Origin of the sequence: Dactylosporangium sp. NPDC050688, from assembly GCF_040654515.1 — a bacterium.
Classification (GTDB): domain Bacteria; phylum Actinomycetota; class Actinomycetes; order Mycobacteriales; family Micromonosporaceae; genus Dactylosporangium.
Genome location: NZ_JBFAIC010000029.1, coordinates 1 through 57,671 on the forward strand (window position 1 = coordinate 1; position 57,671 = coordinate 57,671).

Annotated in this window: 47 protein-coding genes and 1 riboswitch (1 of these 48 running past the window's edge); of the genes, 21 read left to right on the forward strand and 26 right to left on the reverse strand. The window is 71.9% G+C overall.

Going from position 1 to position 57,671, the window contains the following annotated elements; genetic code table 11:
• The 4 genes from AB0H83_RS25765 to AB0H83_RS25780 all read right to left on the reverse strand — a co-directional run.
• Positions 1-229, reverse strand: a 229-nt coding sequence (locus AB0H83_RS25765; protein WP_360098674.1) for a TCP-1/cpn60 chaperonin family protein, incomplete at its 3' end; no start/stop codon positions are given.
• Positions 230-611: 382 nt separating this feature from the next.
• Complete coding sequence (locus tag AB0H83_RS25770; RefSeq protein ID WP_360098676.1) at positions 612-812, reverse strand: cold-shock protein; 201 nt, start codon at positions 810-812, stop codon at positions 612-614.
• Positions 813-1,115: 303 nt separating this feature from the next.
• Complete coding sequence (paaN, locus tag AB0H83_RS25775; RefSeq protein WP_360098678.1) at positions 1,116-2,789, reverse strand: phenylacetic acid degradation protein PaaN; 1,674 nt, start codon at positions 2,787-2,789, stop codon at positions 1,116-1,118.
• A gap of 96 nt (positions 2,790-2,885) precedes the next feature.
• Positions 2,886-4,142, reverse strand: coding sequence for an MFS transporter (locus AB0H83_RS25780; RefSeq protein ID WP_360098680.1), 1,257 nt, complete (start codon positions 4,140-4,142; stop codon positions 2,886-2,888).
• Between the two features lie 51 nt (positions 4,143-4,193).
• On the opposite strand from AB0H83_RS25780, the gene AB0H83_RS25785 reads away from it, so the two are divergent.
• Positions 4,194-4,700, forward strand: a complete 507-nt coding sequence (locus tag AB0H83_RS25785; protein WP_360098682.1) for a winged helix-turn-helix domain-containing protein — start codon at positions 4,194-4,196, stop codon at positions 4,698-4,700.
• Here AB0H83_RS25785 and AB0H83_RS25790 read toward each other — a convergent pair.
• Both AB0H83_RS25790 and thrC read right to left on the reverse strand, forming a co-directional pair.
• On the reverse strand, positions 4,689-5,714 hold the full coding sequence (locus AB0H83_RS25790; protein ID WP_360098684.1) for a GNAT family N-acetyltransferase: 1,026 nt from the start codon (positions 5,712-5,714) through the stop codon (positions 4,689-4,691). The genes AB0H83_RS25785 and AB0H83_RS25790 overlap by 12 nt on opposite strands.
• Before the next feature lie 395 nt (positions 5,715-6,109).
• Positions 6,110-7,378: a threonine synthase gene (gene thrC / locus AB0H83_RS25795; protein WP_360098686.1), complete on the reverse strand. Its 1,269-nt coding sequence runs from the start codon at positions 7,376-7,378 to the stop codon at positions 6,110-6,112.
• Between the two features lie 10 nt (positions 7,379-7,388).
• Positions 7,389-7,528: riboswitch (SAM riboswitch) on the reverse strand.
• A 100-nt stretch (positions 7,529-7,628) separates the two neighbouring features.
• Between thrC and AB0H83_RS25800 the strand changes: the two genes are divergently transcribed.
• Positions 7,629-8,549: a glucosyl-3-phosphoglycerate synthase gene (locus AB0H83_RS25800; RefSeq protein WP_360098688.1), complete on the forward strand. Its 921-nt coding sequence runs from the start codon at positions 7,629-7,631 to the stop codon at positions 8,547-8,549.
• 270 nt (positions 8,550-8,819) lie between these two features.
• Here AB0H83_RS25800 and AB0H83_RS25805 read toward each other — a convergent pair whose 3' ends face one another.
• Genes AB0H83_RS25805 through AB0H83_RS25815 form a run of 3 tightly spaced genes read right to left on the reverse strand, consistent with a single transcriptional unit; the run spans position 8,820 to position 12,970 of the window.
• Positions 8,820-9,296 (reverse strand): hypothetical protein, encoded by a 477-nt coding sequence (locus tag AB0H83_RS25805; RefSeq protein ID WP_360098690.1) that lies wholly within the window; start codon positions 9,294-9,296, stop codon positions 8,820-8,822.
• 36 nt (positions 9,297-9,332) lie between these two features.
• Entirely contained in the window at positions 9,333-10,214 is an 882-nt protein-coding gene (locus tag AB0H83_RS25810) for an ABC transporter permease (RefSeq protein ID WP_360098692.1), read from the reverse strand.
• Complete coding sequence (locus AB0H83_RS25815; RefSeq protein ID WP_360098694.1) at positions 10,211-12,970, reverse strand: alpha/beta fold hydrolase; 2,760 nt, start codon at positions 12,968-12,970, stop codon at positions 10,211-10,213. Before AB0H83_RS25815 ends, AB0H83_RS25810 begins: the two co-directional genes overlap by 4 nt.
• A gap of 84 nt (positions 12,971-13,054) precedes the next feature.
• Between AB0H83_RS25815 and AB0H83_RS25820 the strand changes: the two genes are divergently transcribed.
• The gene (locus tag AB0H83_RS25820) at positions 13,055-15,262 is read left to right on the forward strand and encodes an AAA family ATPase (RefSeq protein WP_360098696.1); all 2,208 of its coding nucleotides are present in this window, start codon (positions 13,055-13,057) and stop codon (positions 15,260-15,262) included.
• Positions 15,263-15,301: 39 nt separating this feature from the next.
• Here AB0H83_RS25820 and AB0H83_RS25825 read toward each other — a convergent pair whose 3' ends face one another.
• Positions 15,302-15,694 carry a DUF3263 domain-containing protein gene (locus AB0H83_RS25825; RefSeq protein ID WP_360098698.1) on the reverse strand — a complete coding sequence of 131 codons (393 nt, stop codon included), beginning with the start codon at positions 15,692-15,694 and terminating at the stop codon, positions 15,302-15,304.
• A gap of 74 nt (positions 15,695-15,768) precedes the next feature.
• Positions 15,769-16,554 (reverse strand): DeoR/GlpR family DNA-binding transcription regulator, encoded by a 786-nt coding sequence (locus AB0H83_RS25830; RefSeq protein ID WP_360098700.1) that lies wholly within the window; start codon positions 16,552-16,554, stop codon positions 15,769-15,771.
• 186 nt (positions 16,555-16,740) lie between these two features.
• On the opposite strand from AB0H83_RS25830, the gene AB0H83_RS25835 reads away from it, so the two are divergent.
• Positions 16,741-17,706, forward strand: a complete 966-nt coding sequence (locus AB0H83_RS25835; protein WP_360098702.1) for an ROK family protein — start codon at positions 16,741-16,743, stop codon at positions 17,704-17,706.
• Positions 17,703-18,812, forward strand: a complete 1,110-nt coding sequence (gene nagA, locus AB0H83_RS25840; RefSeq protein WP_360098704.1) for an N-acetylglucosamine-6-phosphate deacetylase — start codon at positions 17,703-17,705, stop codon at positions 18,810-18,812. Before AB0H83_RS25835 ends, nagA begins: the two co-directional genes overlap by 4 nt.
• Here the strand turns inward: nagA and AB0H83_RS25845 are convergent.
• The 3 genes from AB0H83_RS25845 to AB0H83_RS25855 all read right to left on the reverse strand — a co-directional run bounded on the left by AB0H83_RS25845 (position 18,809) and on the right by AB0H83_RS25855 (position 22,737).
• A complete protein-coding gene (locus tag AB0H83_RS25845) occupies positions 18,809-19,552 on the reverse strand; it encodes a phosphatase PAP2 family protein (RefSeq protein WP_360098706.1) in 744 nt (247 codons plus the stop codon). The genes nagA and AB0H83_RS25845 overlap by 4 nt on opposite strands.
• A gap of 46 nt (positions 19,553-19,598) precedes the next feature.
• A complete protein-coding gene (locus tag AB0H83_RS25850; RefSeq protein ID WP_360098708.1) occupies positions 19,599-20,807 on the reverse strand; it encodes a serine protease in 1,209 nt (402 codons plus the stop codon).
• Positions 20,808-20,916: 109 nt separating this feature from the next.
• Positions 20,917-22,737, reverse strand: coding sequence for an NAD(P)-binding protein (locus AB0H83_RS25855; protein WP_360098710.1), 1,821 nt, complete (start codon positions 22,735-22,737; stop codon positions 20,917-20,919).
• A gap of 124 nt (positions 22,738-22,861) precedes the next feature.
• Here AB0H83_RS25855 and AB0H83_RS25860 point away from each other — a divergent pair, with 124 nt between their 5' ends.
• Positions 22,862-23,875, forward strand: a complete 1,014-nt coding sequence (locus tag AB0H83_RS25860; protein ID WP_360098712.1) for a hypothetical protein — start codon at positions 22,862-22,864, stop codon at positions 23,873-23,875.
• A 41-nt stretch (positions 23,876-23,916) separates the two neighbouring features.
• Here the strand turns inward: AB0H83_RS25860 and AB0H83_RS25865 are convergent, their stop codons facing one another.
• Positions 23,917-24,480 carry a DUF1684 domain-containing protein gene (locus AB0H83_RS25865; protein WP_360098714.1) on the reverse strand — a complete coding sequence of 188 codons (564 nt, stop codon included), beginning with the start codon at positions 24,478-24,480 and terminating at the stop codon, positions 23,917-23,919.
• A gap of 28 nt (positions 24,481-24,508) precedes the next feature.
• Positions 24,509-25,510, reverse strand: coding sequence for an acyl-CoA desaturase (locus AB0H83_RS25870; RefSeq protein ID WP_360098716.1), 1,002 nt, complete (start codon positions 25,508-25,510; stop codon positions 24,509-24,511).
• A 100-nt stretch (positions 25,511-25,610) separates the two neighbouring features.
• Here AB0H83_RS25870 and AB0H83_RS25875 point away from each other — a divergent pair, with 100 nt between their 5' ends.
• Complete coding sequence (locus tag AB0H83_RS25875; protein WP_360098718.1) at positions 25,611-26,564, forward strand: lactonase family protein; 954 nt, start codon at positions 25,611-25,613, stop codon at positions 26,562-26,564.
• Positions 26,565-26,660: 96 nt separating this feature from the next.
• Here AB0H83_RS25875 and AB0H83_RS25880 read toward each other — a convergent pair whose 3' ends face one another.
• Both AB0H83_RS25880 and AB0H83_RS25885 read right to left on the reverse strand, forming a co-directional pair.
• Positions 26,661-26,903 carry a hypothetical protein gene (locus AB0H83_RS25880; RefSeq protein WP_360098720.1) on the reverse strand — a complete coding sequence of 81 codons (243 nt, stop codon included), beginning with the start codon at positions 26,901-26,903 and terminating at the stop codon, positions 26,661-26,663.
• A gap of 33 nt (positions 26,904-26,936) precedes the next feature.
• Positions 26,937-27,107: a hypothetical protein gene (locus AB0H83_RS25885; RefSeq protein ID WP_360098722.1), complete on the reverse strand. Its 171-nt coding sequence runs from the start codon at positions 27,105-27,107 to the stop codon at positions 26,937-26,939.
• Positions 27,108-27,271: 164 nt separating this feature from the next.
• Here AB0H83_RS25885 and AB0H83_RS25890 point away from each other — a divergent pair, with 164 nt between their 5' ends.
• Positions 27,272-33,082 (forward strand): ThuA domain-containing protein, encoded by a 5,811-nt coding sequence (locus tag AB0H83_RS25890; protein ID WP_360098724.1) that lies wholly within the window; start codon positions 27,272-27,274, stop codon positions 33,080-33,082.
• A gap of 223 nt (positions 33,083-33,305) precedes the next feature.
• On the opposite strand, the gene AB0H83_RS25895 is transcribed toward AB0H83_RS25890, so the two are convergent.
• A complete protein-coding gene (locus AB0H83_RS25895) occupies positions 33,306-34,535 on the reverse strand; it encodes an EamA family transporter (RefSeq protein ID WP_360098726.1) in 1,230 nt (409 codons plus the stop codon).
• 402 nt (positions 34,536-34,937) lie between these two features.
• Between AB0H83_RS25895 and AB0H83_RS25900 the strand changes: the two genes are divergently transcribed.
• From AB0H83_RS25900 to AB0H83_RS25910, 3 genes are read left to right on the forward strand one after another with little or no spacing between them, the layout of a single operon-like run.
• Entirely contained in the window at positions 34,938-35,936 is a 999-nt protein-coding gene (locus AB0H83_RS25900) for a hypothetical protein (RefSeq protein ID WP_360098728.1), read from the forward strand.
• Positions 35,937-35,973: 37 nt separating this feature from the next.
• Positions 35,974-36,561: a winged helix-turn-helix domain-containing protein gene (locus tag AB0H83_RS25905; protein ID WP_360098730.1), complete on the forward strand. Its 588-nt coding sequence runs from the start codon at positions 35,974-35,976 to the stop codon at positions 36,559-36,561.
• Between the two features lie 32 nt (positions 36,562-36,593).
• Positions 36,594-37,049 carry a hypothetical protein gene (locus tag AB0H83_RS25910; RefSeq protein WP_360098732.1) on the forward strand — a complete coding sequence of 152 codons (456 nt, stop codon included), beginning with the start codon at positions 36,594-36,596 and terminating at the stop codon, positions 37,047-37,049.
• A gap of 20 nt (positions 37,050-37,069) precedes the next feature.
• Here AB0H83_RS25910 and AB0H83_RS25915 read toward each other — a convergent pair whose 3' ends face one another.
• Positions 37,070-38,743 carry an RICIN domain-containing protein gene (locus tag AB0H83_RS25915; RefSeq protein ID WP_360098734.1) on the reverse strand — a complete coding sequence of 558 codons (1,674 nt, stop codon included), beginning with the start codon at positions 38,741-38,743 and terminating at the stop codon, positions 37,070-37,072.
• Positions 38,744-38,870: 127 nt separating this feature from the next.
• Here AB0H83_RS25915 and AB0H83_RS25920 point away from each other — a divergent pair, with 127 nt between their 5' ends.
• Positions 38,871-42,803, forward strand: a complete 3,933-nt coding sequence (locus tag AB0H83_RS25920) for a hypothetical protein (RefSeq protein WP_360098736.1) — start codon at positions 38,871-38,873, stop codon at positions 42,801-42,803.
• A gap of 56 nt (positions 42,804-42,859) precedes the next feature.
• Positions 42,860-44,218 carry an MFS transporter gene (locus AB0H83_RS25925; RefSeq protein WP_360098738.1) on the forward strand — a complete coding sequence of 453 codons (1,359 nt, stop codon included), beginning with the start codon at positions 42,860-42,862 and terminating at the stop codon, positions 44,216-44,218.
• Positions 44,219-44,430: 212 nt separating this feature from the next.
• On the opposite strand, the gene AB0H83_RS25930 is transcribed toward AB0H83_RS25925, so the two are convergent.
• Positions 44,431-46,227, reverse strand: coding sequence for a sigma-70 family RNA polymerase sigma factor (locus AB0H83_RS25930; RefSeq protein ID WP_360098740.1), 1,797 nt, complete (start codon positions 46,225-46,227; stop codon positions 44,431-44,433).
• 201 nt (positions 46,228-46,428) lie between these two features.
• On the opposite strand from AB0H83_RS25930, the gene AB0H83_RS25935 reads away from it, so the two are divergent.
• Positions 46,429-49,032 (forward strand): Tex family protein, encoded by a 2,604-nt coding sequence (locus AB0H83_RS25935; RefSeq protein ID WP_360098742.1) that lies wholly within the window; start codon positions 46,429-46,431, stop codon positions 49,030-49,032.
• A gap of 88 nt (positions 49,033-49,120) precedes the next feature.
• Here the strand turns inward: AB0H83_RS25935 and AB0H83_RS25940 are convergent, their stop codons facing one another.
• Entirely contained in the window at positions 49,121-49,693 is a 573-nt protein-coding gene (locus tag AB0H83_RS25940) for a 50S ribosomal protein L11 methyltransferase (protein ID WP_360098744.1), read from the reverse strand.
• On the reverse strand, positions 49,690-50,025 hold the full coding sequence (locus tag AB0H83_RS25945; RefSeq protein ID WP_360098746.1) for a helix-turn-helix domain-containing protein: 336 nt from the start codon (positions 50,023-50,025) through the stop codon (positions 49,690-49,692). Before AB0H83_RS25945 ends, AB0H83_RS25940 begins: the two co-directional genes overlap by 4 nt.
• Before the next feature lie 72 nt (positions 50,026-50,097).
• Here AB0H83_RS25945 and AB0H83_RS25950 point away from each other — a divergent pair, with 72 nt between their 5' ends.
• Both AB0H83_RS25950 and AB0H83_RS25955 read left to right on the forward strand, forming a co-directional pair.
• On the forward strand, positions 50,098-51,060 hold the full coding sequence (locus tag AB0H83_RS25950) for a zinc-binding alcohol dehydrogenase family protein (protein ID WP_360098748.1): 963 nt from the start codon (positions 50,098-50,100) through the stop codon (positions 51,058-51,060).
• Positions 51,061-51,099: 39 nt separating this feature from the next.
• On the forward strand, positions 51,100-51,969 hold the full coding sequence (locus tag AB0H83_RS25955) for a hypothetical protein (protein WP_360098750.1): 870 nt from the start codon (positions 51,100-51,102) through the stop codon (positions 51,967-51,969).
• A 52-nt stretch (positions 51,970-52,021) separates the two neighbouring features.
• Here the strand turns inward: AB0H83_RS25955 and rho are convergent, their stop codons facing one another.
• A complete protein-coding gene (gene rho / locus AB0H83_RS25960; protein ID WP_360098752.1) occupies positions 52,022-53,242 on the reverse strand; it encodes a transcription termination factor Rho in 1,221 nt (406 codons plus the stop codon).
• A gap of 299 nt (positions 53,243-53,541) precedes the next feature.
• Between rho and AB0H83_RS25965 the strand changes: the two genes are divergently transcribed.
• From AB0H83_RS25965 to AB0H83_RS25980, 4 genes are all read left to right on the forward strand, one after another.
• Positions 53,542-53,805 carry a hypothetical protein gene (locus AB0H83_RS25965; RefSeq protein WP_360098754.1) on the forward strand — a complete coding sequence of 88 codons (264 nt, stop codon included), beginning with the start codon at positions 53,542-53,544 and terminating at the stop codon, positions 53,803-53,805.
• A 45-nt stretch (positions 53,806-53,850) separates the two neighbouring features.
• On the forward strand, positions 53,851-54,207 hold the full coding sequence (locus AB0H83_RS25970) for an ATP-binding protein (protein ID WP_360098756.1): 357 nt from the start codon (positions 53,851-53,853) through the stop codon (positions 54,205-54,207).
• Positions 54,204-54,515 carry an STAS domain-containing protein gene (locus AB0H83_RS25975; RefSeq protein ID WP_360098758.1) on the forward strand — a complete coding sequence of 104 codons (312 nt, stop codon included), beginning with the start codon at positions 54,204-54,206 and terminating at the stop codon, positions 54,513-54,515. The genes AB0H83_RS25970 and AB0H83_RS25975 overlap by 4 nt, the downstream gene beginning before the upstream one ends.
• A 79-nt stretch (positions 54,516-54,594) precedes the next feature.
• Positions 54,595-54,870: a hypothetical protein gene (locus AB0H83_RS25980; protein WP_360098760.1), complete on the forward strand. Its 276-nt coding sequence runs from the start codon at positions 54,595-54,597 to the stop codon at positions 54,868-54,870.
• 130 nt (positions 54,871-55,000) lie between these two features.
• Here the strand turns inward: AB0H83_RS25980 and AB0H83_RS25985 are convergent, their stop codons facing one another.
• Positions 55,001-55,204 carry a cold-shock protein gene (locus AB0H83_RS25985; RefSeq protein WP_033363591.1) on the reverse strand — a complete coding sequence of 68 codons (204 nt, stop codon included), beginning with the start codon at positions 55,202-55,204 and terminating at the stop codon, positions 55,001-55,003.
• A 521-nt stretch (positions 55,205-55,725) separates the two neighbouring features.
• On the opposite strand from AB0H83_RS25985, the gene AB0H83_RS25990 reads away from it, so the two are divergent.
• Positions 55,726-56,595, forward strand: a complete 870-nt coding sequence (locus AB0H83_RS25990) for an RNA polymerase sigma factor SigF (protein WP_360098763.1) — start codon at positions 55,726-55,728, stop codon at positions 56,593-56,595.
• Between the two features lie 179 nt (positions 56,596-56,774).
• On the opposite strand, the gene AB0H83_RS25995 is transcribed toward AB0H83_RS25990, so the two are convergent.
• A protein-coding gene (locus AB0H83_RS25995; protein WP_360098765.1) for an LCP family protein crosses the window boundary here: on the reverse strand, positions 56,775-57,671 show its 3' portion. 177 nt of this gene lie beyond the right edge of the window; 897 of the gene's 1,074 nt are visible here — the last part of the coding sequence; its start codon lies off the right edge, out of view — the gene reads right to left on this strand; it ends in the stop codon at positions 56,775-56,777.

The window sequence follows — 57,671 nt, forward strand, 5'->3', positions numbered from 1 at the left end:
CGACCTCCTTGACCAGCTCGGCGCCGATCTTCTCGTAGGGGTCCTCGAGCTCGATCTCCTTGGCGATGCTCACACCATCGTTGGTGATGGTGGGCGCGCCCCACTTCTTCTCGAGGACGACGTTGCGGCCCTTCGGGCCCAGCGTCACCTTGACGGCGTCGGCGAGGGTGTTCATGCCCCGCTCGAGGCCGCGGCGCGCTTCCTCGTCGAACGCGATAATCTTGGCCATTCGGCGTTGTCCTCCTGGACACTCCGGTTACGCCTCGACCCACGTGGGGCCGGCGGCTCACCGCCTGCTTTCGCACCTTCAAGGACCCAACGGATCCTCGGTGGTCGGGCCGGATGAGCCCGCGACGACCAGCCCCCGGACGCTCTCGCACCCAGGCGCTGCACCGCCCCGACCGTTGGCACTCACCTGTTGCGAGTGCCAACTCCTGTTTAGCACTCTGACCGTGCGAGTGCAAGCAAACCGGAGGTGACGGCACGGGTGGTCGAAGCCGTCCAGACGCCTACAAACCAGGCATCAATGGTACGAACAACGCCCAAACAGACGCAGGGCACCGTTCCTCATCAATGAGGACGGTGCCCCGGCGGGGTGGTTCCAGACGATGTCAGATCTGACGGACCTTCTCCGCCTGCGGGCCCTTCTGACCCTGCGCGATCTCGAACTCGACACGCTGTCCGTCTTCCAGCGATTTGTAGCCATCCATCTCGATCGCGGAGAAGTGGACGAAGACGTCCTGCCCCCCGTCGACCGCGATGAAGCCATAGCCCTTTTCGCTGTTGAACCACTTCACGGTGCCCTGTGCCACGGTGCACTTCCTCTACTTCGGTCCCTCTTCGTCACTCCGGCTGGCTGTGGGGACCAGCCTTGAGGTCCTCGGCCGGCCACGCCGGACCATGGGGTGGCACCGGCGCGAGGATCGACGACCGAAACGGACGGTACACGAGATAACCCGAGGCCCGACAGCCCCCAAATCGGACAGCAAGGTCACGAATCATGCGTACGCAAAAGGTTCCCGATGGGACCTTTGCGGGACAGTTCTTGCCGGCGCAAACATCGCCAGTCGACTAAGCCCCGACAACGCCCCGACAAGGCGCCGGCGCGACCGCGACTAGGCGTGCCTGCGCGACTGCACAACGCGGAAGCGACTGGCCACGTATGCACCGTCCGTGAGCGCGGCATTGGCGGCGGGATTGGCGCCGCTGGCGTGGAAGTCGGAAAAGGCGGCCGACTGGTTCACGAAGACGCCGCCGGTAAGGTTGACTGACAAATGAACACCGGCTTGGAGGGCGGCGCCTTCCATGGCGTCCAGGACATCGTCAGACGTCGAATACACCGAAGCGGTCAATGCGCCCTTCTTACCCACCGTGTCGGCGAAGATCCGCAAACTGTCCGCGGTCGAATCGGTGGCGACAACGAAGGAAATAGGACCGAACCACTCGGTGCCATAGGCGTCCACCGCATCGGCGTCCAGCCGCACGATGAGTGGCGTGCGGACGGTCGCGTTCTGATATACCGGATGCGTAACGTCAGACGATTCGAGCAGCACCGTGCCGAGGGTGCGGGCTTTCTCCAACCGGCGCAGCACGCCTTCATTGACGATGGCGCCGGAAAGCTCCACGCCGCGGGCCGGATCGCGGGTCAGCGCGGCGACCGCGCCGGCGATCCCGGCGCCGACGTCGTCGAAGCTCTTGGGCCCGTCGTCGGTGGCGATGCCGCCCGAGGGCACCAGCACGTTCTGCGGCGTCGTGCACATCTGCCCGGAGTACAGCAGCAGCGAGAAGCCGATGTTGCGGCACATCCCGGCGAAATCGCCGGTCGAGTCGACCACGATCGTGTTGACGCCGGCCTTCTCGGTGTGGACGACGGCCTGGCGGGCGTGGTCCTCCAGCCAGTCGCCGAACTCGGTCGAGCCGGTGAAGTCGATGATCCGCACCTCGGGCCGCAGCGCGAGGACCTTGGCCAGCCCCTCACCCGGGGCCTCGGGCGCCAGAAGCACCAGATCGGGGTCGAAGCCCGCGTCGGCGAGCGTCTCGCGGGCGACCTTCACGGTGATCGCGAGCGGCAGCACGGCGCCCGGGTGCGGCTTGACCACGACGGGGTTGCCGGTGACCAGGGACGCGAACAGGCCCGGGTAGGAGTTCCAGGTCGGGAACGTGTTGCACCCGATCACCAGGGCGACGCCGCGGGGCACGACGTGGAAGGTCTTGCGCATCCGCAGCGGCTCGCCCTTGCCGGCCGGCTTCTCCCAGGTGGCGGTCGCCGGGGTGCGGGTCATCTCGCGGTACGCGTACGCGATCGCCTCCAGCGCCCGGTCGAAGGCGTGCGGCGCGCCGGCCTGGAACGCCATGACGAAGGCCTGGCCGGTGGTCGCGTGCACGGCGTTGGCCAGCTCGAACGCGGCGGCGTGCAGCCGCGCGAGGATCTCCAGGCAGACCCCGGCCCGGGTCTGCGGCCCGGCGTCACGCCAGGCCGGCATCCCGGCCGCGGCGGCGGCGAGCAGCCCGTCGACGTCGGCGTGCGGGTACCGGACCTCGAGCGGGATCCCGAAGGGCGAGGTCTCCGTGGCGACCCAGCCGGTGATCGCCGGCTGGTCCGCGAGCGGGAAGTCGTTGGCCAGGTACGCGCGGAAGGCGGCCTCGCCGTCGGCCGCGGCGTGCTCGCCGTAGATGCGGGGGCTGGGCGACTCCGGGTACGCCGACCAGTACGCCCGCTCGGCGATCGCGGTCAGCGCCCGCTCGAGGGTGTCGGTGTGGGTGGTGAACATGGGGTGTGGGTGCTCCATGCCCGCCATCCTGCCATTTGGGAAGCGCCGATCTTGCGGTTGCGCTTGGAAGCCGCGACTGGAACCACGCAACCGCTGCACAACCGCAAGATCGGCCTACTTCCGCACTGCTTCCGTGCCCGCGGAAGGTGCGGACGTCAACTCGCGGAGCTTCCGCAAGGGTGACAGAAGGAGCGGCACCACGGATATCAGCATTCCGGTGCAGGCCACCCAGATCGTCGGGTGAACGCCGATGGTGGCGCCGAGCAGCCCGCCGGCGAGCCCGCCCAGCGGCATCGTGCCCCAGACGATGAACCGCATCGTTGCGTTCATGCGGCCGAGCAGCTCGTCAGGGGTGATCGTCTGCCGGAAGCTCACCTGGGTCACGTTGTACACCACGACCCCGATGCCGAACAGGATGCCGCCGGACGCGGCCAGCCACAGCCGCCAGTCGGCCCGCGCGAACGGCACGAGCAGCTCGCCGAGCGACGCGACGAGCATCGCGATCCACATCGCCGGCCCCTGGCCGAACCAGCGCACGAACGGCCCGACGAGGAACGCGCCGGCCAGCGCGCCGAGGCCGGTGACGCTGAAGTACAGGCCGATCAGCGCCGGCGACAGGGCCAGGTCGCGGGCCAGGTACACGATCAGCATCGCGTTGAAGATAGCGCCGAAGAAGTTGCCGGTGCCGGTACACATCGAGATCGCCCGCAGCAACGGGTTGCCCAGCACGAACCGGAGGCCCGCCATGATCTCGCGGCCGAGATGGGCGTCGCTCTTGCGGGCCGGCCGCTCCTCGAACCTGCGGATCCGCCAGAGGAACAGCGCCGAGACGAGATAGCTGGCCGCGTCGGTGGCGATCGCGATCGGCCCGCCGAGCAGCTTGACCAGACCACCGGCGACGGTCGGGCCGCCGATCTGGGAGGTGGAGCGGACCATCTCCAGCCGCGCGTTGCCCTCGACCAGGTGCTCCTTGCCGACCAGGAACGGCAGGTAGCTCTGGTACGCCACGTCGAAGAACACCGTGCACACGCCGCAGAGCAGGCCCACGACATACAGCTGCGGCATCTGCAGCGTGCCGGTCCACCAGGCCAGCGGCACCGACGCCAGCACGACGGCCCGCACGACGTCGGCCACGATCATCGTCTCGCGCCGCCGGAGCCGGTCGACCAGCGCGCCGGCGGGCAGCCCGACGAGCAAGAACGCGGCGGTCTCGCAGGCGGCGAGGACACCGACCTCCAGCGCGGTCGCGTCCAGGGTGAGCACCGCGACCAGCGGCAGCGCCAGCAGGGTGACCTGGGTGCCCACCTGGCTGATGGTGTCGGCGGTGAACAGCAGCCTGAAGTCGCGATCGCGAAGCAGGCCGATTTCCACGCAACCACTGTCGCCGAGTGATTGGGAAAAGTCAATCAATACAATCGGACGATGCGGCGACCAGCTACCGACGCGGAGGCCAAGGCACTCGCCTCCGGCGTCCGCCTGCGCATCATCCGGCTCTGCCTGGACCGGGCGCTGACCAACAAGGAGATCGCCGAGCGGCTCGGCGCCAACCCGGCCACCGTCCTGCATCACGTGCGCACGCTGGTCGCGACCGGGTTCCTCGTGCCGCAGGAGGAGCGGCGCGGGCCGCGCGGCGCCCGCGAGGTGCCCTACCTGGCGACGGGCAAGTCGTGGCAGCTCAGCGTCGGCGAGCACGGCGCGGGCACCAACCAGGCGATGCTGGAGGCGTTCCAGCAGGAGTTCGCGCTGCTGGAGGACCAGGCCGAGACGGTCAACTTCGCCCGCCTCGGCCTGCGGCTCACCCCGCAGGAGTGGCAGGAGCTGCAGGACCGGTTCCAGGCGCTGCTGGACGAGTACGCCCACCGCGACCGCACCCAGGGCCGGCCCTATTCGATCTTCCTCGCCATGTACGAGGACCGCTCACGCGACTGAGGCCTGCCAGTTCGCCCAGCGGTCCACCGCGCGGAACCCCATCGCCTCGTTGATCGCGATCATGTGCGCGTTGACCTCGGCGTTGAACGTGTCGATCATGCGGACCGCCGGCTCCTGCGCGCGCAGGGTCCGCAGGTTGACCACCTTGACGATCATGCCGAGGCGGTGACCGCGGTGCTCGGGGTGCACCAGCGTGATCAGCTGCCAGGCGTGCCAGTCGATGGTCCTGGCGACCCGCATCGCCGTCCACGCGACGAGCCGGCCGGTCGCGTCGTGGATGATGCCCGTCTCGTACCGCCGCGAGCCGTACCGCATGCGGACCTCCGACAAGCGGCGCAGCCGGTCGGCGTCGACCTTCTCCGGCTCGTAGTCCAGGTCACCGTTCGGCGTCTCGTCGAGGAAGGAGCTGTCCAGCTGGGCCAGGTCCTCGATCAGCTCCTCCGGCGGCCGGTTTCCCCATTGGACGGTGGAGTAGCCGGCCGCCTTCGGCCAGCTCTCGGCGAGCAGCCGCTCCAGCTCCGCGTCGTCGGCGGTCGACAGGTCGAGCCGGCGGCGCACGTCGAGCAGCTTGTTCTCCTGGCCGAGGGCGGCGGCGAACGGCGCCGACGAGCCGATCGGCCCGCCGTCGCGGTCGGTGATCACGCTGAAGCCCAGCACCGAGGTGCGACCGCGGGCCAGGCCGAAGTCGACGGCGTGGCGGTACAGCGCGCGGCCGACGCCCTGGCGGCGGTGCTGCTTGAGCACCAGCACGTCCAGGATCGCCTTGTCCAGGTTGTCGTAGACCGGCAGGTCGGCGTGGACCATGCCGACCGGCTCCGCGCCGCGGTACGCCAGGAACGTGTGCCGGTCCGCGCCCGGCATCGGCAGGCGGACCCGGACGTCGTGCTCGTAGCGGCACACCGGCGGGAGGTCGGGCAGGTCGGCCGCGATCGCCTCGTTGCCGATCAGGTAGGCCGCGTCGACTGCCGCCGGGTCATCGGCGTCCAGCTCGACGATCCTCAGGTCATCGGTCATGTCCGCCAGGGTGGCGCAGGTGGACATCGACGGACAACACATATTCGGCTCGATGGGCCGGTCGACGGGCACCGGCTTGTGCCCGGCCCGGAAATTGGTCGAGAGGACGCTCGCCAGCACCTCCGGTGCTGTGGTCGCGGGCCTGGACCAGGGTCCGGACCTCGCGGCGACACGTCCTCCCGCACCGAGCATCCTGGCGCGCGGTCCCCAGGTCGTCAAGTCCCTCGGCGGGTGGCTTCGAGACGCTCGGCTCGACCGCAATCACGCTGTGTGCCGGCCACCTCCGACGATCGGATGAGTCAGCCCTCGTCCGAGCGTGGAAGCGCTCTCTCAAACGCAGCCGGATCGACACCGTCCGTCACGGGCGTCGACCGGTTGCGCGAAAAAATCAGCCATCAGCTCAACAGCCCGGCCTCGCGCACCGACTTCAGCGACGGCTTCACCCGGTGCGTCGGGCCGACCGAGCCGGCGACGGCGTCGAGGGTCTTGAGCCCGTCGCCGGTGTTGAAGACGACGGTCTCCTTCGACGGGTCGAGCCTGCCGGATTCCACCAGCTTCTTGAGCACCGCGGTGGTGACCCCGCCGGCGGTCTCGGCGAACACGCCGGTGGTGCGGGCGAGCAGCTCGATGCCGGCGCGGATCTCGTCGTCGTCGACATACTCCATCCAGCCGCCGGTGCGCCGCACCGACTCCAGCGCGTAGACCCCCGCGGCCGGGTCGCCGATGTTGAGCGACTTGGCGATGCCGGTCGGCTTGACCGGGACGATCTCGTCGGTGCCCTTGTGCAGCGCGACCGCGATCGGGTTGCAGCCCGCGGACTGTGCCCCGTACACCGTCCACTCCGTGTCGGGCACGAGCCCGATCTCGACCAGTTCGCTGAACGCCTTGTCGACCTTGGTGAGCAGCTCACCGCTGGCCATCGGGATGACGACCTGCGCCGGGATCCGCCAGCCGAGCTGCTCGGCAACCTCGTACCCGAGGGTCTTGGACCCCTCGGCGTAGAACGGCCGGACGTTGACGTTGACGAACGCGGTGTCCTCGAACTCGTCGGTCTCCGTCAGCTCTGAGCACAGCCGGTTGACGTCGTCGTAGGACCCGTCGATCGCGACGACGTTGCCGCCGTAGACGGCGCTCATCACGACCTTGCCCGGCTCCAGGTCACCCGGGATGAACACGGTCGAGGGCACCCCGGCGCGCGCGGCGTGCGCGGCGACCGAGTTGGCCAGGTTGCCGGTGGAGGCGCAGGAATACCGGGTGAACCCGAGCGCCTTGGCCGCGGTCAGCGCCACCGAGACGACCCGGTCCTTGAACGAGTGGGTCGGGTTTGCCGAGTCGTCCTTCACCCACAGCGGCCCGGTGATGCCGAGCTCCTTGGCCAGCAGATCGGCCTTGACCAGCGGGGTCAGCCCCGGGTCGAGGGTGACGCGGCTGGCGGGGTCGGTGCCGACCGGCAGCAGCGGCGCGTAGCGCCAGATGTTCTGCGGACCCGCCTCGATCTGCTCGCGGGTGACCCGGGCGAGCGCCTCGGCGTCGTAGCCCACCTCGAGCGGCCCGAAGCACTCATAACAGGCGTGCTGGGCGGCGAGCGGGAACTGGGCGCCGCAGCCACGACAGACCAGGTGGCGGGCGGGAGAGTCGGTGAAGACGCTGAGCGTCGAGGTCATGGAGGCCTTCCTCTCATCTTCCCCAGGTGCATGGCCTTGCGCACCGGGACGGATTTGGCACCTACCGCGATCGGCCTCGTCGTCGAGACGTCGTCGCAGGGGTTGCCGGGGCTTCATCGGGCCGTGTCCCTCTGCCCCTCTGGATGAGGTATTCAGTTGTGTCGTGCCTGTTTCGTTTCTCAGTGTAAGGGGCGACACCGCCTCCGTTGTATGAGTCATCTCACGGGATGGGCATGGCTACCGTTCACTCATGCACCCCGACGCGGCGGCCTGGTTCGCCAAACGTACCTCCACCTGGCACGACTGGTCCCTCGCCGACCTGCGCCGCCGCAAGGGCGACACCCGCGTCAGCGTCGTGCTGCCCGCCCTGGACGAGGAGCCGACCGTCGCCGAGATCGTCACCGGCGTGCGCACCCTGATCCCCCTCGTCGACGAGGTGGTCGTGGTCGACTCCGGCTCGGTCGACCGCACCGCCGAGGTCGCCCGCCGCGCCGGCGCCACCGTCCACCACCGCGACGACATCCTGCCCGGCACCGGCTCCCGCCCCGGCAAGGGCGAGGTGCTCTGGAAGGCCCTCGCCGTCACCACCGGCGACATCCTCGTCTACGTCGACGCCGACCTCACCGACTTCCGCCCGCACTTCGTCACCGGCCTGCTCGGCCCGCTGCTGGAGGACCCGGCCACCCTGATGGTGAAGGCCTTCTACGACCGCCCGCTGCTCGACGTCTCCGCCGCCGGCGGCGGCCGGGTCACCGAGCTCGCCGCCCGCCCGCTGCTCAACGCGTACTTCCCCGAACTGGCCGGCGTCGTGCAGCCCCTCGCCGGCGAGTACGCCGCCCGCCGCTCGCTGCTGGAGTCCCTGCCCTTCGCGGCCGGCTACGGCGTCGAGACGGGCCTGCTCATCGACACGTACCGCGCCGCCGGTCTCGACGCGGTCGCCCAGGTCGACCTCGGCCAGCGCACCCACGGCCACCAGGACACCGCCGCCCTCGGCCGGATGGCCGCGACCATCCTGCACACCATCCACGCGCGCGTCTTCCCCGACCGGCCCACCTGGCCGACCCTCACCCAGTTCGTCCGCCACGACGACACGGTCACCACGGCGGAGCATGACGTCGCCCACCCGGACCGTCCCCCGATGGTGACCGTCCCGGAGTACCGCTCCCCGTGACGACGGTCCGTCCTTTTCCTGCTCAGGTCCGTCGTGGGCAAGGTCCGCCGCTCCCGTCAGCCACCGGTCGGCCGTGAACGGCCTCCCTGCCACCTCCGCGTGCAGTCGCGCGGACGCGACCTGACGGCCGCGAAGAGCCGCGGCCGTGGACGGCCGCGACGCGACCTGCCGGCCGCGAAAACGGCGGGCCGGGCGAGGGGCCAGTTTGACCTTGGACACTTTGACCGGTCAGCACCGGCAAAAGTGTCCAAGGTCAACCCGTCCGGCGCGTCAGGCCAGCGCCTCGGCGTCGGCGAACTGCCACAGCGTCGAGGTCGTGATGCCGGCGCCGAGCAGGGCGGTCGCCACCGCGGCCCACTCCGTCAGCAGCAGCCAGACCGGGGTGTCGATCAGCGCGGCCGGGGGCTCGCCCGTCAGGGACCCGACCACGACCACCATCGCGACCAGGGCCAGCAGCACGAACGTCAGCACGGCCGTCAGCCGCAGCGCCCAGTGGCCGAAGGTGCGGCCGGTGGCGAACAGCAGCGCGCACACGGCGACCAGGACGGCGGCGGCGGCCGCCGCGGCCGCGCCGATCAGGGTGAAGATCTGCGCGGTGAGGGCCTGGGCGGGGCCGTTCATCGCGTTGGACGAGGGCGGGTAGCTGGTCCAGCCGGCCAGGTTGGCCTGGTCGTAGTAGAGGGTGCCGGACAGCCCAACCAGGCCGAGCACGAGCAGCCAAGCGCCGCGAAGCGCCGAGGTTCGCATGCACATGCACCCTACCGGCCAGTACGCGAAACGCGTTCAGCTCACCACGTCTTTTCGCAAGAAGCGCCACCACGCGAGGGAGAAGAAGATCGTCGCGTACGCGAGGGAGGAGATGCAGCCCTTGACGATGTCGTCGGTCTGCAGCGGGGTGGACAGCAGGCCGAGCCAGGCGTCGCCGTAGTGGGTCGGCAGGAAGTTGCGGATCGTGCCGAGCGCGGTGATCTGGTCGAGGATGTTGGACAGGATCTGCAGCAGGACCGCGCCGCCGACGGCGCCGAGCGGGGCGTCGGTGGACACCGACAGCAGGAAGGCCAGCGAGGCGACGACCAGCAGCGAGACGCACAGGTAGCCGACGATCTCCAGCAGCCGCACGACGCTGGTGCCGGCCGCGATCTCCCCGCCGATCGGGGCGTTGAGCGGGGCCCAGCCGTAGCGCAGCGTGCCCGCGAGCAGCGCGGTGCCGACGAGGATCAGCATGGCGAGCAGGCAGTACAGCAGCGCCGCGGTCACCTTGACGCCGAGCAGCCTGGCCCGCGGCACCGGCATCGCCAGCAGGTACCGCAGGCTGCCCCAGGACGCCTCGCTGGCCACGGTGTCGCCGCAGAAGAGGGCGACGACGACCACCAGCAGGAAGCCCGAGGAGACCAGCAGGGTGAAGAGGGTGAAGTTGGCGCCGCCGGCCGTGGCCAGGTCGGCGAGGCGGGAGAACTCGCCGCCACCACCCTCGTCGTCGTCACCGCCGTTGTCGAGCTGGAAGGCGATCAGGATGATCAGGGGCAGCAGGACCATGAAGCCCAGCGCCATCTGGGTGCGGCGGCGGGCCGCCTGGCGGCGGATCTCCGTCCACAGCGAGAGGGTGGCGCCCGGCCGGTAGCCCGGCGCCCCGCCGACGACGTCGACCGCAGAAGAAGATGTCATGACCGCTCCCCGCTGGCCTTGGTGTCGCCGCCGACCAGCGACAGGAACGCGTCTTCGAGCCGCCGCCGCGGCGTGACCCGGTCGATGCCGACGCCGGCGCGCACGAGCGCGGCGATGACCTCCGACCTGGGCGTGCCGTCGATGTCGACGACCAGGCCGTTGCCGCCGGACCAGGCGACCGAGCGGATCCCGTCGAGCTCGTCGAGGACCTTCTCGGCGGCGTCCACATCGGACACGTCGAGCTGCACGGTCGGCGAGTCGCCCACGATGTCGTCCACCTTGCCGGCCGCCACGACCTCGCCCTTGTGCATCACGACGACGTCGGTGCAGGTCTGCTCCACCTCGGCGAGCAGGTGGCTGGAGACGAGCACGGCCCGGCCGCCGGTCGCGTACCGGCGCAGCACCTTGCGCATCTCGGCGATCTGCGGCGGGTCGAGCCCGTCGGTGGGCTCGTCCAGGACGAGCAGCTCGGGCAGGCCGAGCATGGCCTGGGCGATGGCGAGGCGCTGGCGCATGCCGTGGCTGTACGTCTTCACCCGCCGGTTGACCGCGGTGCCGAGACCGGCGATCTCGAACGCCTCGTCGAAGTGCGCGTCCTGCTCCGGGCGGCCGGTCGCGGCCCAGTACAGACGGAGATTCTGCAGACCGGTGAGGTGCGGCAGGAAGCCCGGCCCCTCGACAAGGGCGCCGACCCTGGACAGCACCGGGGCGCCCGGCAGGAGCTGGTGGCCGAAGACGAGGATCTCGCCCTCGGTGGGCCTGGTCAGCCCCATCAGGACCCGCAGCGACGTGGTCTTGCCGGCGCCGTTCGGGCCGAGCAGGCCGACGACCTGTCCACGCTGGACGGTGAAGTCGACCTTCGCGACGGCGACGAAGTCCCCATACGTCTTGCGCAGCCCCCGCACGACCAGCGGCGTGTCGGCGTGGTCGGGGTCGATGCGGCGCTCGATGCGCCTGACCCGGCCGCGGGCGATCAGGACCGCGGCGACCAGCCCGACCAGGATGAGCGCGACCAGCCCGGCGAGGACGTACCGCCAGATCACATCGGGATTCGCCAACGGCGTGCCGGCCACGTCGGGCAGGCTCACCGCCCCGTCGACGGCGACCTGGTAGACGACCGGGTCCGGCGGGGAGGCGAACGCGCTGTCGGCGGAGGCGACCGTGATGCGCACCCGGCTACCCGCCTCGAAGCGGTGCACGACGGCGGGCAGCGTCACGGTCACCGGCTGCGCGTCGGCGATGCTCTTGGGCAGCCCGGTCAGCCGCACCGGCGCGATCAGCCCGTCGGGGATCGAGGCGGCGCCCTTCGCCGGCACGTCGTACAGCTTGACGAAGAGCACCGCCTCGCCGGTCGGCGACGCGGCCCGGATGCGCACGACCGGCGCGCCCGCCACGTCCAGCGTCGCGGGCAGCGGCTCGGACGTGTAATCGGCGTGCTGGCCGCGGATCTCGGCGGAGACGCCGGTGCCCAGCAGGCTCGCGACGTTGGCGATCGGCAGCGAGGAGATCGCGGCCGGGTTGCCGTTGGGCGGGTTGGCGATGTCCTGAGGGCCGCCGGTGAGCGCGATGCTCGCGTTGGAGGTGCCGGCCAGGCCCGGGTACGCGTCCAGCGACGACGCCGCGGTGACCAGCCCCCGGCCCCGCGCGTTCAGGCCGGACACCCGCGAGTAGGTGAAGCTGTTCTCCGGCGCCTTGCCGTTGCCCTTGACGTAGTGGTCGAGCCACTGCGCGGTCAGGAACCGCAGCCGGTCGACCTCGGACTGCGGGCCGCTGCCGCCGTCGTGCCCGCCGGTGAACCAGGCGACCCGCACCGGGGTGCCGGCGGCGGCGATGCCGCGGGCGTTGGCGTCACCCTCGCTGAGCGGGAACAGGGTGTCGACCTGACCCTGGATCAGCAGCGTCGGTGCCTTGATCCGGTCCAGGACCGGGGCCGGGCTGGAGCGGCGCAGCAGGGCGAGCGCGGCCTCGTCGGCCTTGCCGGTGGTGGCGATGCCGAGGTACGCCTCGCAGACGTCCCGGGCGAAGCGCCCGCACTGGGCGTCGCCGGTCGGGGTCCGCTGCGGCGCGGCCGCGCCGCCGCCGGTGAGCGCGTCGGTGATGGGGTCGGCGCTGCCGGAGCCGAAGAACAGGCCGGCCCACTGCTTCTTGAACACGCCGCCGGCCGGATCCTGGCCGCTGGCCTCGGGCAGGAAGGCGCGGGACAGATCGTTCCAGGTGATCATCGGCACGATCGCGTCGACCCGCCGGTCCTGCGCGGCCAGCAGCAGGGCCAGCGCGCCGCCGTAGGAGCCGCCGACCGCGGCGACGCGCGGGTCGCCGGACGCGTCGGTCTGGATGTCGGGCCGGGCGGCGAGCCAGTCCAGCAGCCGCTGGGCGTCCTTGACCTCCCAGTCGGGGCTGTCCAGGTGGATCTCGCCGGTGGAGCGGCCGAAGCCCTGCGCGGTCCAGGTGAGCACCGCGTAGCCGAGCTCGGCGAAGTCCTGCGCGTCGGACCGCACGCTCTGCTTGGTGCCGCCGAAGCCGTGCGCGAGCAGGATCGCTGGCTTCCTGCCGCTCGTCTTCGGCAGGTACAGCGTCGTGTCGAGGGTCACCTCGGTCGCGTCGCCGGGGCCGGTGCGCACCGTGATGCGCTGCTCCTCGGTGCGGTACTTCGCGGGCGAGGGGACAACCGCCCAGCCGACCAGGCCGGCCAGCACCAGGGCGACCACCGACCCGGTGATCATCCTGCGCCGGTTGAGACGCGGTAAGAGACGCATCGGCCAAACGTACGCAACCGATGTTGCGCGTTGGCGAATTCCTCAGCGCCCTCTCAGCAAGCGGCCGGGAGATACGCTCGCTGCGTGGCCGCGACCTTGACGCTCACCGCCAGCCTGCGCCCGGCGGCGCTGGACGCCCGCCGCGGCGTGGTCCGGCTGCACCCGGAGGTGCTGGCCGCGCTGGGGCTGCGCACCGGGGACCCGATCGCGCTCACCGGCCGGCGCGAGTCGGCGGGGATCGCCGCGCCCGCCGAGGCCGGCGCCAGCCGCGCCCTGCTGTATGCCGACGATCTCCTGCTGGGCAACCTGGGCCTGCGCGACGGCGGCCAGGTCACGGTCGCGGCGGCGCCCCTGCGCGCGGCGGCGTCGGTGACCCTGACCGGGCCGGCGCAGATCGCCGCGGTCGTGTCGCCGGAGATGCTGCGGCTGGCCCTGCTCGGCAAGGTCGTCACCGTCGGGGACAACGTGTCGCTGCTGCCGCAGGACGTGTCGCTCACGTCGCTGGATCCCGGCGTGTTCGAGGCGGCCCGGCGCAGCCTGTCCAACACCGTCGGCTATGGGTGGACCAGCGCCCTGCTCACCGTCGCCGCCGCCGACCCGGGCCCGGGCGCGCTGGTCACGATGGACACCGCCGTCGGCTGGCGGCACGGCCACACCACCCACGCCCCGGGCAGCGTGCTCACCGCCCACGGCTCGCCGGACGGCCCGGCGCCGGTCGCCGCCGTGCAGCTCGAGGACCTCCCCGGCCTGCGCGCCCAGGTCGAGCAGCTGACCGAGCTGCTCGACCTCGGCTTCCACCACCGCGAGGTGCTCGCCAGGCTCGGCACGACGGTGTCGCTGGGCGTCCTGGTGACGGGCCCGGCCGGCTCCGGCAAGTCCGACCTCGTGCACGCCGTCGCCGGGAGCGTCAAGGCGCGGGTCGTGCCGCTGTGGGCGCCGGAGCTCGCGGCGCTCACCAACAACGACGCGGCCGGCCGGCTGCGCCAGGCGGCCGGCCAGGTGCGCGCCCCCGGGCCGGCGATCCTGCTGGTCGCCGACGTCGACGCGCTCGCCCCGCGCGACCAGCCGGGCCCGCTGTCGACCGTGTTCCGCCAGCTGATCGGCGAGCTGATCCGCGACGGCGCGGCGGTCGTGTGCACCACCAGCCGCCCCGAGTCCGTCGACCCCACGCTGCACTCCCCCGGCCTGCTCGCGCACGAGATCGCGGTCCCGCTGCCCGACGCCGCCCTGCGCCGCGAGCAGCTCACCGTCCTGACCCGCGGCATGCCGCTGGACGAGCACGTCCGGCTCGACGACGTGGCGGCCCGCACCCCCGGCTTCGTCGCCGCGGACCTCGCCGCGTTGTCCCGTGAGGCAGGTGTACGGGCAGCGCTGCGCCACCGTCGCGAAGGCGAGCCGCCGGTCGTCCTGATGGCCGACTTCGACGCCGCGCTGGAGGTCGTGCGCCCCACGTCGATGGCGGAGTCGTCGCTCGAGCTGGCCAAGGTCACCCTCGACGACGTCGGCGACATGGCCGAGGTCAAGCAGACGCTGACCGAGTCGGTGCTGTGGCCGCTGTCGTACCCCGACGCGTTCTCCCGCCTCGGCGTCGAGCCGCCGCGTGGCGTCCTGCTGTACGGCCCGCCCGGCTGCGGCAAGACCTTCCTGGTCAAGGCGATCGCCGGCACCGGCAAGGCCAACGTGCTGTCGGTCAAGGGCGCCGAGCTGCTGTCCAAATGGGTCGGTGAGAGCGAGCGCGCCGTGCGCGAGCTGTTCCGCCGCGCCCGGGAGGCCGCGCCCACGCTGGTCTTCCTCGACGAGGTCGACGCCCTCGCCCCGACCCGCGGCCAGTCGACCGACGGCGGCACCACCGACCGCGTCGTGGCCGCCCTGCTCACCGAGCTCGACGGCGTCGAGTCCCTGCGCAACGTCGTGGTCATCGGCGCCACCAACCGCCCCGACCTGGTCGACCCGGCGCTGCTGCGCCCCGGCCGCCTGGAGCGCCTCGTCTTCGTCCCGCCCCCGGACACCGACGCCCGCGCCGAGATCCTGCGCGCCGCCTCGAAGCCGGTCCCCCTCGCCGCCGACGTCGACCTGCCGTCGCTGGCCGCGTCCCTGGACGGCTTCTCCGCCGCGGACTGCGCCGCGCTGATCCGGGAGTCGGCCCTGGCCGCCATGCGGGAGTCCCTGGAGGCCACCGAGGTCACCGCCGCGCACGTGGCCCTGGCCCGCGAGCGGGTCCGCCCATCGCTGGACCCGGCCCAGGTGGCCTGGCTCGCCGCGTACGCCGAGCAGCAACAGGCCCGCGGCTGACCCCTCAGCGGTGCCGTGGAGCGGATCCACCCGCCCCGGTCAGCGGCGGCGGGAGCGGGAGGCGCGCAGGCGGCGCAGGCGCTGGACGACGACCGGCTCGTGCGCCAGGGCGAGGGGGTCGTCGAGCAGGGCGTTGAGCAGCTGGTAGTAGCGGGTCGCCGACAGGCTGAACGTGTCGTGGATCGCCTGCTCCTTGGAGCCGGCCCGGCGCCACCACTGCCGCTCGAAGTCCAGGATCCGCTTGCCGCGCTCGTCGAGTTCTGGCGGCTCCTCGGCCGCGGCGACGTCGAGCACGTCGTCCCCGGCGGCGTCCGAATCGGCGTCCAGATCGGCATCGAAATCGGCGTCGAGGTCGGTGTCCAGGAAGTCGTCGGCGTCGTGGGTCGACGGCTGCGCCGGGACACGAGCGGCGGCGAGGTCGTCGCGCTTCATCGTCGCTCCCAAAGGCTCCTAGGGTCGGCCCAGCCTACCGGCGTGCGCCGGTGATCGCCCGCACCCGCGACGGGCTACGCGGTCACGATCTTGACGCCGGCGGCGGTGAAGGCGGCCAGCGTCTCGGGGGTGGCGTTGAAGTCGGTGACCAGGGTGTCGATGCGGTCGATCGGGCAGATCCGGGCGAACGCGTGGCCGCCGAGCTTCGAGCTGTCGGCGATGATGACGACCCGGCGGGCGCGGGCGACCATGAGGCTGTTCATCGCCGCCTCGCCCTCGTGGTGGGCGGCCGCACCGAGGGTGACGTCGAGCGCGTCGACGCCGAGCAGGGCGATGTCGAGGGTGACGTCGCGCAGGATGTTGCCGCCGAGCGGGCCGACCAGCTCGAAGGACTGCGGGCGGACCACGCCGCCGGTCACGACGATCTTCATGCGGGAGCGCACGAGCAGCTCGTTGGCGATGTTGAGCGCGTTGGTGACCACGGTGAGCTGGGCGTCGTCGACGCCGCCGGTCAGCTCGGGGCGCACGGCGAGCGCGCGGGCGACCTCGGTGGTCGTCGTGCCGCCGTTGAGGGCGACGACCATCCCCGGGGAGACCAGCGCGGCCGCGGCGGCGCCGATGCGCTGCTTCTCGGGCGCGTGCTTCGCAGTCTTGTACCGCAGTGGCAGGTCGTAGGAGACGCCGTTGGCGACCGCCCCGCCACGGGTACGCGTGATCATCTGCTGCTGCGCGAGCTGGTCGAAGTCGCGGCGGATCGTGGCCTGCGAGACGTCGAGCCGCGCGGCCGCGTCCTCGACGCTGATCCGGCCGCTGTCGGTCAGGATCTCGAGGAGCGCGTTCCAGCGCGCATAGCGGTCCACGGGCCCCTCCCCTGCGCGTACGGTGCGAGATGTGTGCACAATAATGCGCGAAACTACGGGTAAACGCAAAGGCAACTGCTCGGACTAACCCGAGGGGTACGGTTGCCAGCCTGCCCGACAGTGCGCAATGATGCGCGAACCCGCCGAGTTTCATGCCACATCGATCAGCCCGAGGACGAGCCACGCATGACGCAGACCGTGATAGCCCTCGATGTTGGGGGGACCGGGATCAAGTGCGCGCTGGTCGGCGCCGAAGGCGACGCGCGGCACCGGGTCCTGCACGCCGAGCGGCACGCCACCGGCCGCGAGCGCGGACCCGAGGCGGTCATCGCGACGATCCTGGACATCGCCGAGGGCCTCGCCGCCACGTCGCGGGAGAAGGGCCTCGACCCGCGGGCCGCCGGTCTGGTCGTGCCGGGCGTGATCGACGAGCGTAACGGCGTCGCCGTCTGGGCCGCGAACGTCGGCTTCCGCGACGTACCGCTGAAGGCCCTGCTGGAGGAGCGCCTCGGGCTGCCCGCGGCCCTCGGTCACGACGTGCGCGCCGGCGGGCTCGCCGAGGCGCGCCTGGGCGCCGGGCGCGGCCACTCGTATGTGCTGGTCATCCCCATCGGCACCGGCATCGCCGCGGCCAACGTGGTCAACGGGCAGGTCTACACCGGCGCGCACGGCGCGGCCGGCGAGATCGGCCACATCGTCGTGCGCCCGGGCGGGCCCGAGTGCGGCTGCGGCCAGCGCGGCTGCCTGGAGTCGATCGCCTCCGCGTCGGCGGTCGGCCGCCGGTACGGCGAGCTCGCCGGCCGCACCGCCACCGCCGAGGACGTCGCCCGCCTGGCCGCCGAGGGCGAGCCGGCCGCGGTCGCGGTGTGGCAGGAGACCATCGACGCCCTGGCCGACGGCCTGATGACCGGGATCGCGCTGTTCGACCCCGCGATCATCGTCCTCGGCGGCGGCCTCGCCGAGGCGGGCGAGGCATTGCTGGCCCCGTTGCGGGAAGGGGTCCACGCGCGCGTGACGTTCCACCGCGAGCCGACCATCACCCGCGCCGCGCTCGGCGACGAGGCCGGCTGCCTCGGCGCCGCCCTGCTCGCACTGGACAGCCTGGCCAGCAACAGCGCAGACAGCTCAGACAGCTCAGGAGGAACGCGATGACGGTGGTGTCCAGCGTACGGGTGATCGCGGGCGACCGCGTGATCGACAACGGCTTCGTCCGGGTCGAGGGTGGCCGGATCGCCGAGGTCGGTCAGGCCCCGTCAGGCAGCGCCGGCGACGCGACCGTCGTACCCGGGTTCGTCGACATCCACGTCCACGGCGGTGGCGGCGCCACCTTCACGACCGGCGACCCCGACGCCGCCCGCACCGCGGCCGCGTACCACCTGGGCCACGGCACCACGACCCTGCTGGCCAGCCTCGTCACCTCGCCGCCGGACCTGATGCTGGACGCGACCAAGGCGTTCGCCCCGCTGGTGGCCGAGGGCGTGCTGGCCGGCGTGCACTTCGAGGGCCCGTACCTGTCGCAGGCCCGCTGCGGCGCGCAGAACCCGGCGTACCTGCGCGACCCGTCCCTCGACGAGCTCACCGCGCTCATCGACGCCGGCGAGGGCGCGGTGCGCATGGTCACCGTCGCGCCCGAGCTGCCCGGTGCCCTCGACGCGATCAAGCTGCTCGTCTCCCGCGGCGTCGTGGCCGCCATCGGCCACACCGACGCCACCTGGGAGGAGACCCTCGCGGGCGTCGAGGCCGGCGCGACGGTCGGCACCCACGTCTTCAACGGCATGCGCCCGCCGCACCACCGCCAGCCCGGCCCGGTCTTCGCCCTGCTCGGCGCCGCCCCGGTCACCTGCGAGTTCGTCGCCGACGGCGTGCACCTGCACGACGGCACCCTCGCCTTCGCCGTCTCGGTCACGGGGTCCGGCCGCGCCGCCCTCATCACCGACGCGATGGCCGCGGCCGGCATGCCCGACGGCGAATACGACCTCGGCGGCCAGGGCGTCGCCGTGGCCGGCGGCGTGGCCCGCCTGACCCGCGACGGCTCGATCGCCGGCAGCACCCTCACCATGGACGCCGCCTTCCGCCGCGCCGCCGGCGCCGGGCTGTCCCTGGTGGACGCCTCCCGGATGGCCTCGGCCACCCCCGCCGCCGCGATCGGCCTCGGCGACGAGCTGGGCACGCTGCGCCCCGGCCTGCGCGCCGACCTCGTCCTGCTCGACGACGCCCTGCGGGTCACCCGCGTCATGCGCGCGGGCACCTGGCTCTAACCCGCCCGGCTCGACCTCGGCGACTCCGCCTGCTCAGAGCCGGGTGGAGTCGCCACCGCCGGACCGATCGGGCCGGACCAGCCGCGGGTGGTGAACCAGGCGGGCAGCGGGATCCTGTCCCAGGGGACCCGCTGCAGGATGCGGTCCAGCACGATGCCGAGGCAGATGGCGGCGATGCCGTCGGTGACCCAGTGGAAGCTCAGGTACGTCGTGGTGAAGAGCACGACGGCCGGGGCGCCGTAGCGGACGGCGCGCAGGTGGCCGGGGCGCAGCAGGCCGCCGAGGAGGATGGCGAGCACCCCGTACCAGACGATCGCGTTGACCACGTGGCCCGACGGGTACGACATGCCGGTCGGGACGTGGAACAGGTACTCGGGATGGGTGACCTTGTGGTCGCTGGCCGCGGTGCGGTCGGTCCAGATCTTCAGCGGGCCGATCGTCAGGTACGTGATGACGAATCCGCCGATGACCGGCAGCGCCGGGCGCACGGAGTGGGTGCGCCAGCCGACGAACGCCGCGGTCAGCACGGCGAGTGGGGTCAGCACCTGGCCGCCCTGGCCGAGGTAGTTGAACCCGCGGGCGGTCCAGTACGCCCAGGTCGGGCGGTGCGCGTCGACGAAGTCGCGGACGGCGAGGTCGACCGACAGCAGCGGGGTGCGCAGGGCCAGGGCGAGCGTGACCGCCGCGAAGAGTGCCAGGAGGACCAGGTCGAACCACAGGGCCGGGCGCACGTTCCGCATGTCGGAAAACGCTACCCGACCCTGCGAAAGGGCCTGCACAGGAGCGTTACACCAGGCCCCTGATGTCGGCCGCGATGTGGTCCATGCGGACGCCGGAGTTGGGGCAGCCGCCGAAGTGGTGCAGGGCGATGACCTTGTTGGTACGCCGGGAGATGACGGGCGAGCCGGAGGAGCCGCCGTCGGTGTCGCAGTAGTACGACATGTCGGTGTCGATGTCGTAGCCGTCGTAGGCCGGGTTCGCCACGGCGCAGTTGCCGCTGCGCTCGCTGGTGTCGTGCGTGCTGATGACGGTCGGCATGCCGCGCGGGTGCTGCGGGATGTAGAGCTCCTCGCCGCGGACCGGGGCGCGGTCGTCCAGCTGCAGGTAGCCGAATCGGGTGATCGCGTCGAAGTTGCGGACCGTGAACAGGGTGTAGTCGAGCACGCCGTCGGTGGCGATGACCTGGTCGGCCATGACCTTCACCGGGCGCAGGGTCGGGCCGCCGCCGCACTGGGCGCACTCGAAGTTGAACCAGACCTCGGTGTTGCGCGCCTCGCGGGTGGTGGTGAAGCAGTGCGCGTTGGTCATCATGCGGTTGTTCGGGCCGAGCCGCCACGCGGTGCACAGCTCGACGCCGTTGATGAGGATGCGCGCGACGGGCCTGGCGTTGGCGTACGCGACGGGATCGGCCGACTTGTAGCAGGCGGCGTCCCGCTTCTCGTCGTGGCCGCAGATGCTCTCCTCGTGCCGCTGCGCCGCGGCGGCGGCCTTGCGCCTGGCCTCGGCCTCGGCGCGCTCGGCGGGCGTCTGGCCGCGGGCGACCCGGTCGACGGTGACGCCGAGGCCGGCGAGCTTCGAGCGGATGCCCAGCCGGTCGGTCCGGGCACGTTCCACGGTGACCGTGGCCGACTCGCCGGAGACCGACATCGTCCAGTTGTCCGCGTGCTGCAGCTGCGCGGCGGTGTACCGGTGGACCTCGCCGCCGCTCGCGTCGGACACCTTGACTGTGTCGCCGGGGTCGAGCTGGAGCCGGGAGAAGTGGACCTTCACGTAGTCGGCGCCGGGGTAGCGGAACGTCGTGGCGCGGTCGAGGGCGCCGCCGGTGACGGCCTCCAGGATCCCCGACGGCTCGGGGGCCGGGTCGGCGTGCGCGGGCGCCGCGAACGCCGACGCCGGCGGTCGTGCGGGCACGAATGACGTCGCCGCGGCGACCCCTGCCCCGGCGAGCGCGACGGCGGCGCACACCCCGGTCGCCAGCAAAGCGTATGAGCGCATGAGCGCATTCCTCCCGATGGTCCACACGAAGGGACCGCCCGGACTGTTAGGGGTAAATCGGGCGATCCGCCTCATTCAACGACGGATCCCGGGCGGAGGAGGCGGGAACTCAGGGAGTTGGGTCGACCGTGCCGCCGGTCTGGGCCAAAAGGTTGCCCAGACCCGGCCGGGTCGCCACCACGATGAGCAGGTCGCCCTCGCACAGCACGTAGCTGGCCGGCGGGCCCCAGACGGTCTGCCGACCGCCCTCGGTGGTGATCGCGAGCACCCGGACCTCGCCGACGTCCTGCGCCGTGCCGACCTGGCCGCCGTCGAGGTCGGAGCCGGCCACGACGGGCACCTCGGCGAGCAACAGCACCTTCCGGTCGACCGGGATCGTGCCGATCACCTCGCGCTCCAGCAGCGCCGCGGCGAACGCGGGCGCGGCGAGGAAGGACACGCTGCGCGACGCGGTGATGCCGAACGCCCGCTGGACCCGGTCGGCGAACGCGCCGTCGAAGAGCCGCAGCACGACCCGCAGGTCGGGCTTGAGCTCGCGCCCCTCCAGGGCCGCCTCCAGGTTGGCCTGGTCGTCGGTGGAGGCCACGACCAGCGCCCGGCTGGTGCTCACCGACGCGGCCCGCAGCGTGGCGATCCGGCTGGCGTCGCCGACGATGAACGGCACGCCCCGGTCCCGGGCGGACTGGGCGCCGCGGGCGTTCTCGTTGCGGTCGATGACGACGACCGGCACGCCCAGGTCGACGAACGCGTGCATGACCCGGGTGCCGACGTTGCCGAGGCCGACCAGCACCACGTGGTCCGACAGCGGCTCGCGCAGCCGGCCGAGCGCGATGTTCAGCTTGGCGTTGACGACCGCCTCGACGACGGCGGCGGTGACGACCGGGATCAGCGCGATGCTGACCAGGCTGAGCAGGACCGTGACCACCTTCTCCGGCCAGCGCGCCTCCAGGTCGGGCTCGGCGCCGACCAGCTCGGACAGCAGCGTCACGTACGCGGCGTCCCACCAGGACGTCTGCTTGTAGTGCGCGATGATGGCGGTGCCGACCGCGAGCAGGCCGAGCATGATCATCGCGGTGGTCCAGAGCCGGCGGCCGACGAGCCCGCGGTACGCCCGCCACGGGTTGCGCAGCCAGCGCCAGCGCCGCCGGCGGCGCACCGGCGCGTTGTCCGGGCCGTCCTCGCGGGCCACGACGGTGCTGACCGGCTCGCCGGTCGCGACGGCCAGGACGAGGTCGGCGGCGGACTGGTCGGCCGGCAGCAGCACCGGCTCGCCGTCGCCGGCGGTCACCGCCAGGCCGCAGATCACGTCCTCGGCGCGCACCTCGGAGCGCCGGGCCACGAAGAGGGTGCGGCGCGCGACGCGGACGTGCACCGGGGCGACCTCGCCGAGCGCCTCCGACACGAACGCGGGCGCCGCCATCTGCGCGTCGGACAGCACGCGGGCATCGGCGAAGTTGCGCCGGACGCTCTGCCCGAGCCGCAGGTTGAACATCCGGATGACCAGCCGCAGCCGGGGGTTGACCTCCTGGGCCTGCAGCGCCGCGTCGAGGTTGCCGATGTCGTCCTGCCTGACCAGCGCGAGTGCGTCGGCGTCGGCGAGGCCGGCCAGCTCGAACACGTCCCGGTCGGCGTGGGCGGCCTCGACGACCCGGCCACCGCGGTCGCGCAGCAGGCGGGCGATGTCGGGCCCGTACCGGCGCTCGACGCTGGGCAGGATCGCGGTGACGTGCACCGCGTACTGGTGGATCAGCTCCTCGATCAGGCGATACGCGAGAGGGTCGTCGCCCATGACGACGATGCGTTTCGTGGCGGCCAGGCGGGGCGGCCGGTGGGAGTCGCCGGCGGGCTCCAGCGACCACGGACGGGTGATTGCCTGAGCGCGGGGAAGGCCGCTGCGGAGCCGGCGCATCAACCAGGATTCGGACTCCACGGCACGATCCTAACGATGATCGCCAACCTCCGATGCCCCGGTCGATCGGCAACTGCTGCGTCACTTTGTCCGGGTTGGTCGTTGAACAGCCGATCGGATTTGTCGACCAGATTGGTTTACGAGGATGAACACGTGGTTTCGCCGGGCGGTCGGTACCGTCGGTGTGGCCGGCGGCATTTTGCTGCTCGGTGCCGGTGCCGCACATGCCGATGACGCCCTGGTGCCCGGCCAGCTGGACGATCTCTTCTCACCCGCCGGGGGTCCCAACAACCAGTCGCTGCAGCTCGAGGCGCACGGCTCGGGCATCGACATGAGTGCGGCCGGCAGCTCGCAGGCGGGCGGCCGGCAGCTGCCCGACGTGCTGAGCCTCCTGCCGACCGAGATGCTGGGCCTGCCCCGCACGACGTCCAGCAAGGTCTCCAACGTCTCCGCGGTGCCGGGCAGGACCCTGCCGGCCGAGGACTCCGTCGCGGCGCTGCCGCTGGTCGGCTCGCTGCAGCAGTTCGGCCTCCCGGTCGCGGCGGGTGACACGCTGCGCGGCACGTCGATCGCCGACACCCGCACCGCGTTCCCCAATGTCGGCTCCGAGGCGACGGGCCTGCCGCTGGGCAACACCGCCGGCGGCGGCCTGCCGCTGGTCGGCGGCCTCGGCGGCGGCACGGGCGCGCTGCCGCTGGTCGGCGGCCTGCCGGTGCAGGGCACGCTCAAGCCCGTCGACGACCTCGCCATCCCGGTCGGTGGCGGCCGGCGCTCCGGCGGCCAGCAGGTCCAGCGCGTCCAGGGCGCCGAGGCGGGCACCGGCCTGCCGCTGGTCGGCGACGTGCCGCTCGGCGGCAGCGACGTGCTGAAGAACGATTCGGTCACCGGCATCCCGGTGATCGGTGGCGTCGGCCCGACCCCCGGCGTCAGCACCACCGCGGTCGCGAACCGCCTCGTGCCGACGACCGGCGCGCTGCCCCAGGCGGCGAGCCAGCTGCCCCTGGTCACCGAGAAGACGTACGCGCCGCGGCACGCCGACACCTACCGCCCGCGGCACTCCGCCGAGGAGGCCCTGCCGGTCGTCGGCGGGCTGCCGCTGCTCAACGGCATCGCGGGCGGCAACCTCCCACTCGTCGGCGGGCTGCTCGGCGGCCGCTGACGCACCACCACAAGGGCCGGCTCCCGCACGGGGGCCGGCCTTTAGTGGTAGGTGCGCTCGCCGGCCCTGATCTCGGCGTCGAGGCGGTTCTCGTACGGCGCGAGCGGGCACTGATAGAGATCGCTATATGCGCACGACGGGTTGTACGCGTAGTTGAAGTCCAGCCGCACCCGGCCGTCCGGCTCCAGCGCGACGCCGCGGCCGTGGGTGCCCTTGACGGTGTCGGTGAGGTAGCGGCCCGCGCCGTAGGACTCCTTGCCGCAGGTGGCGTCCCGGAACGGCAGGAACAGCCCGCCGCCGTACGCCGCCAGCCAGAACAGCGTCAGCCGCCCCCACGGCGTCGGCAGCACCCCGACGCGCTCGTAGCGCAGCACCCCGTCCTCGCCGCCGGTCGCGATCTCGATCGAACCGCCGGCGGGCTCCATCGGCACCACCACGGCGAACGCCGGGTCGGCCGGGAAGTACCGCAGCGGCCCGGGCGCCGCGGACTGCGGGTGGGTCGCGAACAGCTCGTCGCGCAACGCCCGGAACCCGGCGATGTCCACATCGGACAGGTACATGGCGGCGACCCGGGCCCGGAAGTCGGCGAGCGACAGTGCGTCCACGCCCCGACGCTACCGGAGCCCGAGCCGGTCAGCCGCGCAGCGGCGCCCCGGCGGCGTGCAGGTGGCGCAGCGCCTGGGCGTAGGAGTCCACGAACGTCGCGGACAGGTAGGGCACCCCGATCTGCTCGCAGTACCGCTGCACGATCGGCTGGGCCTTGCGCAGGTTCGGGGTCGGCATGTTGGGGAACAGGTGGTGCTCGATCTGGTAGTTCAGGCCGCCGAGCAGCACGTCGACCCAGACCCCGCCGCGCACGTTGCGGGAGGTCAGCACCTGCTTGCGCAGGAAGTCCAGCTCGTCGTCGCCGGTAAGAGTGGGCATGCCCTTGTGGTTCGGCGCGAACGTCATGCCCAGGTACAGGCCGAACAGCCCCTGGTGCACGGCGATGAAGGCGACCGCCACGCCCGGCGGGAGCAGCGCGAAGACGGCGACCAGGTACGCGACGAAGTGGCAGTACAGCAGGAAGCCCTCGACCTTCGAGCGCTTGATCCTGCCGATCGCGCGGGCGCTGGACACGTGCAGGTTGAACCCCTCCAGCAGCAGCAGCGGGAAGAACAGCACCGCCTGCCAGCCGCCGACGAGCCGGGCCAGGCCCTTCGCCTCGCGCGCCTGCCGGGTCGACCAGACCAGGATGTCCGGCGCCACGTCCGGGTCGTGCTCCTCGTGGTTGGGGTTGGCGTGGTGGCGGGTGTGCTTGTTCATCCACCAGCCGTAGCTCATGCCGATGCCGAGGTTGCCCAGCAGCAGGCCGGAGATCTCCGCGGCGCGCCGGCCGCGGAACACCTGCTTGTGCGCCAGGTCGTGGGCGACGAGCGCCACCTGGGCGTAGGCGACGGCGAGCACCGCCGCGACCAGCAGCGCCCACCAGGACGAGCCGGTGAGGGCGAGCGCGGCCCACCCGCCGGCGTACAGGGCACCCACCAGGGTGAACCGCAGGGCGTAATACCCGGGCCGGCGGTCGAGGAGACCGGCCGCCCGGATGTGCTTGGACAGCGTCGTGAAGTCGGAGGTGCGGTCGGCCAGGAGCGTCATGGGTCCAGCCTCGCGGCCCGCCGACCGGTGATCGAGCCGGGCAACCCCGCTGTTTGTGGTGGTGCTGGCCCTACCATCGGGGACCGTTAGGGTGGGTAGGGTGCCAGTGCTCATCGGCTCCTACGCCGACCAGATCTCGATCTTCGACGATGACTTCAAGCCTGCGGGCGCGCCGATCCGGACGCCATCGCCGTCGTTCCTCGCCGCGGGCCCGACGGGCGTGATCTACGCGGTGGCCGAGCTGGACGAGGGCCGCGTCGCCGCGTTCCGCCTCGACGGCACCCCGCTGGGCTCGCTGCCGACGGGGGGTGCCTCCCCGTGCCACCTCGCGGTCACCGACGGGTTCGTCCTGTCCGCCAACTACCAGGGCGGCAGCGTGTCCGTGTTCGCCGTCGACGCCGGCGGCGCCCTGACCACCCGCACCGACCTCGCCCAGCACACCGGCAGCAGCGTCCATCCCGACCGGCAGACGGCGCCGCACGCGCACCAGGTGACCGTCCGCGGCGATCTGGTGTACGTGGTGGACCTCGGCCTGGACGAGATCGTCCACTACCGGCTGGCGGCCGGCGGGACCCTGCACCGGCAGCGCGTCACGTCCACGACCCCGCCGGGCAGCGGCCCGCGGCACCTCGTGCTGCACCCCGACGGCCGCGTGTTCGTCGCCAACGAGCTGGCCTCGACCGTGGCCACCTACAGCCCCGGCTTCGACGTGCTGGACGTGCGGGCGTCGGCGCTGGTCCCGCCCGCGGGCGACAACCTGCCCAGCGAGCTGCTCCTCTCGCCCGACGGCACCCGGCTGTACGTCGCGAACCGGGGCAACGACACCATCACCACGTTCGCGGTGACCGGGGAGGGCCTGTCCCCGCTGGACGAGGTCTCCACCGGCGGCACCTGGCCCCGGCACTTCATCCTGATCGACGGCGCGCTCGTGGTGGCCAACCAGCACTCCGACACCGTCACGCTGCTGGAGCTGGACCCGCAGACCGGCGTGCCGCAGCCCGGCCGGGTCGTGCTGGAGCACCCGTCACCGAGCGCGGTCCTGCACCTGCCGTAGCCGGGGAGGTCCGCACCGTCGAGGTCGGGCCTCATGCGTCAGCGGGCAGCGCCGGAGCCGGTGCTGCCCGAGCCGCCGCTGCCCGAGCCGCGCCCGTCAGGCGCTCTCGTCGCGGACCACCATCGGCGGCACGTTGAACTCCATCGTGTCGAGGGCGGCCCGCAGTCGTGGCAGGTCGCTCTCGGCCAACTGGAACGACGCGCGACAGATCTTGTCCACCCACAGCGACACGACCACGGTGCCGCGCATCGGGTGACAGGTCACCCGCATGGTGCGGTCGTCGCCCCGCACGTCTTCGAACACGTCGCCCGATTTGGGCAGCGCCACAAGCTCACCCATGCAGTCCATGCTGCGGTACTGAACGCTCGTTCTTCAACCCTCCGGACCCTCGATCCCCCGGGCCCTCATCCGCCAGGCCACCCGCCACCGGTCACCGGGGACCGGGGACCGGGGACGGCGGAGGGCCAGGCCGGCGACCGCCGCCAGCAGCGACGCGACGCACAGCGAGACGTCGATGACCGCGGACCGGCCTGACCCGGACACGGCTCTTCCCCGGGGCGGCTCACGCGGCTAGTTTGTTAGGTAACGCAACGAACTACGCACGGACCGGTTGGCTCCTCGGCGGGAGACGACCGGTCCCGTCCGCTCAGCGTCTTCGGCGAGCCGCTGCGCGCAGCGTCCTGTGTCCACCCCGCACAAGGAGCTCCGTGGTCACCACTCGCCGGCGCGCGTCCCGCGCGCTTCTCAGCCTCGCCGCGATATCCCTCACCGCGACCGCGGCGGTCACCATCCCCACCGCCGCCCAGGCCGCCCCGATCCAGAGTCCCGTCCAGACCCCCGCCGTCCCGCAGGCGCAGGCCGTCGAACCGTTCGACGTGCTGGTGTTCTCCAAGACCGCCGGGTTCCGGCACGACGCCATCCCCGCCGGCATCACCGCCATCCAGCAGCTCGGCGCCGCCAACGGCTTCACCGTCGACACGACCGAGGACGCGGCCGCGTTCACCGACGCCAACCTCGCCAGGTACGAGGTCGTCGTGTGGCTGTCCACCACCGGTGACGTGCTCGACGCCGGCCAGCAGGCCGCGTTCGAGCGGTACATCAAGGCCGGCGGCGGCTACGCCGGTGTGCACGCCGCGAGCGACACCGAGTACGACTGGCCGTGGTACGGCGAGCTCGTCGGCGCCTACTTCACCAGCCATCCGGCGCAGCAGCAGGCCACCATCAAGATCGAGGACCCCGCGCATCCGTCCACGAAGGACCTGCCGGACCGGTGGAGCCGGTTCGACGAGTGGTACAACTTCCGCGCCAACCCCCGCGCCAAGGTGCACGTCCTGGCCAGCCTGGACGAGACCAGCTACACGCCCGGGACCGGGGCGATGGGGGCGGACCACCCGTTCGCCTGGTGCCGCGACTACGACGGCGGGCGTTCCTGGTACACCGGAGCCGGCCACACGCAGGAGTCCTATTCGGACCCGCAGTTCCTGTCGCACCTGCTCGGCGGCATCGAGACGGCCGCCGGCGTGCTCAAGGCCGACTGCAGCGCCTCGCTGACCAGCGGCTTCGAGAAGACGACGCTGGACAGCAACACCAACAACCCGATGGAGCTCGCGGTCGCGCCCGACGGGCGGGTCTTCTACATCGAGCGCGACGGGCGGGTGCAGATCGTCAGGCCCGACACGCACACCACCGTCACCGCCGCGACCGTCCCGGTCTTCACCGGCAACGAGGACGGGCTGCTCGGCATCACGCTCGACCCGGGCTTCGCCCAGAACCACTGGGTGTACCTGTACTACGCGCCGAACGGCGGCGGGCCGCGCAACGTGCTGAGCCGGTTCACGGCCGTCGGTGACACGCTGGACCTCGGCAGCGAGAAGCAGCTGCTGCAGGTCGACACGCAGCGCAACACCTGCTGCCACGCCGGCGGCACGATGACGTTCGACAGCGCCGGCAACCTGTACCTCGCCACCGGCGACAACACCAACCCGTTCGAGTCCGACGGCTACGCGCCGCTCGACGAGCGGGCCGGCCGGCAGGACCACGACGCGCAGCGCAGCTCCGGCAACACCAACGACTTGCGCGGCAAGGTCATCCGGATCACGCCGCAGGCCGACGGCACGTACACGGTCCCGGCGGGCAACCTGTTCCCGGCCGGCACCGCGAAGACCCGCCCCGAGATCTACGCGATGGGCTTCCGCAACCCGTTCCGCATCGGCGTCGACCCGAAGACCGGCACGCTCTACGTCGGCGACTACGGCCCGGACGCCGCGCAGGCCAACGCCAACCGCGGCCCTGGCAACACCGTCGAGTGGAACATCGTCGGGCAGCCCGGCAACTACGGCTGGCCGTACTGCACCGGCGCGAACGTGCCGTACCGGGACTGGACCTTCCCGTCCGGCCCGGCCGGACCGGCGTTCGACTGCGCCGCGCCGGTCAACAACTCGCCCAACAACACCGGCCTGACGAACCTGCCGCCGGTGATCGCGGCCACCGTCGACTACGACTACGACGGCAACCCCCGCTTTCCCGAGATCGGTGGCGGCGGCGCGCCGATGGCCGGCCCCGTCTACCGGTACGACGCGGGCTCCACCTCGGAGATCAAGTGGCCGACGTACTACGACGGCAAGGCGATCTTCGGCGAGTGGAACCAGAACAAGCTCTACACGATGCAGGTCAGCGCCGATGGCAGGTCCCTTGTGGACATCAACCAGGCGCTCGCCGGCATGAGCACGATCCGCCCGATGGACATGGAGTTCGGCCCCGACGGCGCGCTCTACCTCATCGAGTGGGGCACCGGCTTCGGCGGCAACAACGACGACTCCGGCGTCTACCGCATCGGCTACATCGCCGGTGACCGGGCCCCGATCGCGCAGGCCGCGGCCGAGCCGACCAGCGGGACCGCGCCGCTGGCGGTGCACTTCTCCAGCGCCGGCTCGCGCGACCCGGACGGGCAGCAGATCACCTACGCCTGGTCGTTCGGCGACGGCGGCACGTCCACCGAGGCGAACCCGACCCACACGTACACCACCAACGGCAACTTCACCGCACAGCTGACCGTCACCGACTCCGAGGGGCGCAGCGCCACGGCGAACGTGCCCGTCACCGTCGGCAACACCGCCCCGGCGGTCACCATCACGCTGCCGCCGGACGGCGGCTTCTACGAGTGGGGCGACCAGGTCGCGTTCACCGTGACCGTGACCGACCCCGAGGACGGCGTCGTCGACTGCTCGAAGGTGCAGGTCCAGTACCTGCTGGGGCACGACGAGCACGCGCACCCGCTGAACCAGTACACCGGCTGCGGCGGCACCGTCCAGACGTCGCTGGCCAGCGGCCACGGCGCCGACGCCGACGTCTTCGCCGTCATCGAGGCGTCCTATGTGGACAAGGGTGGCGCCGGCGGGGCCGGCCCGCTGACCGGGCGGTCGCTGGTCCAGCTGCAGCCCAAGCGCAAGCAGGCCGAGTACTTCGCGGCCACCGGGCGGGTGCCGGGCTCCACCGCCGGCGGCGACCCGGGCGTGCGCACGGAGACCACCGGCGACTCGCAGGGCGGCTTCCAGAACATCGGCTTCGTCGAGGAGGGCGACTGGTTCTCCTTCGCGCCGGCCAACCTCACCGGCATCAGCCGGCTGCGCATCCGCGCCGCCAGCAACAACGCCAGCGGCGGCACGATCCAGATCCGCACCGGCGCCCTGGACGGGCCGGTCGTCGGATCCGTCGCGGTGCCCGGCACCGGCGGCTGGCAGTCCTATGTGGACCTGACGGTCGACGTCACGCCCAGCACCTCGTCCGGGCCGCTGTACTTCATCGCCACCGGATCCGGCGCCGGGTACAACGTCAACTGGGTCGACTTCATCGGCCGCGGCGTGACGGACAACGCGCCGCCCGTGGTCACCGCGGCAGCCACCCCGGCGACCGGGACGGCGCCGTTCACCGTGGCGTTCACCGGCTCGGCGACCGACGCCGAGGGCGACACCCCGCTCACCTACGCGTGGGACTTCGGCGACGGCGGCACGGCCACGACGGCCGACGCCGGCCACACCTACACCGCGCCGGGGACGTTCACCGCGACGCTGACCGTCACCGACGCCCGCGGCGCCAAGGGGTACAGCAGCGTCGTGGTGCGGGCCGAGACGCCCAACACGTCGTGCTTCGGCGCGCGCTCCGACGACTTCCCCGGGTCCGGTCTGGACCGGACGAAGTGGACGGTCGTGCGGGAGAACCAGACGTTCTCCGTCGCCGGCGGGTCGCTGATCCTGCCGACGGCCGCCGGTGACCTGTACGGCAGCCGCAACGACGCGACCAACCTGGTGCTGCAGCCGGCGCCGTCCGGTGCGTGGCAGGCGACCGCGAAGGTCACGCTGCCGGTCACGGCGAACTACCAGCAGGCGGGCATGATCGTCTACGGCGACGACGACAACTACGCCAAGGTCGACCTGCTCTACAACGGCTCGCGCCGGGTCGAGTTCATCCGGGAGACCGCCGGCACGCCACGCAACGAGAGCGCCGACGCGATCAATGCCCAGGCCGGTGACACGTACTACGTGCGGATCGCCTCCGACGGCACCAACCTGACCGCGTTCTACTCCGCGGACGGCACCACGTTCGTCCCGGTCGGACGCCCGGCGGCCCTCGCGGGCATCGCCAACCCGAAGGTCGGCCTGTTCGCGCTCAACGGCGGCACCACCGCGCCGGTGGTCAACGCGAGCTTCGACTACTTCCAGCTCGCCCCCGACGAGCCGCCCGCCGGGCTCTCCCCGGACGACGAGTTCACCGGGTCCACGCTGGACCACTGCCGGTGGAACGCGATCGTGCGGGAGGACACCACGAAGTACCGGGTCGCGAACGGCGCCCTGCAGCTCGACGTGCCCAACGGCGACATCTACGGCACCGGCAGCACCAACCCGGCCAACTTCATCCTGCAGAAGGCGCCCGCGGGTGACTTCACGATCGAGACGAAGGTCGACGGCTCGCTGTTCAACGAGCAGTACCAGCAGGGCGGCCTGATCGTGTACGGCGACGACGACAACTACGTCAAGCTCGACTTCGTCGCGGACAACCAGCCGGGCCAGCCGGTCACGCGGCGCATCGAGTTCCGCAGCGAGATCGGCGGGGCCGTGCAGAACCCGCAGCCCGGGGCGAACAACCTGACCGCCGCGGTCTGGCACCTGCGGCTGGCCAGGGCCGGCAACGTCTACACCGCCTCGTACTCGGCGGACGGCGTCACCTACACCCCGTTCGAGACGCTCACCAACGCGGCGGTGGCGACCGGGACCAAGGTGGGGCTGTACACCCTCGGCGCCGGGCAGACTGCGTCGAAGCCGGCGGCGTTCGACTACTTCCACCTCAGCACCGCCGCGGTGGACACGACCGCGCCGACGGTGACGTCCACCGTCTCCGCGGACGTCCCGCCGGCGGCCGGCTGGTACACCGGCCCGGTCACCGTGACCCTCGCGGCGACCGACAACGCGGGCGGCTCCGGCGTCGACAAGGTCGAGTACCAGCTCGACGCCGACAGCACCTGGACGGCGTACACGGCACCGGTCGCGGTCAGCGGGGACGGCACGCACACCGTCAGGTACCGCGCCTCGGACAAGGCGGGCAACGTCGCGGCTGTGCAGGCGGCGACCGTGAAGATCGACGCGACCGCGCCGGTCACCACGGCGGCGTTCGCACCGGCGAGCGACGCCGGCTGGCACAACGGCGCCACCCCGGTGACGCTCGCCGCCACCGACGCCGGCGCCGGCGTGACGAAGGTGGAGTGGTCGCTCGACGGCGGCCCGTGGACGCCGTACACGACGCCGGTCACCGTGACCGGCAACGGCCAGCACGAGTTGCTCTACCGGGCCACCGACGCGGCCGGCAACGCCGAGACGCTCAAGTCGGCGATCCTGAAGATCGACGGCACCGCGCCGACGGTCATCGTCGCCGGCCTCGCCGACGGCCAGCTCTACGGCGACAGCCAGGACGTCCGCGTCACCTGGCAGGCCGTCGACCCGGTCTCCGGCATCCGGTCGGTCACCGGTTCGCTGGACGGCGCCGCGTACCAGACCGGCACGCTGCAGGCCATGTACGAGCTCGACCTCGGCCTGCACGAGCTGGTCGTGGTCGGCACCGACAACGCCGGCAACGCCACCACCAGCACGGTCCGGTTCTTCGTGACCACGTCGTTCCGGGACATGCAGAACCTCCTCGACCGGTTCAAGGCCACGAGCCGGCTGACGAACAAGGCGTACACGCAGCTGTCCGACCAGCTCGCCAAGGCCCGCAAGGCGGAGGCGAGCGAGCTCGACACGAAGGCGCTGAAGGAGCTCGCGACCTTCCGCGGCCTGCTGACCGCCAAGCTCGTGCCCGAGGCGGAGGTCCGTGACACCCTCATCCGCGACGCGGACGCGATGACGGTGCGGCTCGGCGGTACCCCGCCGAACAACGCCGGTGTACAGGCCAACGCCGGCAAGTCGCTGAAGGGCACCGGCCGGCTCGGCGAGGACCCGGACCGGTTGAAGAAGAACGGCAAACTGTGAAGGTGCTCGTCGCGTTCCTGGCCTTCGCGATGCTGGGGCTCGCCCCCGGCGACCTCTCGCTCGAGGTCGCCGGGGACGGCGCTGAGGGGGTGACCGTCCGCGCGTTCGGCGCGGACGGCCGCCCCGCCGAGGGCGACCTCCGGCTGGTGCTGACCGCCACCGCGGCCGGCGGCCGGACGGTCGGCCCGGTGCAGCTCAACCCCGCGGCGGAGGGCCGCGGCTTCTACACCTCGGGCCCGGTCCTCGCGCCGGGCACGTGGACCGTCGTGGTCGCCGGCCCGGGTGCGGACCCGGTCAAGGCCACGTCGGTGGTGGAGGCCCGGCCGGCGCAGTCCCCGCCGCCGTCCGTGTCCAGGTCGGCGCCGCCGGCGCCGCCGCCGTCCTCCCACCTGTGGTGGTGGGGGCTCGCCGCGGCCGTCGCGGCGGGGGCGTTCGCGGTCACCGCCGTGGTGCGGCTGCGCCGCGCCCGCTGACCGTCGGTGGCGGCCGGCGGTGCGGTGCGGTCCCGCGCCGCCCGCCGGCTCTCCGTGGCGGTGAGCAGCACCACGGACAGCAGCAGCAGTCCGGCACCGGCCGCTGACCACCCGGTCAGCGGCTCGTGCAGGACCAGGACGCCGAGGGCGACCGCGGCGACCGGCTCGACCAGGGCCACGACCGCCGCGGTCGTGGCCCTGACCACGGTGAGGCCGGCGAAGAACAGCGCGTAGGCCAGGGCGGTCGGCACCGCGCCGAGGAACGCCAGCAGGCCGATCGTCTCGCCGGCGTCACCGCGGATGGGCAGCAGCCCTTCGGCCAGGGCGAGCGGCAGCAGGGCCACGGAGCCGACCGCGAAGCCGCCGAGCGCCGAGTCGTACGGGTCGTCCTTCGAGGCCCGGTTGAGCAGCGTGACGGCGGCGTACCCGGCGGCGGACACGAGCGCCACCGCGAGTCCCTGGATCGGGCTGCGCCCACCGCCGGCCGCACCCGTCAGCAACACCAGCCCGGCCAGCGACACCGCCATGATCGCGGCGCCGGCGCGGCCGAGCCGCTCGCCGAGGAAGACCCGCGCGCCGAGGGCGACCAGCACCGGCCCGGATCCGAGGACGACGACCGTGGCGACGGCGACGCCGGCGAGGTCGATCGCCACGTAGTACGTGGTCTGGTAGAGCGCCATGCCCAGCCCGTTGAGGACGAGCCGGGCCCTGCCGCGCGGCGCGCCACCGTCCCGCCTGCCGCGCGGCGCGCCACCGTCCCGCCTGCCGCGCGGCGCGCCGCTGTCCCGCCTGCCGAACGGCCGCAGGGCCACGAGCAGCAGCAGGCCGCCGAGGTACCGCCAGAACGTGACCGCGATCGGGCCCAGCCCGCTGTGGTCGTACAGGACGGCCGCGACGAACCCTCCGACCCCCCACGCAACGGCCGCGAACGCGATGAAGCACAACCCTCGTCCAACGGACAGGGTGACATTATGTCCCATTTGTACTTGACTCCCGAATTGTCGTGAGAATTGGCACCTTCACGAAATGCGGGCAGCCGTCATCACCCCGGGACCTTCACCGGGGAAACGTTTCCTTCGCCTGCCCGCTAGCGGATGGGCGGCGAAAGCACGACACGCAAGCACATGGTGCGCACGGTAGCGATCCCCCGGCAGCGGGACACCTGAATTACCGTTCACGGTCACGTTCTGGTGACAAGTAACGGACAACGTCGTGATGATCATCACCGTTTAGACTCGGCTCACCCCTGCTGACCGGCCATTTTCAGCGTGACCGCGACAATCCGTGGCCGGCATTTCGTCGGATTGTCACACTTCAATGGGTCGCTCGACCCAGGTCATGACCATTACGCTGTAGCGACACGCACAGCCGGAGGTCGCGCCGTGGCTCTTTCCGCACCCGCCACGCTCGGGTCATCCTCGGAAACCGGTCTGCCCTGGACCCTCGACGGCGGCCGGGGCATCCTCGGCCTCGACCCCGTCACCGGCGCCTTCGTGCTGTGGGCCGCGTTGATGGGCGTCATCGTGCTGTTCATCATCTTCGCCGCCGTCCTGTCCCGCTGGAGCCTGCACCGCATCGACCGGGCTGAGCACCGCGCCGAGGTCGCCAAGGCCGACGCCAGCCTCAGCCCCGCCGAGCGGGCCCGCCTGCGCGTCGAGGCCGGCGAGCTGATCCGCCAGGCCGCCGCGACCGCCGCCGCCGCCAAGCGCGCCCAGCTCGACGTCGTCGAGGCCCAGGCCCGCGCCCTCGCCGCACAGCAGGCCCGCGAGGTCGCCTGGAGCATGTTCGACGTCGCGCAGAAGGCCTACGAGGAGGCCCTGCGCGCCGCCTCCGCCGCCGACCCGGACGCCCCGACCGACGCGGAGGAAGAGGACAAGCGCGAGATCTCCCGGGCCGCCCTGGCCGCCTTCAAGCGCGGCGACATCACCGTCGACGCCCTCGAGTCGGTCTTCCGCGGCGCCTCCGGCTGGGACCCGCTGCACGAGCTGCAGGCCCGCGAGATCGAGCTGCGCCGCTCCGCCGAGAGCCGGGCCCGCCGCCTGTATGACGCCGCCGCCGCGGCCGAGCGCGCCGCCGTCAATGCCGCCGACGTGGCGGTCGTCGCCGCCCACGCCCTGGCTCATGAGGCCGAGGAGGTCGCCTCGGAGGCCGCCGAGGTGCGCGACACCCTCGACGCGGCCCGCCAGTCGGCGATCGTCGCCTCCACGATCACCCGCAAGAAGCGCCGCGTGCCGCAGCAGCGCACGAAGAACACCCGCGCCGCCGAGGCCCGCCCCACCCCGGACCTCACGGTCACCGTCCCCTCGGACCCGGACCGCACCCAGGACCTCCGCGGCGCCCTCGACGCGATGCCCGCCACGCCGCTGGCCGAAGCCGCCTGACCCAACGCTCCCCTTAAACGGGAGATATATTGCGTTTATGCGTAGTAAGGCGCCTGACCTGCTGCCGCTGTTCCGTTCGCAGCACCAGGCCGAGCTGCTGACCTGGCTCTACCTCCACCCGACGGCCGAATATCCGATGACCGAACTCGCCACCAGGTTCGGGGTGCCGCTGTCCACCACGCAGCGGGAGGTGCAGCGCCTCGTCGACGCCGGACTGCTGCGCGACCGGTCGATCGGCCGCTCCCGCATGCTCAGGGCCGCCACCGACCACCCTGCCGCAGAGGCCCTGACCCGCCTGCTGACCATCTCCTTCGGTCCCCCGGCGATCGTCGGACGGACGTTCCAGGGCCTCGCCGGTGTCGACAGCGTCCATATCTACGGCTCGTGGGCGGCCCGGTATCTCGGCCACCCCGGCCCGCCGCCCAACGACGTCGACGTGCTGGTCATCGGTTCACCGGCCCGCGCCGACGTGTACGCCGCGGCCGACGTGGCACAGGACACACTCGGCCTCCCGGTCAACCCGACGGTGCGCTCCCGTGCTCAGTGGCAGGATGCCTCCGACGCACTGGTCCAGCAGATCCAGGCATCACCGATCGTCACCGTCATCCCATCCCCCGCCGAATAGCCCGCGGCGCAACCGGACCGAGGAGTCCCGCCATGACCAGGTGGCTGAAGGGCGCAGCAGTCATCGAGAAGCTTGTGCACGCCAACGATTTGCAGAAGGTGCAGGGCGCGGAGGCCAATGGCGAGCCGCTCCTGCTGAAGGCCCGCCGGTCGCTCGCGTCGGCGCACGCGCTGAGCCACGACGACCCGGACAGCAGCTTCACGCTGGCATACGACGCGGCTCGTTTTGCGTGCACCGCGCTCCTCGCTCAGCAGGGTCTGCGTCCGACGAGCCAGGGCGGCCATTACGCCGTCGAGCAGGCCGTGCGGGCACAGTTCGGCGACGGGTTCCGCTCGTTCGGAGCGCTCGGCAGACGGCGCAACGAACTCGAATATCCGTCGGGCGCCGGGGTTGAGACGGGGGCGGATGAGCTGGCGGACGCTCATCGCGACGCCGGACGGATCGTTGTGGCAGCCGGGCAGCTGCTGCCGGGGCTGAGCTTCTTCTGACCGGCGGTGACAGGGTGGCGTCAGTACGCCTGGATGGTCCACCGCTGGTTCGGGGCTCCGGTGCAGTCCCAGATGATGATGGGGGTGCCGGCGCCGGTGCCGCCGTTCTGGGCGTCGAGGCAGCGCCTGGAGTTGACGTTCTGCAGGGTGCCGTCGGCGCGGACGGTCCATCGCTGGGCGGAGGTGCCGTTGCAGGTGAAGAGGCGCACCGGGGTCTGGTTGGCGGTGCCGGCGTTCAGGACGTCGAGGCAGCCGCCATCGGCGCGGACGGTGCCGTCGGAGTGGAAGGTCCAGCGCTGGTTGGTGCGGCCCGAGCCGCGGGGGTCGCAGTTGTCGATGACGGCGCGGTTGCCCTCGCCGGCGCGGTACTCCAGGCACTTGGCCGAGCCGACGCCGCGCAGCTGGCCGCTGATCACCGGAGGTGGCGGGGGCGAGGACGTGGCGGACTTCGACGGCGAGGCGCTCGGCGGCGGGGCGGCCGGGGCCGAGGACCGCGACCGGCTCGGTGACGCGCTCGCCGCGGAGGCGCCGCCGGACGGCGACGGCGAGCTGGCGTCCTTGGTCAGCTCAGGCAGGCCACCCACGCCGGGGAACTGCTGGGGGCTGGCGTTCGCCGACACCGGGGCCGGCGGGTCGCCGGTGCTGCGCACCAGCTGCAGGACCACGGCCGCGGTGACCAGGAGGATCAGGACGGCCACGGCGACCGCGCCGACCGGGTACCGGCGCCACGCGGCGACCCGGCGCCGGGAGCCGCGGTAGTCGGGGCCGTCCTCATCGACGGGGTCGTCGGTGACGATGGCGATGGCCGGTGGCACGTAGTCGGCGACGGTCGGCGAGTCGTCGGCGGTCACCACGACCGGCGCCACCCCGACCGGCTGCGGATCCGGCGCGGCGACCGGCTCGCCGTCGCCGGCGGTAGCGGAAGCACCCGCGACCACGGAAGCACCCGCGGCGACCGGCGCACCCGCGACGACCGGAGCGGTGACGGCCACTGGAGTGTCCGCGACCACGGGAGCGACCACGGGAGCGACCACGGGAGCGACCACGGGAGCGGCCGCGACGGCCGGGGCGGCGGGGACGGGGTCGGCGGCGACAGCGGCGGCGGTGAACTCGGCCGGATCCATCAGGGCGGGCGCCTCGGCGGACGGCTTGCCCAGTGCGACCGGTTCCGCGGCGGGGCGGGCGGCGAGCGGCTCGGCCGTGCTCGCCCTGATCTCGCCGGCGAGCGTGCCGACCGTGGCAGGGTCGTCCATGCCGTCCATGCCGTCCATGCCGTCCATGCCGTCCATGCCGTCCATGCCGTCCATGCCGTCCATGCCGTCGGCGTCAGCCACGACAACGCCGCCCGGCACGCCGCCCGACCCACCGCCGGATACATCGGCGGCAACGGCCTCCTCGGCGGCCGGGGCGTCATCGTCGTCGGCGAAGCCGGCGAAGAAGTCCGGTTCGTCGTCGGTGACGGGAACGACCGGGATCGAGGCGGTCGCGACCGCGGTGGGGCCGCCACGGCGTTGGCGGGGGATCGCGGCACCCGCCGGGAACGTCGGCTTCGCCGGGTTGAACGGCTGAGGCAGGAGGGGGACCTTCGCGGTCGCGGAGGCCGTCGGCGGGACGCGATGCCGAGCCGACCGGTCCGCACGCCGCGGCGTTTCGCCCGGCTGCTCCTGCTCGTTGCCGTCTTCAGCGACGGACATACCCGACGTGCTCCTTCCAACAGCCATCTTGCCCGCTGCACCGTAGCTCGCGGATGCAAGAACGCGCGACCGGCCGTTCGGCCCCAACAGGAGCGGTCCGTTGCCATCGGCCGGTAAGTTCTCCCGCATGGCTCCTGACGGCTGGGAAACGTTCGCGGCACAGCACACGGTGTGGGGCCGGGTGACCGACGGTGCGGCACATCGCGACCGCGCGGTGACGCTCGTGCGCCAGCTCGCCGAGGCCCGGGCGAGAGCGGCGGCCACACTCGCCGCCGAGCCGGCCGACCCGTGGCAGGACGCGGACTTCGCGCGGCGGATGTCGGCGCAGGTGGCGAGCCTGATCGGGTTCCTGCCGGACGACGTGCGGTTCAGCGGGGCCGAGGCGGCGCTGCTGGTGACGGCGCCGTTCCTGCACGACGCGCTGTGGGCGGGCATCGCCGCGGCCGAGCGCGGGGTGCAGCCGGGTGACCTCGAGCCGTCGCAGGACGCCTCCAGCGACCGGGCCGCGTTCGAGCGGTTCGCCCAGACGTACGCCCAGCCGCACCGCCGCGCGCTCGCCGCGATCCGGGCAGGCCGCCGGGAGGCCGCCGCGGAGCTGGGCTGGTGGCTGCTGCACCGGTGGATCGGCCGGCGGCCGGCGGCGTACCAGCCCTCGACGATCGAGGCGCTGATCCGCGGGCCGGAGGGGCAGACGCAGGACCTGAGGACCGCCCTGGACGACGAGCCGCAGAAGCGCCTGGCCGAGCTGCTGCGGGCGATCCGCGCCGACCCCGCGTTCCTCAACCGGCACGACCGGCCGGAGTCGCTGGTGTCGCAGGACCGGCACGGCACGCGGGAGCGGCTGGTCGCGTTCCTGCTGACGATCGCCCGCTGGCTGGCGGTCGAGGCGACGGTGCTGCCGGAGGTCATCGGCGAGCACCTCGGCATCGGCGACCCGGTCACGCCCCGTCAGGTCATCGACACGGTGCACGCGGCCCGCTGGGACCTGCGCGGCGCCACGCTCGTGCTCAACGCCGACTGCGCGCATCCTTCGATCGAGGTGGCGCTGCGCGTCCACATCGAGACGCTGAACCAGCTGCTCGCCGAGGCGCAGCGGGCGGCCGCCCGGGACGACTCCCTCGTCGCGCTGCGCCACCTGCCGAACCGTGCGGCCACCGACGAGGTGCGCCCGGCGGTCGTCGACGGCGTCCCGGCGTACCAGTCGGCGGGGGTGCGGTTCCGGCTGGCCGAGGACCGGGTGCGCGAGCTGCTGATGGGTGAGCAGCTGTACGGCGATCCGGCCCTCGCGATCCGCGAGCTGTACCAGAACGCCCTGGACGCGTGCCGCTACCGCGAGGCGCGCACGGAGTACCTGACCCGGACCACCGGCGAGACGCTGCAGTGGGACGGCCGGATCCGCTTCGTGCAAGGGGTCGACGAGTCGGGCCGGCCGTACCTGGACTGCGTGGACAACGGCATCGGCATGGGTGTGCGGGAGCTGAGCGAGGTGTTCTCGCAGGCCGGGGTGCGCCTCGCCGACCTGCCGGAGTTCCTGGAGGAGCAGGCGGAGTGGGCCCGGCTCGACCCGCCGGTGCAGCTGTTCCCCAACAGCCGGTTCGGCATCGGCGTGCTGAGCTACTTCATGCTCGCCGACGAGCTGACGGTCGAGACGTGCCGGATGGGCCGCGACGGGCAGGCGGGTGAGCGGCTGCGGGTGTCGATCGCGGGGCCGGGCAGCCTGTTCCGCATCCAGGACCTGGGGCCGGGCACCGAGTCGGGCACGACGGTGCGGCTGCACCTGCGCGACGGCGTGACCGTCGCGTCGGTCGAGGAGCTGCGCAAGCTGCTGTGGGTGGCCGAGTTCAGCACCGACGCGACCGACGGCGTGGAGACCCAGCAGTGGGCACCCGGGCAGTTGTCGGATGCGGCAACGGCGGTGGACGACGACGAGGACGAGGACGAAGAGGGCGTCGGCGCCGGGGTGGTCGCGGCCGAGGGGTCGCGGGTGTGGTGGTGCAAGGGCACCGGCGCGCTGCTCGCCGACGGGCTCTACGCCGGCAAGGAGATCTTCGGCGCGGTGGTCAACCTCAACCGGGACCTCGCGCCGCGGCTGTCGGTCGACCGGACGAAGATCCTCGCGTACCGGGAGGACGACGTCGACCGGCTGCTGTGGGAGGCGGTGCCCGCACTCACCGCACCCAGCACCACGCTGCTCGGCTACGAGTGGCTGTGCCGCCTGGCGCCGATCCGGCCGCTGGTCGCGGACCTCATCTTCGAGCAGGCGATCGAGCGCGGCCACGGCAAGTGGGACATGGACGGCGAGACTGTCGACGCGGCGGTCACCGGCTGCTTCGTGGCCAACGACGGGCCGGTCGGCGGGCCGGACGAGCTGGTCGAGTGGCGGCTGACCGCCCTGGCCGCCGGCGGGCGCTACCGCAAGGTACTCAAGCCGGGCGCGGACTGGAAGCGGGCGCTGCGGTCCCGGCCGTCGGACGCGCTGCTGCTCAGCGTGGACGTCGACGGCACCGGCCCGTGGCTGGACCCGGTCGACATCGTGCCGCTGGTGCACCTGGTGCGCGCCGCGCGCAAGACCGGCCGGAGCGCGCCGGAGGTCGCGGCCCGCCTCGACCAGCTCGGCTACGAGCCGTCGGTGGGCGCCGCGCAGGTCGGCGTCGACCCCGACGACCTGGTGTTCACCAGCCGCGACGTGGACGGCACCCGGCCGTGGATGCACCCGGATCAGCCGGTGCACCTCGTACACCTGCTGCGGGCGGCACACAAGACGGGCCGGCCGATCCAGGAGATCGTCGCCCGGCTGCGGCAGCTGGGCTTCGACGTGGACGTCGACGTGGACATGCTGCCGATCGAGCAGTTCGGGCCGAAAGATTTGACGATCGCCAGCCGGGACCTCGACGGGTCGCACCCGTGGCTGGACCCGCGGGAGCCGGTGACGCGGCTGCATGTGCTGCGCGCCGCGCACAAGGTGGACCTGCCGGCCGACGAGACCGCGGCGCGGCTGGCGCTGCTGGGGTACCCGCTCGAGCACGGCTGGGAGGCGCTGACCGTCGAGTCCGACGACCTGGTCCTGATCTCCCGGGACCTGGACAGCACGTCGCCGTGGCTGGACCTGCTGGAGGAGGTGGCGCCGGTGCACGTGCTGCGCGCCGCGGAGCGGACCGGCCGGCCGGTGGCGGAGGTGGCGGCGCGGCTGCGCAGCTTCGGCTTCACGCTGGGCGGCAACCTGGACGCGCTGGAGGTGGTGAAGCTGGAGCCGGAGGATCTGCAGCTGGCCAGCCGGGACCTGGACAGCTCGCAGCCGTGGCTGGACTCGTCGCGGCCGGTGCCGCTGATCCACCTGCTGCGGGCGGCGGAGGCGACCGGGCGCGAGGTCGGTGACGTGGCGGCGCGGCTCGCGGCGTGCGGGTACCGGGTCGACGTCGACCCCGAGGCGATCCTGATCGACCACCTGGAGCCCGACGACCTGACCATCACCAGCGAGGACCTCGACGGCTCCGACCCGTGGCTGGACCCGATGAAGCCGGTGCCGACGATCCGCATCCTGCGGGCGGCGCAGCGGACCCGGCGCAGCGTGCACGACATCGCGGCCCGGCTGACGTTCCTCGGCTACGCGGTGAGCCTGCACAGCGGCCCGTCGCTGGACCAGGTGGAGCCCGACGATCTGCTGATCACCAGCCGGGACCTGGACGGGTCGCAGCCCTGGCTGGACCTGGACGAGCAGGTGCCGCTGCCGCACCTGTTGCAGGCGGCGCGGCGGGTACGGCGGCCGGTGCACGAGATCGCCGCGCGGCTGGAGACGCTGGGGTACAACGTCGACGTCGATCTCAGCAGCATCCAGGTCGACTCGGTGAAGCCCAACGACCTGCTGCTGGCCAGCACGGACCTGGACGGCTCCCGGCCGTGGCTGGACGCGGGCCAGCCGGTGCCGCTCAACCACCTCCTCGCCGCGGCGCAGAAGATCCGCAAGCCGATCGAGGAGGTGTCGAGCCGGCTGCGGGCGCTGGGCTACTCGGTGCCGGACGTCGACACCCGCCTGCCCCGGCTGCGCCCCGGCGGCGTGTAGGCGCGGTTCCGGGACGGCCTTGGAGGATGCCCAGCACATAGGTGAGAATCAATTCGATGTCTCCCTATGGACCGGTCATCCGCCACCCGGTGTTCAACCGGGTCCTGCCGGGGCTGGTGCTGTCGGCGCTGGGCGACGGGATGAGCTCGGTCGCCGTCGGGTGGCTGGCACTGCAGCTGGCGCCGCCGGGCGCGCGCGGGCTGTGGGTCGGGCTGGCCATCGCCGCGTACGCGCTGCCCGGCGCCGTCGGCGCGATCGCGTTCGGGCGGCTGCTGCGCAACCACGGCGCGGCGCAGCTCGTCGCGTGGGACGGCGCCCTTCGGGCGGTGTTCCTGGGCGCGATCGCGCTGCTGGCGTCCTGCGGCGGCCTGTCGATCGTGCGGTACGTGCTGCTGCTCGCCCTGTCCGCGCTGCTGTCGGCGTGGGGGTCGGCCGGCCGGTACACCGTCATCGCCCAGGTCCTGCCCGCGCCGCTGCACCTGCCGGCGAACGCGCTGCTCACGGTCATCACCGAGGCCTCGACGGTGGCCGGGCCGGCAATCGCGGGCCTGCTGATCGCGGTCCTCGGCGCGCCGGCGGCCCTGGCCGTCGACGCCGCCACGTTCGCCGTGCTCGCCGTATCGTTTCTGCAGATCAAGGCCGAGACGCCGACCACCGCGCCGGCCGACGAGCGCAGCGAGGGCCTCGCGGCGATCCGCCACGATCCGCGCCTGCGCGGGCCGATGGTGCTGACCTTCTGGTTCTTCCTGCTGTTCGGCCCGCTGCCGGTGGCGATGCCGCTGTTCGTGTCGTCCGTGAACGAGATCGGGCTGGTGTACACGGCGTTCGGGGCCGGCGCGGTCGTCGGCGCGATCGTCACCGGCCATCTGCGCCGGCTGCCGCTGTGGCCGACCATGATGGGCGTGGTGATCGGCTTCGGCCTGCTGGTCATGCCGCTCGGGCTGCCACTGCCGCTGTGGGCGCACTTGGTCACCCTCGTGCTGGCCGGGCTCGCGTGGGCCCCGTACCCGACGACCAGCATGGCGCTGTTCCAGCGCACGGTGCCGGCCGGGCGGCTGCCGCCGGTGCTCGCCGCCCGCGGGGCCGTGCTGGTCGTGGCCACGCCGCTGGGCACGCTGCTGGGCGCGCCACTGGTGCAGGCCGTCGGGGCGGCGGCCACGTTCGTCGTCTGCGGCGCGGCGACCACGGCGGTCGGGCTGCTCGCCCTCGCCGCGCAGGTGCGCCGCCGCAGCCGGCCGTTACGCCACGTCGTCGAGCACGTTGCGGTAGGAGCACAGCCGGCGGGTGTACTCCCGCAGCACGTCGATCGCCTCGTCGAGATCACTGGTCAGCACGTCGGGCAGGTCGACCAGCAGGCGCCGGCCGTCGACGGTGCCGTAGCCGCTGACCTCGAACGCGCCCTCCCGCACCCATAGGTCGACACCCAGGTCGACGGTGGTCCTGTCGTAGCGCAGCACCACCCCGACGAGCGCGAACGGCGCCTCGCCCGGCCCGATCCGGCCGATCAGCTCCCAGTGGATGGGGCCGTGCGTGGCGGCCACCTGCTGGCCGTACCGCTGGAAATCCTCACAGGCGTCGTTGAGCGCACCGAGCAGTGTGGCGGCGCCACCCGACCTCGCATCCATGATCATCCTCCTGCTGCGCGATAGGCGGCACCGACCCCGGTCGGAGTGGTGCCGTTGCTGTAGAGGCCGGTGTCGCCCGCCTTGGAGCTGTACAGGATGAACCACGCGTACCGCTCCACAAAGGACAGACCCTCGAGCATCACCGTCGAGCTCTTCACGAAGCTGACCTGCTGGTCCACGCTCGGATAGACAGTGCCGTTGTCAAACCGCATCAATGCGTACTCGGTCAGCCAGATGGGCAGCTTGTACCGGTTGTACACGTTCTGCAGGTAGCGCTTGAGCTGGTTGGGCGCGTCGGGGCCGAAGTCGCCGCCGTACCAGTGCAGCGCGATGAAGTCGACCCGGTAGCCGCGCGACTTCGCCCCGCTCATGAACCGGTCGAGCCAGCCGCCGGGGGTGTCGCCGCCGTACGCGACCGACGGGCTGCCCAGGCGCAGGCCGGACGCCTGCAGCTTCGGCCAAAGGTCGAGGACCTGCTCCGGGCTCATGTTCGACTGTTCCTTGAGGTCCGGCTCGTTGAACCCGAGCAGCACCTTGCCGTTGGCCTTGGCCTTGGCCACGTCGGCGTCGACGTTCGCGGTGCCCCACACCATCGGCACGAACTCGACCCCGCTGGTCGCGCCGAAGCTCGGGCTCGGCGACCAGTTGTAGTACCAGCCGGCCTTCATGTCCTTGACGGCCGCCTGGTTGAAGTTCACCTTGCCGTTGGTGCTGACCCCCTTCTTCGGGCTTTTCACCGCCGCGGGCAGCGCCGCGGGCGCGCTGGTGGTCCTGCTCGGTGCCGCGCTGGACGGCGGTGCACTGCTGCTGGGTGCGCCACTGAGGCTGGGCTGCGCGGCTGGCTGGGTGGTCGGCTGCGCCTGCACCACCGGCTGCTGCTCGCCCTGCGCGGTCACGTACACGGCGCCGGCCGCCCCGGCGATCGCTACGGTCGCGGCGACCCCCGCCAGGGCCGGCTTGGACGCCGCGAACCATCCGGCGATGAGCGCCTTCAGCCCTCCGCCGCCACCCGCGGTCAGCGCCCCCGTCTTCACGGCCGCGGCGCTGAACACGAACGGCACCGGTACCAGCGAGATCCCGGCAAGCAGCCGCTCCGCGGCGACCAGGTCCATCCAGGCCCGGTCGCAGCGCTGGCACTCCCGGGTGTGCCGGGCCAGCCGCTTGCGCCACAGAGCGCTCGGACGGCCGTCCCAGCTGGTGACGATGGCCTGCAGTTCGGGGCAGCGGGGGCGCGCGGCCAGCGCCCGCACCACCGCGCGGGCCGCGTCGAGCTGCGCCTTCATCCGCTGGATCCGCACCGCCGCGTGCTGCTTGGTGATGCGCAGCGCGTCGACGACCTCATCGCGCTCCAGCTGGCCGGCGGCCTCCAGCCACCACAGCGACAGCAGCTCCCGGTCGTCGTGGTCGAGCCACCGGGTCGCCTCGGCGACCTCCTGCCGCTGCCCGGACAGGCGCAGCCGGGTGATCGCGAGGTCGGCGAAGTCGGCGCCCGGGTCTGCGGTGTCGGTCGGGTCGGCCCAGTCGCCGACCAACGGTGCCTGGGTCTGCCGGCGGTGCCGGTCCCTGACCTGGTGCATCGCGATGGCGACGGCCCATGACCGGAAGCTGTCGGCCTCGCGCAGTCGCGGCAGGCCGTCGACGATGCGCAGCATGGTCTCCTGCACCACGTCGTCGACGTCGGCGTGCCCCTGCAGCGCCCGCCCGACGATGTTGTAGATCAGCGGCAGGTACTCGGCGACCAGCGCGTCGAGCGCCCTCTGATCCCCGTCCCGCGCCGCGATCACCGTCGCCGTGCCCATCCGCATCCTCCTGTCGAACTATTCAGGAGACGGAGGGCAGCGAGGTCAATAACGCTTTCCTCGCAGGTTTTTCCAGGTCACGTTGGGCTCATGGTCAAACTACGCTCGGTCCCCGCGCCCCGGTGACTTTTCTCCGCCGCTTCGGACTGGGCCTCGCGTGCCTTCGCGGTGGGCGTGGGGTGTGGGGCAGAATGCAGGATCGTGACGACCTCCATTCAGCAGCGGATCGCCGAGGAGCTCGGCGTCAGGGAGCGGCAGGTGACCGCGGCGGTCGAGCTGCTCGACGGCGGCGCGACCGTGCCCTTCATCGCCCGGTACCGCAAAGAAGCGACCGAGATGCTCGACGACACCCAGCTGCGCACCCTGGAGGAGCGCCTGCGGTACCTGCGGGAGATGGAGGAGCGCCGGACCGCGATCATCGAGTCGATCCGCACCCAGGGCAAGCTCGACGACGCCCTCCTGGCGCAGATCATGGCCGCCGACTCCAAGGCCCGGCTCGAAGACATCTACCTGCCGTACAAGCCGAAGCGCCGCACCAAGGCGATGATCGCCCGCGAGGCCGGCCTGGAGCCGCTCGCCGACGGGCTGCTCGCCGACCCGGCGGTCGAGCCGCTGTCCGCCGCCGCGGTGTTCGTCGACGCGGCGAAGGGCGTCAACGACGCCGCCGCGGCCCTCGACGGGGCGCGGGCGATCCTGGTCGAGCGCTTCTCCGAGGACGCCGACCTCATCGGTGAGCTGCGCGAGAGGATGTGGGCGCAGGGTCGGCTGGTGTCGAGGATGCGCGACGGCAAGGAGTCCGACGGGGCGAAGTTCTCCGACTACTTCGACTTCAGCGAGCCCTTCACCAAGCTGCCCTCCCACCGGATCCTCGCCATGTTCCGCGGCGAGAAGGAGGAGATGCTGGACCTGGTGCTGGAGCCCACCCAGGATCCCGACGCGCCGTCGCTGTACGAGCCGACGATCGCCGCCAAGTTCGGCATCCGCGACGAGGGCCGGCCCGCCGACAAGTGGCTCAACGACACCGTCCGGTGGGCGTGGCGCACCCGCATCCTCGTGCACCTCGGCATCGACCTGCGGATGCGGCTGTGGCAGGCGGCCGAGGAGGAGGCGGTGCGGGTCTTCGCCGCCAACCTGCGCGACCTGCTGCTGGCCGCCCCGGCCGGCACCCGCGCCACGATGGGGCTCGACCCGGGCTTCCGCACCGGCGTGAAGGTCGCCGTCGTCGACGCCACCGGCAAGGTCGTCGACACGCACACGATCTACCCGCACGTGCCGCAGAACAAGTGGAACGAGTCCATCGCGATCCTCGCCGCCCTGTGCCAGAAGCACGACGTCGAGCTCATCTCGATCGGCAACGGCACCGCCTCGCGCGAGACCGACAAGCTCGCGGCCGACCTGATCAAGCACTACCCGCAGCTCAACGTCACCAAGGTGATGGTCTCCGAGGCGGGCGCGTCGGTGTACTCGGCCTCCGCGTTCGCCGCCCAGGAACTGCCCGGCATGGACGTGTCGCTGCGCGGCGCCGTCTCCATCGCCCGGCGCCTGCAGGACCCCCTCGCCGAGCTGGTGAAGATCGACCCGAAGTCCATCGGCGTCGGGCAGTACCAGCACGACCTGTCCGAGTCGAAGCTGTCCCGCTCGCTGGACGCGGTGGTCGAGGACTGCGTCAACGGCGTCGGCGTCGACGTCAACACCGCGTCGGCGCCGCTGCTGACCCGCGTGTCGGGCATCGGTGGCAGCCTCGCCGAGGCGATCGTCGCGCACCGCGACGCGCACGGCCCGTTCCGGTCGCGCAAGGCCCTCAAGGACGTGGCCCGCCTCGGCCCGAAGGCGTTCGAGCAGTGCGCCGGCTTCCTGCGCATCCGCGACGGCGACGACCCGCTGGACACGTCCAGCGTGCACCCCGAGGCGTACCCGGTGGTCCGGCGCATCCTCTCGGCGACCGGCACCGACGTGAAGTCGCTGATCGGCAACGGCACCGCCCTGGCGAAGCTGAAGCCGGCCGACTTCGTGGACGACACCTTCGGCCTTCCCACGGTGACCGACATCCTGAAGGAGCTCGAGAAGCCGGGCCGCGACCCGCGACCCGCCTTCAAGACCGCCACCTTCGCCGACGGCATCGAGAAGATCTCCGACCTCGCCCCCGGCATGCTCCTGGAGGGCGTGGTCACCAACGTGGCCGCCTTCGGCGCGTTCGTCGACGTCGGCGTGCACCAGGACGGCCTGGTGCACGTGTCGGCGCTGTCCTACACCTTCGTGAAGGACCCCCGCGAGGTGGTCAAGCCGGGCGACATCGTGCGGGTCAAGGTCCTCGACGTCGACATCCCGCGCAAGCGGATCTCGCTGACGCTGCGGCTGGACGACGAGGCCCAGCTGTCGGGCGCTCCTGCGGGCTCAGGCGCCGGCTCGGGCTCGGGCGGTGGGGCGCGTGGTGCTGGTGGCGGTGGCGGCCGGGGGCCGGGCGGGCGCGGCGGCCAGGGCGGCGGGCACGGCGGTGGGCCGCGCAGTGGCTCGGGTGGCGGTGGGCCGCGCAGTGGCTCGGGTGGCGGTGGGCCGCGCAGTGGCTCGGCCGGCGCGGGTGGCGGCGGGCCGCGCAGCGGCTCGGGCGGCTCGGACGGCGCTGGTGGCGGCGGTCAGCGTGGCGGCCAGGGCGGCGGTCAGGGCGGCGGTCAGGGCGGCCGCGGCGGTGACTCGCGCGGCGGCGGCCGCCAGCGCGACAGCGGCGGCCTGCAGAACAGCGCCCTCGCCGACGCGCTCCGCCGGGCTGGTCTGGACAAGGGCCTCGACGGGCTCAACAAAAAGTAAGGGACGAGAACATCCTCGACACGAACGCTGGCGGCCTGCAAGGGCCGCCGGCGTTTCTCGTTCGGAAATCACGGCGGCGTGGCGTTACTCAGCGTAGGCGCCAGATGGTGGTGCGCATCGCGCACTGGTCTTCGAGTTTGACGCGGACCGGGACCTCGTACGTGGCCAGGGCCTCGAACAGCCGGGTCGGCAGATAGCCGCGGCCCGGGTCGCCGACGAGGACCTCGGCGCCGCTGCGGCGCAGGAAGCCCAGCACGCGCTCCGCGACGGGGCCGCTGTAGAACACGTCGCCGGCGACGATGACCTCGGCGGGGACCGGGACGGTCGAGGTGACGAGGTCGACGCCGTTGGCTCGGGCGTTGCGGGCGCACGCCTCCAGCGCCGCCGGGTCGGTGTCGACGGCGGTGACGGTGCAGGCGCCGGCCCGGGCGGCGGCGATGCCGACGAGGCCGGAGCCGGCGCCCAGGTCCATGACGGAGCGGCCGGCGACGTACAGCGGCTGGTCGAGCAGGAAGCGGCCGAGGGCCATGCCGCCGGGCCAGGCGAAGGACCAGAAGGGCGGGGGCGCGTCGCTGCGGTACTCCCCGCCAGTCGCGTCGAACAGGCCCGCGTCCTCGTCGGCGAGGTCCAGGGTGAGCTCGGGCAGCAGCGGGATGATCATGCTGCCGCCGGGAAGCGGTGGATGTTGGACTCGACCCAGGTGCGCAGGTGGGCCAGGGGGGCGCAGGCGTCGCGGCCGAGGGGGGTCAGGTCGTACTCGACCCGCAGCGGCACCTCGGCGAACACCTTGCGGGTGACGAGGCCGTGCTCCTCGAGCTTGCGCAGGGTGACGGTCAGGACCTTTGGGCTGATGCCCTGCAGGCGGCTGCGCAGGCTGCCGAAGCGCTGCGGGCCGTCCTCCAGGGCGCCGAGGGCGAGCGCGCTCCACTTGTTCGCGAGCAGGTCGAGCATGTCGCGGCAGGGGCAGCAGGCCGCGTAGACGTCGTCGGGCACGCGCCCAACAGTACCCAATGGAAACTCATCACCCTTGTGGGTAACTAGGGCGTGCTGGATAGCGTCGGTGGCATGGACACGAAGATGCAGGCCGTCATCAGCACGGCCGAGGGGTTGCGGGACGTCGAGCTGCCCGTGCCCGTTCCAGGTGCGCGGGATCTGCTGGTACGGGTGCACGCCGTCTCGGTGAACCCGGTCGACTACAAGGTGCGCCACGGCGGCGGGGACAAGGTGCTGGGCTGGGACGCGGCCGGGGTGGTGGTCGCGGTGGGCAGCGAGGTGAGCCTGTTCGCGCCGGGTGACGAGGTGTACTACGCGGGCAGCATCGACCGGCCGGGCAGCAACTCACAGCTGCACCTGGTCGACGAGCGGATCGTCGGGCACAAGCCGCGGTCGCTGGACTTCGCGGCCGCGGCGGCGCTGCCGCTGACGACGATCACGGCGTGGGAGACGCTGTTCGACCGGTTCCGGTTGGACGCCGGGTCGACGGGGACGCTGCTGGTGCTGGGGGCCGCCGGCGGGGTCGGGTCGATAATGATCCAGCTGGCGAGGGCGTTGACGGGGCTGACGGTGGTCGGGTCCGCGTCACGTGACGAGTCTCGCAAGTGGGTGCTGGATCTTGGTGCGCACGACGTCGTAGGCCACGACGACCTCCCCGAAGGGGTGGATTACATCTTCTCGCCGAGCACGGGCGCGCCGGGGCGGATCGAGCGGTTCGCGCAGATCCTGCGGCCGGGTGGCGCGATCACCGCGATCGACGAGCCGGAAGGGCTGGACCTGTTGCCGTTGAAGGCGAAGAGCATCAGCTTCCACTGGGAGCTGATGTTCACCCGGCCGTTGTTCCAGACGCCGGACATGATCGCCCAGCATGACCTGCTGGACCGGGTCGCGGGGCTCGTCGACGCGGGCACGGTCCGCTCGACGCTCACGACCCAGTTGTCGCCGATCGACGCGGCGACGCTGACCCGAGCCCACGAAATGGTCGAAGGCGGACATATGGTCGGCAAGGTGGTCGTCGCGGAGCCGCTACAGTAATTCCTCGAAGTCTCCCCATCCCCCGTGGGAAGGACCGTCGTGGACTGGCCTCCGTTCCTTGAGTTCAGCGTGCCCGTCGCGCTGGCCGTCTGGGTCGCCGCGGTGGCGGTGAGCCTGTGGCGCTCCCGTCCCCGGCTGCCCGAGCCCGGCCCGACCCGTTCGGACCTGCCGGGGCAAGAGCCGCCGGCGGTGGTCAGCCTGATGGTCAACCGGTGGCGATCCGACGAGGACGCGATCGACAGCACCCTGCTGGACCTGGCGGCGCGGGGGTTCCTGGAGCTGCGGGAGACCGGTGACGCGCCGGCGCAGACGACGGCCCGGCTGCGCAAGGGTGACGGGCGCAGCCTGACGCCTTATGAGCAGCAGATCCTGGACCGGGTGCACCGCCTGTCGGTCAACGGCGAGACGACGCTGACCCGCCTGGCCTTCGACAGCTGGACGGAGGCGCGCAGCTGGCGGCGCACGTTCTACCAGGCCGTGGTGGAGGAGGCGCGGACGCGCGGGCTGTGCCGGCCGCGCCTTTCCTCGACGACGCGGCGCGCGCTGCTGCTCAGCGCGATCGTGCCGGCGGTGCTGATGTTCGTGACCTGGTGGTGGGTGGACAGCGAGCTCAGCGCCAAGGTGCCCGACCAGGTCACCGGCGCCATCATCGGCGCCGCCGCGGTCTATCTGGCGCAGTACTTCGTGGTCGACTTCGGCTGGGCCGACCAGACCACCCCGGAGGGGGTGGCCGCGACGGAGAGCTGGCTGGCGCTGCGGGAGCACTTGAGCACGGTCGAGGGCGTGGCCGACCTGGCCCCGGCCGACATCGCGTCGTGGGGCCGTGACATGGCGTACGCCTCAGCCCTGGGCGTCCTTTCCGCCGACGAGGCGCTGGTACGCCTCACGCCCGGCGCCCGCTCAAGGTGACGAGCAGACGGTCGGCCGCTCAAGGCGACGAGCTGAGCAGCGACCCGAGCGGTCAGCTCGCGTTGCCGCGCAGGAGCAGGGTCAGGAACTCGGCGTTGGACTGGGTCTTCGCCAGCCGGTCCAGCAGCTGCTCGGTCGCCGACTGGTTGCTGGCGGCCAGCGCCTTGCGGAGGCGCGAGACGGCGAGCAGCTCGTCGGGGTGCAGGATGACGTCGTCGCGGCGGGTGCTGGAGGCGTCGATGTCGATCGCCGGGAAGACGCGGCGGTCGGCGAGCTTGCGGTCGAGCTTGAGCTCGGCGTTGCCGGTGCCCTTGAACTCCTCGAAGATGACCGTGTCGCCGGTGGAGCCGGTCTCGACGAGGGCCGAGGCGATGATGGTGAGCGACCCGCCGTTTTCGATGTTGCGGGCGGCGCCGAGCAGGCGCTTCGGCGGGTAGAGCGCGTTGGCGTCGATGCCGCCGGTCAGGATGCGGCCGGAGGCGGGGGCGGAGTTGTTGTAGGCCCGGCCGAGCCGGGTGATGGAGTCGAGCAGCAGGACCACGTCGTGGCCGAGCTCGACGAGCCGCTTGGCGCGCTCGATGGCGAGCTCCGCGATGCCGGTGTGCTCCGACGGCGGCCGGTCGAAGGTCGAGGCGATGACCTCGCCCTGGATGGACCGCTGCATCTCGGTGACCTCTTCGGGTCGCTCGTCGATGAGCAGGACCATGATGTGGACCTCGGGGTTGTTCTGCGCGATCGCGTTGGCGATCGACTGCAGGACCATCGTCTTGCCGGCCTTGGGCGGGGAGACGATGAGTGCGCGCTGGCCCTTGCCGATCGGCATGACCAGGTCGATGAGCCGGTTGGTGAGCTGCCGCGGCCCGGTCTCCAGGCGCAGCCGCTCCTGCGGGAACAGCGCGGTGAGCTTGCTGAACTCCGGCCGGTTGCGGGCCCACTCGGGGTCGTTGCCGTGCACGGTGTCCAGCCGGGTGAGGGTCGATCCGTTGGCGCTGCCGGTGATCGCGTCGCCGTGGCGCAGCCCGTACCGCCGGACCATGGCGGCGGGGATGGTGACGTCGTCGGGGCCGGGGCTGTAGCTGTCGACCCGCAGGACCATCTTGTCGCGGTGGATGTCGGCGATTCCGGCGATATCGCGGGCCTCGCCCGACTCCGGGGGCTGAGGCTGGTTGCCGGGGCGGCTATGGTCCCGGTTGCGCTGCGAAGATCTGGTGCGGCGAGGCTTCGCCGGGTGACTCTGCTTGGCGTTTCGATCCAACACTTCGGTTGGGGCCATGGGCGTCCTCCTCGGGACTGGCGTGGGAAATGGCTTATGTCCCTGAGGACACTGGCCGAAACGCGTGTGATCTTGGCTTCCTGCGAGAGGGCGTGACACGCGTTTGAGAAAGGTGGTCCCCGGGCGACAGACTGCCGACTTCCGCGGGACTGGCTTGACCGTAGCTCGTCAAGCCGTCCAGGGCAAGTATCTGTCCGTAGTCGACACGCTACCTTCCGGCAACCGTGCGGCGGACCGACCCGCACCATCCCGGCAGAACTCTGATTGGTGTCAGGAAGCACACCAGCCGGGGGGTTGACATGAAGAGCACGTTCGACACGGTCCGCGCCGAGGCGCTGTTCGCCTCCGCCCTGCAGGCTTCGCAGGCGCCGTCGCCGGCGCAGGTCCGCGCCGCGGTGACCTCGACGCTGCGCCGGTTCGGCGTCAAGGGCTGCGCCTCGCGGGTCGCCGGCGAGTTCGGCGAGCACCCCGAGACCGCCGCCTCCCGGATGAGCTGGGCCCTGCAGACGGTGGAGGCCGCGTACCAGGACCTGGCCGCCCGCGAGTTCGCGTACGCCGGTTGACCTGCGACGCGTTTCCGATCTCCGTCACGCGGTAAGACATCAGGTGTGGACCTGCGCCTGACCGTCGACCTGCCACGCGATCTCGATCGTATGAGCACCCTCAGGCACGTCCTGGACGGCGCGCTCGCCGGCCTCGGCGTGGACGAGCAGAAGCGCACCGACATCGGCCTGATCGTCTCGGAGACGTGGGCGAACGTGATCACCCACGTGCGGGTTGGCGTCGCCTTCCAGGTCCGCGCCACTGTTGATGAGGAGGCGTGCGTGATCGAAGTCACGTCACCCCCGGACGCTCCTGACGCGCTCCTTCCGTCGCAGCCTTCCCTGCGGGTGGTGTCGGCCCTCGCCGACACCGTCGACGTCGGCGGGGACGACCTGTTGTTGAGGGTGGTGAAGCAGCTGTGACCGCATTCGCCGCGATGGCCTCTCCCGCCGCCGACGGCTCGGTCATGGTGACCGCCACCGGCGAGCTCGACATGACCAGTGCGCCCACGCTCATCGAGTCGCTGCGCGACGCCATCCACGCGTACGCGCCCTCGCGGGTCGATCTTGACCTCACCGGCGTGCCCTTCATGGACTCGACCGGTATTCAGGTGCTGGTCGCTGCTCACGCCGACGTGGACGGCGACCTGCGCATCACCGGCACCAGTCCTGCCGTGCACCGGCTGCTGGAGCTGACCGGCCTACTCGAGACGTTCGGGCTCACCGTTTAGCAACCGAACACCCGTCGTACCGGCACCCGGCCAGGAGTTAGCTGGACCACAGCAGGGAGCAACTAGCAGGAGGTACATCATGGAGTCCACGTTCGAAGCGGTCCGCGCCGAAGCACTCTTCGCCTCCATGTTGCAGATGTCGCAAGGCGCAGCGGACGCCGACGTCCGTGCCGCCGTGACGACGACCCTGCGGCGCATCGGCGAGCAGGGCTGCGTCGCGACGGTCGCCACCGAGTTCGGTGACCACCCTGAGACGGCGTCGACCCGGATGAGCTGGGCGCTGCGGATGATCCGGCACGCCTACGCCGAGTCGTGCACGCCCGAGGTGTACGCCCGCCCCGCCGCGCTGGCGTGAAGCGCGCACCCGCAACGGGCAGCCCCCGAGCGGGCCTACAGCACCGCAAAGCCCCCGCCGGAAAGCTCCGGACGGGGGCTTGCTACTCCTTCGGCCGTGAAGCGGGTCTCGGCCTACGACTGGGGGTGTGTCAGACCGGACGGATGTTGTCGGCCTGAGGCCCCTTCTGGCCCTGAGTGATCTCGAACTCGACCTTCTGACCCTCGGTCAGCTCGCGGTAGCCGGTGGCCTGGATCGCCGAGTAGTGCGCGAACACATCGGGTCCACCGTTGTCCTGCGAGATGAAGCCGTAGCCCTTCTCCGAGTTGAACCACTTCACCGTGCCTGATGCCACGTGTAACTCCTTAGCGACGACACCCCGATCCGCACCTCACGGATCAATGTTGAATCAGGTGCACGCCACGGATGAGACGGTAGCCTGCGCGCTGCGAAAACGCAGCCCCGGTATCGGCATACGGACCCGATCGACTACCGAATTGAAATCCACAACCATTCCTTACAGATACGCAGCGTATTGAACACATACACTCTTGGTGATAGAACCGGGCCGCCGTCACCTCGCGGGAGCGCTCATCTCGCATTTGGCGCATCGCTCTAGTACAGTCAGGCTCGGTCGCCTCGTCCGAACGGACGATTTAGGGCTTCCGTCCAGCAGCGGCGGAACCGGCCCTCCGGCTGACCTCGCAGGTCTTGCACCGGCACTCAAACAACGGGTGCCGAGAGCGATTCCCGACCGGCGCCGGTTCAGAGCGCGCAGCGCCAGCCCGGCACGGTGACGAAACCCCTTCCCGCACGGCTCTCAGCACCGTGCCGTCACCGCAGCTCCGGTCACCCGCACCAGAAGGGTCCCTCCCGATGACGATCTCTGTCTCTGCCTCCGCTCCTGTCACCGCCCCGACGTCGCAGGACGTCAGCCGCGCCATCGCCAGGAGCCACGAGACCCCGACCGAGACCAGCAGCAGGGCCAACGACGCGCAGGCCAAGGCCCTGCTGTCCCTGCTCGCCGACCTGCCCGCCGGCGCCGACCGCGACCGCGTCCGGGCCCGGCTCATCGAGCTGTACATCCCGCTGGCCGAGTACCTGGCCCGCCGCTTCCGCAACCGCGGCGAGCAGTTCGACGACCTCGTCCAGGTCGCCAACCTTGGCCTCATCAAGTCCGTCGACGGTTACGACCCGACCCGCGGCGCCGCGTTCACCAGCTACGCCATCCCGATGATCGTCGGGGAGCTCAAGCGGCACTTCCGCGACAAGGGCTGGGACGTGCGGGTACCCCGCCGCCTGCAGGAGCTGCGGCTGGAGATCTCCAAGGTCTCCGGCGACCTCGCCCAGGACCTCGGCCGCTCCCCCACGGTCGCCGACCTCGCCACCCGCCTCGGCGTCAGCGAGGAGGACATCATCGAGGGCCTCGACTGCGGCCAGGCCTACCGGGCGCTGTCGCTGGACGCGCCCGCCGGCGACAACGCCGACCCGGGCGCCACCGGCCTCGGTGACCTGCTCGGCGGCGAGGACCCCGACCTGGCCAACGTGGAGAACCGCGAGGCGCTGCGCCCGATCCTGGCGAAGCTGCCGGAGCGCGAGCAGAAGATCATCGCGATGCGCTTCCACGGCAACCTGACCCAGTCGCAGATCGCCGCCCAGCTCGGTATCTCCCAGATGCACGTGTCCCGGCTGCTCGCGGGCGCACTGCGTACCCTGCGCGAGGAGCTCACCACCGTCGTGGAGTAGCCACCGCGGCAACGCATTGCGCGACAGCCCGAAGGAATGGCACCTTCGGGCTGTCGCGTACGCCGGTGCACAACACGCCACGAAACAAACGCCGGTCAATGTTCGGTTGTGCCCGATTCGCCGGATGAACCCCGTGCGCCCGAGTCTGCGAAGCGTCACCGAACGCACCGGTGAAACGTTCAGCCGCTGGAGCTGACGATCCCCGGGTTGGCGGCGACGAACGTCGGCACCGTCTTCGTCCGCACGGCGCTCAGCAGATCCAGCGTCGTCTGGTCGAGCGCCTCCGCGCCCGGGTTCTCCGGGGAGGCGTGGAAGCCGCCGTCGTTGGTCTTGAGCGTCAGCATGCGGTCGCCGTCGATGCCACGCATCGCGAAGATCCAGTCGTCCAGGCCGATCTTGCCCGTGTCGATGGTCATGGCGCGGCCGATGACCTCGAGGACCTTGTTGAGGGTGCTGGGCGAGCCCAGCACCTCCTTGCTGGCGATCTTCTTCAGCAGCGCCTTGATGAACTGCTGCTGGTGGCGCTGGCGGTCGTAGTCGCTCTTGGGCAGCGTCTCGCGCTGGCGGACGAAGTCGAGCGCCTCCCAGGCGGCCAGGTGCTGATAGCCGACCTCGTACACCTTCGGGGTGACGCCCTTGATCGGGATGAGGATGGTGCCGCCGTTGGGGTCGTCGCGCTGCTCGAAGGGGACCTTCGTGTTGCCCTTGGCGTCGTGGCCGATGTGCACCGAGACGGTGCGCTGGTCGACGTACATGTCGACGCCGCCGAGGACCCGCACGACCTCCTGGAAGCCGACGAAGTCGACGATCGCGGCCGCGTCGAACGTGATGCCCCAGTTCTGCTTGATCGTGGCGGCGAGCAGCGTCGTGCCGTGCTTGCGCTGGTCCTTGCCGGTCAGGCCGTAGCCGCCCTCGGCGAAGGCACCGTTGATCTTGTTTTTGCCGCCGTTGTAGGTGCGCTTGCCGTTGCTGTACTTCGGGATCGAGACCCAGGTGTCCCGCGGGATGGAGATCAGGAACGCCATGTCGTGGCTGGCGGGGATGTGCAGGATCAGGATCGAGTCGGAGCGGATGGC

What these genes read in the sequence shown, in the direction of transcription:
- AB0H83_RS25825 (WP_360098698.1), bottom strand. Translation starts at nt 15,694, where the DNA reads ATGAAGCGCGACGACCTCGCCGCCGCTCGTGTCCCGGCGCAGCCGTCG.
- AB0H83_RS25980 (WP_360098760.1), top strand. Translation starts at nt 54,595, where the DNA reads ATGGAGTCCACGTTCGAAGCGGTCCGCGCCGAAGCACTCTTCGCCTCC.
- AB0H83_RS25950 (WP_360098748.1), top strand. Translation starts at nt 50,098, where the DNA reads ATGGACACGAAGATGCAGGCCGTCATCAGCACGGCCGAGGGGTTGCGG.
- nagA (WP_360098704.1), top strand. Translation starts at nt 17,703, where the DNA reads ATGACGGTGGTGTCCAGCGTACGGGTGATCGCGGGCGACCGCGTGATC.
- AB0H83_RS25915 (WP_360098734.1), bottom strand. Translation starts at nt 38,743, where the DNA reads ATGTCCGTCGCTGAAGACGGCAACGAGCAGGAGCAGCCGGGCGAAACG.
- AB0H83_RS25850 (WP_360098708.1), bottom strand. Translation starts at nt 20,807, where the DNA reads ATGCGCTCATACGCTTTGCTGGCGACCGGGGTGTGCGCCGCCGTCGCG.
- AB0H83_RS25870 (WP_360098716.1), bottom strand. Translation starts at nt 25,510, where the DNA reads ATGACGCTCCTGGCCGACCGCACCTCCGACTTCACGACGCTGTCCAAG.
- AB0H83_RS25905 (WP_360098730.1), top strand. Translation starts at nt 35,974, where the DNA reads ATGCGTAGTAAGGCGCCTGACCTGCTGCCGCTGTTCCGTTCGCAGCAC.
- AB0H83_RS25860 (WP_360098712.1), top strand. Translation starts at nt 22,862, where the DNA reads ATGAACACGTGGTTTCGCCGGGCGGTCGGTACCGTCGGTGTGGCCGGC.
- AB0H83_RS25800 (WP_360098688.1), top strand. Translation starts at nt 7,629, where the DNA reads ATGCACCCCGACGCGGCGGCCTGGTTCGCCAAACGTACCTCCACCTGG.
- AB0H83_RS25910 (WP_360098732.1), top strand. Translation starts at nt 36,594, where the DNA reads ATGACCAGGTGGCTGAAGGGCGCAGCAGTCATCGAGAAGCTTGTGCAC.
- AB0H83_RS25920 (WP_360098736.1), top strand. Translation starts at nt 38,871, where the DNA reads ATGGCTCCTGACGGCTGGGAAACGTTCGCGGCACAGCACACGGTGTGG.
- AB0H83_RS25895 (WP_360098726.1), bottom strand. Translation starts at nt 34,535, where the DNA reads ATGGGACATAATGTCACCCTGTCCGTTGGACGAGGGTTGTGCTTCATC.
- AB0H83_RS25845 (WP_360098706.1), bottom strand. Translation starts at nt 19,552, where the DNA reads ATGCGGAACGTGCGCCCGGCCCTGTGGTTCGACCTGGTCCTCCTGGCA.
- AB0H83_RS25810 (WP_360098692.1), bottom strand. Translation starts at nt 10,214, where the DNA reads ATGACATCTTCTTCTGCGGTCGACGTCGTCGGCGGGGCGCCGGGCTAC.
- AB0H83_RS25835 (WP_360098702.1), top strand. Translation starts at nt 16,741, where the DNA reads ATGACGCAGACCGTGATAGCCCTCGATGTTGGGGGGACCGGGATCAAG.
- AB0H83_RS25930 (WP_360098740.1), bottom strand. Translation starts at nt 46,227, where the DNA reads ATGGGCACGGCGACGGTGATCGCGGCGCGGGACGGGGATCAGAGGGCG.
- rho (WP_360098752.1), bottom strand. Translation starts at nt 53,242, where the DNA reads ATGGCCCCAACCGAAGTGTTGGATCGAAACGCCAAGCAGAGTCACCCG.
- AB0H83_RS25815 (WP_360098694.1), bottom strand. Translation starts at nt 12,970, where the DNA reads ATGCGTCTCTTACCGCGTCTCAACCGGCGCAGGATGATCACCGGGTCG.
- paaN (WP_360098678.1), bottom strand. Translation starts at nt 2,789, where the DNA reads ATGGAGCACCCACACCCCATGTTCACCACCCACACCGACACCCTCGAG.
- AB0H83_RS25805 (WP_360098690.1), bottom strand. Translation starts at nt 9,296, where the DNA reads ATGCGAACCTCGGCGCTTCGCGGCGCTTGGCTGCTCGTGCTCGGCCTG.
- AB0H83_RS25880 (WP_360098720.1), bottom strand. Translation starts at nt 26,903, where the DNA reads ATGGGTGAGCTTGTGGCGCTGCCCAAATCGGGCGACGTGTTCGAAGAC.
- AB0H83_RS25990 (WP_360098763.1), top strand. Translation starts at nt 55,726, where the DNA reads ATGACGATCTCTGTCTCTGCCTCCGCTCCTGTCACCGCCCCGACGTCG.
- AB0H83_RS25925 (WP_360098738.1), top strand. Translation starts at nt 42,860, where the DNA reads ATGTCTCCCTATGGACCGGTCATCCGCCACCCGGTGTTCAACCGGGTC.
- thrC (WP_360098686.1), bottom strand. Translation starts at nt 7,378, where the DNA reads ATGACCTCGACGCTCAGCGTCTTCACCGACTCTCCCGCCCGCCACCTG.
- AB0H83_RS25940 (WP_360098744.1), bottom strand. Translation starts at nt 49,693, where the DNA reads ATGATCATCCCGCTGCTGCCCGAGCTCACCCTGGACCTCGCCGACGAG.
- AB0H83_RS25785 (WP_360098682.1), top strand. Translation starts at nt 4,194, where the DNA reads ATGCGGCGACCAGCTACCGACGCGGAGGCCAAGGCACTCGCCTCCGGC.
- AB0H83_RS25965 (WP_360098754.1), top strand. Translation starts at nt 53,542, where the DNA reads ATGAAGAGCACGTTCGACACGGTCCGCGCCGAGGCGCTGTTCGCCTCC.
- AB0H83_RS25790 (WP_360098684.1), bottom strand. Translation starts at nt 5,714, where the DNA reads ATGACCGATGACCTGAGGATCGTCGAGCTGGACGCCGATGACCCGGCG.